The sequence below is a fragment of the Acinetobacter sp. YH12094 genome (genome assembly GCF_013419295.1).
GTDB classification, from domain to species: Bacteria; Pseudomonadota; Gammaproteobacteria; order Pseudomonadales; family Moraxellaceae; genus Acinetobacter; species Acinetobacter amyesii.
The window spans coordinates 1-40408 of the sequence record NZ_VPAK01000027.1; the positions used below are offsets into that span (position 1 = coordinate 1).

General features: G+C 36.5%; 44 protein-coding genes. 17 read left to right on the top strand and 27 right to left on the bottom strand.

Annotated elements, in window-relative coordinates; all coding sequences use genetic code 11:
• Positions 1-67: 67 nt before the first annotated feature.
• Entirely contained in the window at positions 68-706 is a 639-nt protein-coding gene (locus FTU34_RS14995; protein ID WP_180036094.1) for a hypothetical protein, read from the bottom strand.
• The gene (locus FTU34_RS15000; protein ID WP_218950092.1) at positions 703-1059 is read right to left on the bottom strand and encodes a hypothetical protein; all 357 of its coding nucleotides are present in this window, start codon (positions 1057-1059) and stop codon (positions 703-705) included. The genes FTU34_RS14995 and FTU34_RS15000 overlap by 4 nt, the downstream gene beginning before the upstream one ends.
• A 152-nt stretch (positions 1060-1211) precedes the next feature.
• Between FTU34_RS15000 and FTU34_RS15005 the strand changes: the two genes are divergently transcribed.
• Both FTU34_RS15005 and FTU34_RS15010 read left to right on the top strand, forming a co-directional pair.
• Positions 1212-1496 (top strand): type II toxin-antitoxin system Phd/YefM family antitoxin, encoded by a 285-nt coding sequence (locus FTU34_RS15005; protein WP_180036095.1) that lies wholly within the window; start codon positions 1212-1214, stop codon positions 1494-1496.
• Positions 1450-1716: a type II toxin-antitoxin system RelE/ParE family toxin gene (locus FTU34_RS15010; protein ID WP_180036096.1), complete on the top strand. Its 267-nt coding sequence runs from the start codon at positions 1450-1452 to the stop codon at positions 1714-1716. Before FTU34_RS15005 ends, FTU34_RS15010 begins: the two co-directional genes overlap by 47 nt.
• 6 nt (positions 1717-1722) lie before the next feature.
• Here FTU34_RS15010 and FTU34_RS15015 read toward each other — a convergent pair whose 3' ends face one another.
• Together FTU34_RS15015 and FTU34_RS15020 are read right to left on the bottom strand one after the other, a co-directional pair.
• Positions 1723-2064, bottom strand: coding sequence for a hypothetical protein (locus tag FTU34_RS15015; RefSeq protein ID WP_180036097.1), 342 nt, complete (start codon positions 2062-2064; stop codon positions 1723-1725).
• A 152-nt stretch (positions 2065-2216) separates the two neighbouring features.
• Positions 2217-2597: a hypothetical protein gene (locus FTU34_RS15020; protein WP_180036098.1), complete on the bottom strand. Its 381-nt coding sequence runs from the start codon at positions 2595-2597 to the stop codon at positions 2217-2219.
• A 1249-nt stretch (positions 2598-3846) separates the two neighbouring features.
• Here FTU34_RS15020 and FTU34_RS15025 point away from each other — a divergent pair.
• The 3 genes from FTU34_RS15025 to FTU34_RS15035 all read left to right on the top strand — a co-directional run bounded on the left by FTU34_RS15025 (position 3847) and on the right by FTU34_RS15035 (position 6635).
• A complete protein-coding gene (locus FTU34_RS15025) occupies positions 3847-5196 on the top strand; it encodes a hypothetical protein (protein ID WP_257226306.1) in 1350 nt (449 codons plus the stop codon).
• A 283-nt stretch (positions 5197-5479) separates the two neighbouring features.
• Complete coding sequence (locus FTU34_RS15030) at positions 5480-6259, top strand: Rha family transcriptional regulator (protein ID WP_180036100.1); 780 nt, start codon at positions 5480-5482, stop codon at positions 6257-6259.
• A gap of 61 nt (positions 6260-6320) precedes the next feature.
• Positions 6321-6635, top strand: a complete 315-nt coding sequence (locus FTU34_RS15035; protein WP_180036101.1) for a hypothetical protein — start codon at positions 6321-6323, stop codon at positions 6633-6635.
• A 352-nt stretch (positions 6636-6987) separates the two neighbouring features.
• Here FTU34_RS15035 and FTU34_RS15040 read toward each other — a convergent pair whose 3' ends face one another.
• Entirely contained in the window at positions 6988-7782 is a 795-nt protein-coding gene (locus tag FTU34_RS15040) for a hypothetical protein (RefSeq protein ID WP_180036102.1), read from the bottom strand.
• A gap of 130 nt (positions 7783-7912) precedes the next feature.
• Between FTU34_RS15040 and FTU34_RS15045 the strand changes: the two genes are divergently transcribed.
• Together FTU34_RS15045 and FTU34_RS15050 are read left to right on the top strand one after the other, a co-directional pair.
• Positions 7913-8527, top strand: a complete 615-nt coding sequence (locus tag FTU34_RS15045) for an AAA family ATPase (protein ID WP_180036103.1) — start codon at positions 7913-7915, stop codon at positions 8525-8527.
• The gene (locus FTU34_RS15050; RefSeq protein ID WP_180036104.1) at positions 8527-8997 is read left to right on the top strand and encodes a DUF1778 domain-containing protein; all 471 of its coding nucleotides are present in this window, start codon (positions 8527-8529) and stop codon (positions 8995-8997) included. The genes FTU34_RS15045 and FTU34_RS15050 overlap by 1 nt, the downstream gene beginning before the upstream one ends.
• A gap of 33 nt (positions 8998-9030) precedes the next feature.
• On the opposite strand, the gene FTU34_RS15055 is transcribed toward FTU34_RS15050, so the two are convergent.
• Positions 9031-10227, bottom strand: coding sequence for a hypothetical protein (locus FTU34_RS15055; RefSeq protein WP_180036105.1), 1197 nt, complete (start codon positions 10225-10227; stop codon positions 9031-9033).
• A gap of 186 nt (positions 10228-10413) precedes the next feature.
• On the opposite strand from FTU34_RS15055, the gene FTU34_RS15060 reads away from it, so the two are divergent.
• The 9 genes from FTU34_RS15060 (at position 10414) to FTU34_RS15100 (ending at position 15658) form a co-directional block, all read left to right on the top strand.
• Entirely contained in the window at positions 10414-11142 is a 729-nt protein-coding gene (locus FTU34_RS15060) for a helix-turn-helix transcriptional regulator (protein ID WP_180036106.1), read from the top strand.
• Between the two features lie 277 nt (positions 11143-11419).
• On the top strand, positions 11420-11797 hold the full coding sequence (locus FTU34_RS15065; protein ID WP_180036066.1) for a hypothetical protein: 378 nt from the start codon (positions 11420-11422) through the stop codon (positions 11795-11797).
• A 605-nt stretch (positions 11798-12402) separates the two neighbouring features.
• Positions 12403-12912, top strand: coding sequence for an antirestriction protein ArdA (locus FTU34_RS15070; protein ID WP_218950091.1), 510 nt, complete (start codon positions 12403-12405; stop codon positions 12910-12912).
• Between the two features lie 14 nt (positions 12913-12926).
• Positions 12927-13181 carry a hypothetical protein gene (locus tag FTU34_RS15075; RefSeq protein WP_180036067.1) on the top strand — a complete coding sequence of 85 codons (255 nt, stop codon included), beginning with the start codon at positions 12927-12929 and terminating at the stop codon, positions 13179-13181.
• Between the two features lie 13 nt (positions 13182-13194).
• The gene (locus tag FTU34_RS15080; protein WP_180036068.1) at positions 13195-13512 is read left to right on the top strand and encodes a hypothetical protein; all 318 of its coding nucleotides are present in this window, start codon (positions 13195-13197) and stop codon (positions 13510-13512) included.
• A gap of 38 nt (positions 13513-13550) precedes the next feature.
• Positions 13551-13796 (top strand): DNA-binding transcriptional regulator, encoded by a 246-nt coding sequence (locus FTU34_RS15085; protein WP_114212213.1) that lies wholly within the window; start codon positions 13551-13553, stop codon positions 13794-13796.
• Positions 13797-14011: 215 nt separating this feature from the next.
• Entirely contained in the window at positions 14012-14422 is a 411-nt protein-coding gene (locus FTU34_RS15090) for a surface-adhesin E family protein (protein ID WP_180036069.1), read from the top strand.
• 241 nt (positions 14423-14663) lie between these two features.
• Positions 14664-15272, top strand: a complete 609-nt coding sequence (locus FTU34_RS15095; RefSeq protein ID WP_180036070.1) for a hypothetical protein — start codon at positions 14664-14666, stop codon at positions 15270-15272.
• A gap of 101 nt (positions 15273-15373) precedes the next feature.
• A complete protein-coding gene (locus FTU34_RS15100) occupies positions 15374-15658 on the top strand; it encodes a hypothetical protein (RefSeq protein WP_180036071.1) in 285 nt (94 codons plus the stop codon).
• Positions 15659-15664: 6 nt separating this feature from the next.
• Here FTU34_RS15100 and FTU34_RS15105 read toward each other — a convergent pair whose 3' ends face one another.
• The 12 genes from FTU34_RS15105 to FTU34_RS15160 form a co-directional block, all read right to left on the bottom strand.
• Complete coding sequence (locus tag FTU34_RS15105) at positions 15665-16027, bottom strand: M15 family metallopeptidase (RefSeq protein WP_257226305.1); 363 nt, start codon at positions 16025-16027, stop codon at positions 15665-15667.
• A 30-nt stretch (positions 16028-16057) separates the two neighbouring features.
• Entirely contained in the window at positions 16058-16366 is a 309-nt protein-coding gene (locus FTU34_RS15110; protein WP_180036073.1) for a hypothetical protein, read from the bottom strand.
• Positions 16367-16368: 2 nt separating this feature from the next.
• Positions 16369-19803, bottom strand: coding sequence for a hypothetical protein (locus FTU34_RS15115; RefSeq protein ID WP_180036074.1), 3435 nt, complete (start codon positions 19801-19803; stop codon positions 16369-16371).
• A 1-nt stretch (position 19804) separates the two neighbouring features.
• Complete coding sequence (locus FTU34_RS15120) at positions 19805-20455, bottom strand: hypothetical protein (protein WP_180036075.1); 651 nt, start codon at positions 20453-20455, stop codon at positions 19805-19807.
• A gap of 62 nt (positions 20456-20517) precedes the next feature.
• Complete coding sequence (terL, locus tag FTU34_RS15125; RefSeq protein WP_180036076.1) at positions 20518-22164, bottom strand: phage terminase large subunit; 1647 nt, start codon at positions 22162-22164, stop codon at positions 20518-20520.
• Entirely contained in the window at positions 22145-22486 is a 342-nt protein-coding gene (locus FTU34_RS15130) for a hypothetical protein (RefSeq protein WP_180112646.1), read from the bottom strand. The genes terL and FTU34_RS15130 overlap by 20 nt, the downstream gene beginning before the upstream one ends.
• Positions 22487-22554: 68 nt before the next feature.
• Entirely contained in the window at positions 22555-23217 is a 663-nt protein-coding gene (locus tag FTU34_RS15135; RefSeq protein ID WP_180036078.1) for a hypothetical protein, read from the bottom strand.
• Between the two features lie 26 nt (positions 23218-23243).
• Positions 23244-25805 (bottom strand): hypothetical protein, encoded by a 2562-nt coding sequence (locus FTU34_RS15140; protein WP_180036079.1) that lies wholly within the window; start codon positions 25803-25805, stop codon positions 23244-23246.
• 21 nt (positions 25806-25826) lie between these two features.
• Complete coding sequence (locus tag FTU34_RS15145; RefSeq protein WP_180036080.1) at positions 25827-28280, bottom strand: hypothetical protein; 2454 nt, start codon at positions 28278-28280, stop codon at positions 25827-25829.
• A gap of 12 nt (positions 28281-28292) precedes the next feature.
• Positions 28293-30332 (bottom strand): hypothetical protein, encoded by a 2040-nt coding sequence (locus FTU34_RS15150; RefSeq protein ID WP_180036081.1) that lies wholly within the window; start codon positions 30330-30332, stop codon positions 28293-28295.
• Positions 30333-30334: 2 nt separating this feature from the next.
• Positions 30335-30889, bottom strand: a complete 555-nt coding sequence (locus tag FTU34_RS15155) for a hypothetical protein (protein WP_180036082.1) — start codon at positions 30887-30889, stop codon at positions 30335-30337.
• Positions 30890-30925: 36 nt separating this feature from the next.
• A complete protein-coding gene (locus FTU34_RS15160; RefSeq protein WP_180036083.1) occupies positions 30926-31387 on the bottom strand; it encodes a GNAT family N-acetyltransferase in 462 nt (153 codons plus the stop codon).
• 51 nt (positions 31388-31438) lie between these two features.
• Here FTU34_RS15160 and FTU34_RS15165 point away from each other — a divergent pair, with 51 nt between their 5' ends.
• Positions 31439-31867, top strand: a complete 429-nt coding sequence (locus FTU34_RS15165; RefSeq protein ID WP_180036084.1) for a hypothetical protein — start codon at positions 31439-31441, stop codon at positions 31865-31867.
• Here the strand turns inward: FTU34_RS15165 and FTU34_RS15170 are convergent, their stop codons facing one another.
• From FTU34_RS15170 to FTU34_RS15210, 9 genes are all read right to left on the bottom strand, one after another.
• On the bottom strand, positions 31868-34018 hold the full coding sequence (locus FTU34_RS15170; RefSeq protein ID WP_180036085.1) for a hypothetical protein: 2151 nt from the start codon (positions 34016-34018) through the stop codon (positions 31868-31870).
• Positions 34011-34571 carry a hypothetical protein gene (locus FTU34_RS15175; protein WP_180036086.1) on the bottom strand — a complete coding sequence of 187 codons (561 nt, stop codon included), beginning with the start codon at positions 34569-34571 and terminating at the stop codon, positions 34011-34013. The genes FTU34_RS15170 and FTU34_RS15175 overlap by 8 nt, the downstream gene beginning before the upstream one ends.
• Positions 34572-34672: 101 nt before the next feature.
• Positions 34673-35551 (bottom strand): phage capsid protein, encoded by an 879-nt coding sequence (locus FTU34_RS15180; RefSeq protein WP_180036087.1) that lies wholly within the window; start codon positions 35549-35551, stop codon positions 34673-34675.
• A gap of 196 nt (positions 35552-35747) precedes the next feature.
• Positions 35748-36482 carry a hypothetical protein gene (locus FTU34_RS15185; protein ID WP_180036088.1) on the bottom strand — a complete coding sequence of 245 codons (735 nt, stop codon included), beginning with the start codon at positions 36480-36482 and terminating at the stop codon, positions 35748-35750.
• Between the two features lie 24 nt (positions 36483-36506).
• Positions 36507-36701 (bottom strand): hypothetical protein, encoded by a 195-nt coding sequence (locus tag FTU34_RS15190; protein ID WP_180036089.1) that lies wholly within the window; start codon positions 36699-36701, stop codon positions 36507-36509.
• Positions 36688-38370 (bottom strand): portal protein, encoded by a 1683-nt coding sequence (locus tag FTU34_RS15195; protein WP_180036090.1) that lies wholly within the window; start codon positions 38368-38370, stop codon positions 36688-36690. Before FTU34_RS15195 ends, FTU34_RS15190 begins: the two co-directional genes overlap by 14 nt.
• Positions 38371-38375: 5 nt before the next feature.
• Positions 38376-38606, bottom strand: coding sequence for a hypothetical protein (locus FTU34_RS15200; RefSeq protein WP_180036091.1), 231 nt, complete (start codon positions 38604-38606; stop codon positions 38376-38378).
• 805 nt (positions 38607-39411) lie between these two features.
• Positions 39412-39759 carry a hypothetical protein gene (locus FTU34_RS15205; protein WP_180036092.1) on the bottom strand — a complete coding sequence of 116 codons (348 nt, stop codon included), beginning with the start codon at positions 39757-39759 and terminating at the stop codon, positions 39412-39414.
• A gap of 108 nt (positions 39760-39867) precedes the next feature.
• Positions 39868-40275, bottom strand: coding sequence for a hypothetical protein (locus tag FTU34_RS15210; protein ID WP_180036093.1), 408 nt, complete (start codon positions 40273-40275; stop codon positions 39868-39870).
• Between the last annotated feature and the right edge of the window lie 133 nt (positions 40276-40408).

The window sequence follows — 40408 nt, forward strand, 5'->3', positions numbered from 1 at the left end:
TCCAATATTTGTATGACTGAAAACTATGCAAATGGTTAACAAGAATGAACTTAGTAATTCAGATTTTCTAATTAACCTTTTTCAATAATTCTTGTTGAATGTCTGTGCATTTCCTATTACCTAAAGGTTGAAGCATTTTTTCAATGTTCTTATTCAATTCGTTGGTGCGTTCTTGTACATCAAACTTAACTTTCGAAACTTTATTAGAGGCATTAATGACAGGTACATTATTAGCATAGAAAGCTATTTGTTCTTGAATATCTTGAGCTTCCTGACAAATTGTAAAATTCTTAAATAATTCATCTTGTGGCTGATTTTTTTCATATTGTCTTTGATACCAACCAATAGCTGCCTGAGCCCCTCCTAATTTTGCATATAAAAGATCTATGTATGCAAAATCATAAGGATCATTCACTTTTATAGGCTCATGATAATAGTCTGGCAGTACATTGTTATACATAAATATTCCATTCTTTATCATTGAAGATGAAAGTGATTTATTTCGTGACTGTGAAGATGTTCGTACTGGTATGCTTGAATCTTCTTTAAATGTTCCATTCGCTAAAGTTTGAGTTAATTTACTTCTATCTTTCGCAGATGAAAAATTCTCACTCTCTAAAATTATAGTTGATCCACTTCTATTATCTGCGAATGTGACAGTTGAAGTAATTGCTAATACTGTGAGTAGGGTGATTCTTAATTTCATTTTATAAGTTGTTGTAAAGCTTCTGATAACTCAGTATAGCATTCTGTTGTTGAGCCGTTGAATGAGATTTTAGGCTTATAGTGATACTCATTCATTTCTGTTTTGAACTGTACTTCCATGTCATATACTGCTTGTGGTGTATCAGGTAGCTCTAATAGAATCTCCCATTCGTATGGCATTGAGCGGACTGTACCGTATCTAGTCAGAATGTTGTTCATTGTTATGCCGAGCTTATAAAACGTCTCTTCTTTGCTCCAGCATCGTATTAAGTAGAAGATTGGTTGACCACCATTCAGTACAGCTTGGTCTAGAAAGGACTGTCGTTTGCAGCCTTTAATTTTTATTGTTTTCATGATCTCTTTAGAGACCTTTTAACAGGTCTTGTAATTGGTCTTTTAATTCATTATATTATATTTAGTTTTGTAGCATCTGTTTAATTATCTAGGAGCAGTTCTAGTCAATTGGCTACAAATTGATGTAGGACACATCTACTGAGCAAACCACTATGAATAATATTATCCACAGTCGCTTTACGGCTAGTGTTTCTAAGCTCAAAGAGAATCCAATGAAAGTCGTTAGCGATGGATTCGGTGAAGCTGTAGCTATTCTGAATAGGAATACTCCTGCTTTTTACTGCGTTCCTGCTGATCTATATCAAGAAATGATGGACTTAATTGAAGATCGAGAGCTTCTGAAGCTAGCTGAACAAGTCGATACTAAAGAAACAGTAAAGGTATCTATTAATGAGTTACGAGCTAGAGTTCGCAAAAGCAGCTCTGAAGAAGTTTGATAAATTAAATCCTCAAATAGCTGAACAATTTATTAATAAGTTGGAAGCTATCTTAGAGAATCCAAAGATACCTAAAAATAAGCTGCGAGGATCTAATGATCTATACAAGATAAAGCTTAGGTCCGCAGGATATAGATTGGTGTACCAAGTTATTGACGACAGGGTAGTGATATTAGTCCTTGACGTTGATAGACGGGACAACATTTATAAGAATATGTAAGCTAGATTAGCCCTCAGTCTCTGATTGTTGGGCTTTTTTAGTACGTGGCTTTCTTGTTTTTGGAAGGACAGGGACATGACCATCTGCTGTAGTTTGAGGGTTAGCTTTGACTAAGTTGATGCTATTAACTTCTAAGCTGGCTTCTAAAGCATTGCTGATACCAGATTTAAAAGTACGGATCTCAAAGTCTTCAGGAGTTTTAAAGTACTGCTCAGATACAGAGAAGGGGATAGTTGGTCCATTTAGGATAAGTTGTAGCTTGGTCAGATCTGACAGTTCAGGGTTAAAGTCGTTATAAGTTGCTAATACAAATTTCTTTTTGTTGGTAATGATGAATACTGAATACATATTTTTCTCTTAAATTATGATTTTATTTATTATTTTTTGATGTCGCTTTCATATAAATATTATTTATAGAAAGATGATCTTTATATCATATTTTTTTATTCTTGTCAATCTTTCTATAACTTTAAGTAATAAGAATACCTATTCTACATAGGCTATTTACTGATCTCTAACTTTTTATCTTCAGGTCTAAAGCTAGGATCTAAACATGTACGTTGAATACCCTCTACAAAATTAGAAAAGTGATCCCTTATATTTTCTTCTCCTTTAACTATTGGCTCTTTGTATGCTTCAGCAATAACCCAATCTACCATTTCTTTAATACTTTCATGCTTTAAGTATCTTTGTAATTCTTTATCTTCAAAATTTTCAACCCATATAGGAGTTTCTTCAATATCTATGTTAATCATTCTTTGGGTTATAGCTACTTCAGCTACAGTAGTAACCACATTGCAATAACGAATATCACTTTCTTTGTTAGCTAGAGATTTTTGAGAAAGTAATAAGAATACAGTTAAAAAAACTATCTTTTTCATAATTATGAAGTACCTATAATTTATTAAATTCTATTTTAATTGGTATTAAAAATAAACAAATCAAAAACAGCAAGTTCAATACAGTGTCCGTGTTGGGTACGAAGTACACAATATGGATAGTGGATTGATTAGTTGCTGTTAATGGTTAGCTGTAACTGTGTCTGTAAGGATACAGGTATAGGTAAGCATGTTACTCCTTCAACTTCTTTTTTCTTTTTACAACCAAAAACTAAATGAAAAAGAGAAATATAAAAATGAATACCAATGCTCCTTAGAGCGTTGTGTATGAATGATAAGAAGAGTAGTAAGAAAAATATAAAGAATAACGAATACGACCCAGTAGGGAGTATGAAGGTATGAGAAAGAAGAAAAGTTTATAAAAATTTAATAATGAATCGAATGTTCCTTAGAACATGAAGATGAATGTTAGAAAGTTTAAAAAGATATGAGAACGACTGTAAGGAGTTCGATATATCGTTAACATACTCTTCTTTATTTCTAAAATTTTAGAATATTTATTAAATAGTTATCTGTATTTTTTTATAATTTTCTCTTTAAGATAAATTTGAAAATAAGCCCTAAAAATATGACGTTTTTCAACCTCCCAAGACAAGATTTTGTCTTCCCTTATTTTATAATGACTTTTTAGTTATCTTTAAAAACACATGAAAGTAAAGGCTTTATAAAGATAGTATCCAGCTCGAAACATTACAAAGTATAGCCGAGTGAAACGAGAGCTATGCTGAAGTAACTGTTTGAGCAACCAACCGACTTCCAGTATTAGTTACACAATGAGAGTTACAGAGGGCGGTCAGGAAATGATCACGATTAGGTGTTGCATAGGTGTATGTATGTGGCTACTAGAATACTTATTTTTTGTTTTAAGGTTTTCTGTTTTTTCTTAATTGTTTTCAGTATCTTACAAGCAAGCCAAGACAAGGATTTGTCACAGCTTCCTTAAAAACCCTTTATAAATTCACTTTAATTTGTGTATCAAATTTAGGCGAAAGCCGTACTATTTCTAGGATCAACTCAAGACTGAAATCTGTCTTACTTATCCACAGTTTTAAATTTAAAACAAAACAAGAATTTAGCAGACAAAATAAGGCTTTTAAAGACAATAATTGAGTCTCAAGACAAATACTTGACATAGTTTGTCTTGGATTGCTATAATCTGTCTCAAGAGAGAAGTTCTGTCTTTACCAGACTTCTACAACAATCAAGAACAAAAGGAAAATAAAACGTGCAAATGGGAAAAATTAGCACCGTGTTTAAAGTATATGACGCAATGATGGGTAGCGGTAAGACTACTCAAATTATAGAAAACATTAGAACAGCAGAAACATCACAAAACTTTTTATATATCACTCCATTACTTGATGAATGCCATCGTATTTCAGGTACAAGTTATGATGAAGATGATCACTTAAAACGTCCATTGATTACTACAGAAGACGATACCAGCGTACATTACGCTTACCTGCCAGATGCACCCCTTAAAGATAAACGATTCAAACATCCATCTTATAAAGGCGGTAACAAAGCTGAAAGCTTACAGTACTTGCTCAAAAACAAAGAGAATGTAGTTAGTACACACCAGCTATTTATGAACTTGACTCCTGCAATGCTTGAAGATGCTAAAGATTACGTCTTAGTTATCGACGAAACAATTCAGGTTTATGACGTTTATGCCGAATATACAGCTACCGAATTAGAAGCATTGTTCCGTTTAGGATGGATCAAACTAGATGATAGCGATAATGTTACCTTACGCTTCCAGCGTGAAAACTTTGGTGATAATGGCGGTGATCCAACAGGAACAAAATACGAAAATCTAGCAACTATGTGTGATCTTGGTCAGCTCTTATATGTGGACCAAAAGCTGATTGTTTGGGAATTGAGTATTGATACCCTTAAAGCTTTCAAAGAAGTTTGGATTGCTACATATATGTTTGAAGGTTCGCAAATGAGTGCGTATCTGAAGTCTTATGGAGTTGATTACGAATTAATTCGTTTTGGTAACAAGCCTTCTCAGATTAAAGAATTGGTCACTATTTCAGACGACAAATTTATCAATGATATCGGAACGAAAAAAACAGCTTTAAGTTCTAGTCAATTTAAGACTAATAAAAAGGCTTTATGTGAGCAGCTATCTAAAAACTTAGATAATTACTTCCGAAATAAAGTTAAAGCTAAGAAAGGGGATCGTTTGTGGACTTCTTTCAAAGAAGGTCATTCACTAATTGCAGGATCACGCTACAAAGATGAATGGTTAGCATTCAATACTAAAGCGACAAATGAATATAAAGACAAAACTAACTTGGCATACCTTCTAAATCTTTTCCCTAACCCTATGGTGGTTAAGGCTTCAGCTATGAAAGGCTTCCCAGTGAACGAGGATGTATTTGCGCTTTCAGAAATGGTGCAATGGATTTGGCGTTCAGCTATTCGTGAAGGTAATCCAATCAATATTTACGTACCTAGCGCACGTATGAGAGATCTATTAACTCGTTGGATGAATGACGAATTTGAGAATATTGTTGCAGTTAAGACTGAACCTTACGCTCAAGCTAAAACTGAACAATTAGAATTAGTATAAATTTAAACTAAAACATGGGAATTTAAATAAGAAATTTTATTTTCCCTTATGTTTATTGGTATTTTAACGACTCTAATATCATATTTATCATTGCTTGACAAGATATTTTTGAAAATATATAATTCGCATTATAAAGAAAACAATAAAAACATTAGTGGGGGAATAGTCAGCCCATATTAAAAACCTCTCTGACTATAATCAAAACACAACTCAAAATATTAAGTCTGCATCCAATCAGGATTATAGCGGACTCAAAAATTTTATAAAATTTAGGATATATAATATGACAAATTTATCACTACAAACTGCTAACTCAACTCCATACAATACAGCTATTAACACATCTATTTCAGTTGTTGCTACTCCTACTGTTCAAACAATGTCTTCTAAAGAAATTTCTGAATTAACAGGAAAGCGTCACGGTGATGTAATTCGTGATATACGCAATATGATTGAGCAACTTCAGAACGCAAAAATGCTTTCTGGATTTTATCAAGAAAACAAAGCTCTTAATGGCATGACTTCAGACATCCTTCTAGATAAAGGATTATCTACTTGTTTAGTATCTGGTTATAACATTCCTCTAAGAATGGCTATCGTGAATAGATGGGAAGAACTTGAAAAACAAGCCATGACTATTCAACCTCAATTACCTAATTTCCTTGATCCTGCTGAAGCAGCTTTTGCATGGGGAAAACAATACCAAGCTACACAATTAGCTGAAGCGAAGCTATTAGAAGCAGCTAAAGCAATTGAAGTGATGCAACCTACTGTTGATGCATACGAACTCATTGCAGGCAAGAAAGGATCTATGTGCTTCCAAGATGCTTACAAGTATCTAGGTGGTATCAAATTAAAAGACATGAAGCAGTGGATGTACGATAAAGGTTGGATTAAGAAAGACCGCTTTGGTCGTGATTCTATTGGCTATTACCAAAATATGAGTGGATATCTAGTTGAGAAGGTTACAACACACCAGCCACAGATTCGCATCACTTATAAAGGTCTAGCTGCAATGGCGAGACAAATGAAGATCAAGCTTAATGCTGAAGACTTCAACTAAGACACAAATTTAAAAGGGCGAGGGAACTAAACATTCCCTTTAATATTAATCAGGAACAGGAATGAAAAAATTATCTAAAACCACATACAACAAATTAGTAAAAGCAAAGATCTTACAAACAGGTCTATATAACGGACGCAATGTAGAAGAAGCCGAAATAGACGATGAATTATTTGAACATTTATCAGACATCAAACTCGATTACCAGAAAGGTGTTTTAACAGCCTTCAATGCTGATGCTGAAATGGCATACAACTACTTAAAATATGAAGACCAAGCAAATGAAGATCTAGATATAGATTTTGGTATTGAAGACCTATACGGCAGCTACGATGACAACATGAGAGATATAAAAACACATTTTGGAAACTACTAATAATGATCCCTACAATCATTACTCTATACGCTCTAATCGCATTCCTAATGACGCTACAGCTCGTTCAAGTTAAGCTGTCACCAACACAAAGCACATCATTATTAAAGCTTGTAGTGCTCCAATGCTTAGGCGTGAAGCGCATACACGAAAACAATTTTAAAAGTTAATCCTTTAGCCCTACTTTCGATTTGAGAGTAGGGTATTTTTTTGCCTAACTTTTAATAGTGCTTAGTATTATATAGTTAGATTTATGGTTTAAAGCCCATCCATTTTCCTTGTAGAAAGGCTATCCATATTTCACAGTATATTCGATGTAGTGGTATAGCCAATTATTCAGTTTTATTTTTTTCATTTAATTTATTTTCATTAACTCTGTGATTTTTTTAATCATGTTTTTATAAGCTTCATCATAGTTCTCTTTGTATTTTTCAAAAGTTTCATTATGAGTTATAAACTCTTTTTTATAACCTTCTTGTATTTCAATTTTGATTTCTCCCTCAAAAGTGGTTTTAAAATTTTTCTCGTATATGTAAATTGCTCCATTAAACTCTCCACCATTTTTATCTACATAATTATTGGTGTTATTATTTTTTAATCTTTCTGGAAGTACTTCGTAATATTTTTTATATGAGTTTTCGACAATACCGATGGAATTTTTAAGTATTAATATTTTAGTTTCTAGTTCTTGAAAAACAGCCTCTATCTCACTATCAGTTGTAATTAATGATAAAGTTTCCACAATTGCTGATATTTTATAGAGTTCATCAGTTAAATTAAAATCACTTTCCTTATAAATACCATTTAAGGCAATTAAAAATTTATCCATTGTTTTATTTATAGTCATTCTATAAAATGAAATTGAAAGTTCTTTATTAATATTGTTTACTAATTCTAATATTTGTCCGCCATATTCTTTACCTATTTCAAACTTTTTTTGATCTCTCCAATCATTAAAAAGGTAAATTGCTATAAATCCTGCAAAGAGAGTTGATCCAGCAGAAATAAGACTAACATATGCATCTAGATCATCACCTGTAAGTTGTAAAACTTTTGATGCAAAGAAAAAAATACCTGTTCCATAAAAGAATATTGCTAAAGCCCAACCTGTAGCTTTTTCAATTAACTCTTGTTTTGTTTTATTTGACATATTCCCCCCCTAAATCTAAGTCACAGATAATACCCTAACCTGTTACAAAATAGAGAAATATTTAACTGGATAAGCGCACATAGCAGAGCTACAATAGCTCTATTGTTAAAGGTATTTGAGCATAAGAAAAATGATTGTCTGTATTGCAAATCAAAAGGGTGGAGTTGGTAAAACAACCCTTGCAACTAACCTAGCTGTAGCATTGAGTAAAAAAGGGGACACAGTTCTTGTTGATGCTGATGACCAGCAATCTGCTGTTAAATGGTCAAAGCGTAGAACTGAAAACCTTATTGATACCGAACACCACAAAGGCGATTTGAAGAAAGTACTGCTAGACCTTCAGAAGAAGTACAAATACGTGGTCCTAGATGTAGCTGGGCGTGATTCAGAAGAGTTCCGTAGTGCCTTGCAAGTAGCAGATAAGTTGATTGTACCGACTCAACCAAGCCAAGCAGACGTTGAAGTATTGCCATTCGTGTTGAAGATGTTTAACACCTTCCAGAAGGTCAATGAAAAGCTTGAGCCATTTATTGTAGTAAACAAAGCCCCTTCAAACTCAAAATCTACTGAAGTTGCTGATTCAATCGAACTGCTTCAAACCTTACCAAAGTTTAAGATCCTGAATACTGTTATCCGTGACCGTAAGCAATTCCGTGATGCTTCAGTACAAGGTTTATCTGTATTGGAAATGGGTAGCTCGAAGGCTAAAGACGAGTTAAATGAGTTCTTGGTGGAGATTCTATAATGAGCAAGCAGAAAGCTAAAATCGGCTTTGGTGACGACCTTGACGAGATTCAATCTAACCCTGAAGCCACGCTAGAAGACGTTTACGGGCAACGTGTGGAGTATTCACGTAACCTTTTATACAAATATATCCTAACCCCACATACACAAGACGTTAAGCGTACACGTAAGGATCATGGAGGACTTGCGTCAGTACCATTATTCCCTGAAGAGGAAGAAGCTATTAAGCAAGCGGCAGCATATAAGGGTATGTCGCTGAATGATTTTATTCGTGATGCAGCTCTAGATCGAGCTAGAAGTGTATTGATGACAGCGCATAAAAAAGCGGTTGAGGCAGACCCAAAATTAAAAGATGAACCTAATAAGTTTACTAAAATTATGAGCAATCCATTGAATAAGCAAAAGGTCACACTGACCGAAGAAGAGCATTTAGAGTTGAGTCAAAAACGTAAGAATGCAAAAAATAAGTAGCCCTGTACATGACAGGGCTTTGATTGACAGTGATCAAGCAACTTCTTTCAAAACTTCAAACGGCTGTAATGCTTGTTCTAATACAGACAACTTATAGCCTTGAACAGTATTCCCAAAGAAGCTGATCTGATGTCGCTCAGTAGCTTCAATACCGATACCATTGAGATGTGTCGGTAAAGTTTGGCGACTGCAAGTGAACTTATTGTCTTTCAACTTTTCAATCAAACTGTCAGAAGGTAAGTTCTCCAGTGGCGTTACAAAGTTGTTTTGTAGGTCACAAATAGCTTGCTTCAAGGCTTCAGCAAATTTTTCATTTTCAGTCTTACCGCTTGTCACGGCTAAGTTGTCGATAACGGCTTTCACATTATTAAAATGATCTTCACCCCAAACTTTAGCGATAGCCAATAGCAGTTTATAGCTTTCAAATTTTTCTTTAGTCAAACGAGCAGGCTTGTATTGGTCCATGTCATCTAAAGACTCTAGAATTGAATCCTTATGCATTAAGTACCAACGCTTCTGTTGCATACGTGCTTCGTCAATATCAATGTCTAGCCAAGCATCAATTTCTTTTTTCTTGCCTTCCAAACTATTAGTTTTAAATTTTACAGCCACAACACCTAAGAAATTATCAGGGTTATGTTCATATTTTAAGGCTGTAGAGTAGGTGATGATCTGACTACCAATTTTAAGCTGCTTATCTGCTTCGGTAGTACGGAATTTACCAGTAGATTGAATTGTGTAATTCGTGCATACAGTAGCCCATTTTTTCTTAGCTTGCTCCGACTTAACTTCACGGCTGCTAAGGTCATTGGTAATGATTGACTTAAAGCTTAGATAACCATTCGTATTATTAAACTGTCCCTGTAACGCAGTAGGTACTTCATAAGCCACAGTATGTACACGATCTTCAGCAAAGCTTTCCGCAACACTTGCTACTAATTGAAAGTCAGCAAATTTTGCATCTTCAAATTCAGGTAAAAGTTGTTCACGTACTTTTTCTTTAACTGCCATTAATGCCTGCATCATTTCAGCATTGTCAGGGACTTCGTCTACATTAGATTCAACATTAGACCCTTCTAGAGCAGAATCAGGCTTTTCTGCAGCAAGCAATGCATCTAATTCCGCTTCCATTTCTGCAAGCTTATCTTCCATACCTGTAAGTGTTCCGTCAGCAACCATTGCTTTAAGGCTGTTGATATTTTTTTCTAAAGTTTCAATTTTGTTTGTCATGTTTTGTGTTCCTTTTGGGAGTTAAGTAGTAGTTGCGTCCTAGCTAGAGACTTCAGCGTGTTCGGCTGATGAAATGAACTATAGATAGGTTTTTTTAACAAAGCAAGGAATTTCCAACAAATTATAGATATTTCTTTTTGTGTTGGTATTTGCTAAAATGTGTGGAAACTCCTAAAGGATAAGAAAATGTACTTTGACTTCGAAGCAGCAGTTGAATATCAGACTTCATTGAGTGCGATCTCAGGCTATATGCTTCTCAACATTCGCAAAAATTTGGGACTAGGCCAAGCGGATATGGGAAAACTCTTTAACATGAGCCACGCAACATATAGAAGCATTGAAAGGGGCGAGACTGCTATTAATGCTGATTTTATATATATGCTATGCGGTATTATTGAACGTAAATTTTCTGATTATTTTTTACTTGTAGAAGATATTGCTGAGTTCTTGGTTAATGTAAAAAATGATGCTCTTAATAATTCTTGTATTGTTTCTTTAATTCCAAATGGTGACTTTCAAAAGTTATTAATTTCTGCTGCTGCGGATTCAGTGGCTGTAATTAATAAAGGTACACCTAATATATTATATGACCAAGATTTGAATCTATTTTTATCACCAGAGCTTAGATTAAGAGTTCATAATTTAGTTGATAAAACTATTATGAAAAATGATTTTAAAAATATTGTAGATGCGACAAGTAATGATATTGAAGAAGTTGTAGAAGCAATTAGAAACGTAGAACTTGATGAAAATGGTTTGGCTTCTAAAATACCTGAATCTGCTAAAGGTATATCTTTGTCAGCATCTGCTTTATTCTTTTCAGTTTTAAATCCACTAACTGCGCCAGCATGGACAGGCCTGTCTCTATATGCTGCATACAAAAGAAGTAAAGAATTGAAGAAATCTAAAAAGTAGATCAATATTAAATATACAATCGTTATTTCCGCTATTTAACATAATGGATATTATACGAAATGCTTTTTAACTAAACTTTATAATTCAATAACTTATGAAATAGCTGAAGCCTAATAACTTCAGCTTTTTTATTGTCTGAAACATTTAGCTCTGTTTTTAAGCTGTTTTGGTAGTTTTTGCCAACTTTTCACGTGCTTTTCAGCCTTTTTAACCAGATATACAGTTAAACGAATATTGTATATTCTCAAAACACCATAACACTTTATTAGAACTATATATGAAAACTAAACTTCTACTAATCGGCTTTGTTTGTCTAACAAGTGCTGCTAATGCTGCTTCATGCTTATCGGCTTCGCAACAGAAGACCGTAGATCGTAACTTCAATAATTCAAAAGAATTTTATGGCTACGTAAGTATTGATTGTAATTCAGCTAAGCTTAAAAATTTTTGTAGTGATTCATACAATGTCAAAATGCTTAATACTTTGCTGCGTATGGATGTTTATGATTATGAAAATGCAACAAAGTCAGAATACAGTGCTAGAGAGTTCAACGACCTAAAAAAAACATATATGAATAAAGCTGTTAAAGAGAATTGTAAGAGTCTTAAATCTGAGTTTTTTTCTAGATTGCAGATTAGTGTTTGGAATGATTAGTAAAGAATGGGCGTTCCCTTTCAGGTCGGGCTAACTGGCTTCGCTCAAGCCAAACGATGAAGCTGTTTGTCTTGCCCCTTCGGGCAGAATCCCTAACGCAAGAGCAAAAGCTTTGGTCTACATATTGGTATAGGACTTTCAAAACTTATCACCGACAACCAAACTCATTGAACTTTATTTTAAGCGTGTTCAATGTAAACCCCACAAGGGGGTGTGACATTGCCCCCTATGCTTAAAATCTTTTAAGTTCAATGGTTGTCGTAGCGATAAAGTTTGATGAAGGTTCAAATCAGATACCTACTACATATTCCTTGAATAAGGATGTCGCTGCGCTCCGTTGAAAAGCGTCTATTTAATGGATTGCCATAGCTCCAAGAATGATAAAAGTTAGAAGCAAACACAAGCTTATCTCTTATGAAATATAGTTGTCTTAATAGAGCTATTAATAATAATTAATCATATTAAAAACAGTTATTTATAGTTGATATAGGTACAATGTACCTATATAATAACAAGCATAAGGTGAAGAGATATAAAAAGCCTTAGAGGTGCAACGTGTACCGACTGCTAGGACTTGCAGATAACCTAAGTCCAGGACTTAAAAAATGAACGCATTCGACTTTTCTAACAAAGCTTCTGATTCTTCTAAAAACTTCCGTCTTGAAGCTTTCAGCTTTACTTATGACTTCGGTCTCAATATTTTCTTTGATGATATGGATGATTTACGTGACATCATCGGAGATACAGAAATTGAATTTTGGCAAGTTGAAGGCTTGCGAGAAGATACCTACATGGATGTAGACAACTTCAAAGATCTTGAATCTGCTATTGAGTTAATCATGGAAGGACACTTCCAAGAAGATCTAGACCTATTCAAGCAATTAAAAGATGAAGGCTATGTTTCTGATTTACCTCAAGCTCAGGAATGGCACGATGAAAACCAATTCTGTGAAGATATGTCAGATTATGACTTTGGTCACTACTTAATGCACGATGTGAGCTGCATTGAGATCCCTGAAGTATTACAAGGCTATATTGATTATGAAGCCTATGGACGAGATGCAAAGATCAATGACTTTGTGACTATTGGCAATTTCATCTATAGCAACCATTAAGGGGAGCTATAGATATGAAAACTAATATTTCATCTTTAGCTTATGTTGCTAAACAACAAAAACATGCAGAACTTTTAAAAACTGTTCGTAATGGTAAGACTTGTTATTTTGTAAAAATTTCAGGTTATTACCCAAACCATTTAGACCGCTTTTATAGAATCAATAAGGCATCTTATGAGCTTATCGAAGTATGCCTAAGACGTTCAGATTCTTTTTTGACTACGGTTAAAGGCGACCTAGTTCGACACTTTAAATCTGTTCGAGCTTAAAGGAGCTATAGATATGAATGCACAAGTATTTAAAACTGAAGCCCTGAGTCGTTTAGCCGTTCGCCTTCCTTCTGCTGTTCCTGTTATGGCAAAGGTTGATATTGATCAAGTTGTAAAAGTTGTCAAAGTTGAATCAGGTGAAGTCTATATCATTTCACAAGATACACAGGGCAAGTATGAAAATCCGTTCCATGTTTGGATGATGCACAAGTCAGGTTTTATTCTGAGATCTGCAAATGGTGTACTAGGTTATAAGTCCTTATTTATGGCTACAGTCAATCTAAACAGGACTATAAGATTAAAGGGACAACGTACCTTAAAAGCGAATTAAGTGATAATATCAAGCTCCTGAAACATGGAGCTTTTTTAATGAGTAAATTTGAAAATATGACCTTTGAAAACTTTTTAATAGAAGCTCCTGAAGCAAATTTGATAAAGGATCTTAGACTAGATCTAGGCTTATCTGCTGCTCAGTGTGCCAAGCTTGCAGGGCTTTCAGACGGTGCATTATGGCGAAAGTATGAAGCAGGAGAGAGACAACCTAATAAACAGACTTGGACTGTATTTCTAATGGCTTCAGGTCAGCACCCAAATTTTAAATTAAATACAAAATAGGTTTTGAGTAGGTACTAAGTCAGTGCCTACACCCCTCAAAAAAAATCGCCGCCTTCATTACTATGCTGTGATAAGTCATCCCCTTATTTTTATAAGAAGTAGTTTTAGGATGTTAGTGCGTCAACTGAAGACGTAATGAAGGCGAAACGGCTACTTTCTGCACATAAATAAATGTGATCGGCTGTTATAATTCAGCTACTTATGAGGGGTAAGTCATGTTTAAAAAATTATTACTTAGTTTACTTGTTGCTGTTCCAGTTATCGCTCAAGCTGAATGGCTTGAATTATTAACTGATAATGAGTACACATCTTATATTGATCCTGAAAGAACAGTTTCAACTTCTCCATCTCTCCAACAAGCTGAAACATGGATCAAGATGGTCATCCATACTGATTTGTCTAAGGATGGTTTAAGTGTCGGTGACCATAAAATGGTTAAGTTCAAATTTAAATGCAATAGCAATGAAATGGGTTTAGCAGCTATGTATTTTTATAAAAAAACAGGGCAAATGATCGATTCTTATGTTCCTTCATATGTAGATTATGAAGCAGTTATTCCAGAATCAAAGGGGGAAATGGTCACTTATGTAGTTTGTGACTCTCTCTACGGAGAGCATCAGGAATGAGTACCTATTACATCAAGAAAGATGGACTTTATCTTCCAACCGAAGAAATTAATGTCGTGAATGATAATTAACATAAAACTATGTATTGGTTTTTATTATTCCAAAGCAGCAATATGTCTTGCTATATAAAATGAATATTTTTATATAGCGCAAGCTAAATGAATTGTTAATATATGTAATTTAATTATAATGTTTGTTACAAGTACTTACCAAAAAATAAAATTTTAGAGGGTTAATTCACATGAATGACACAACGATACAGCCACCATTTTCTAATCCGCAACCTGCTCCAAGAAAAGTATCAATCTTATTAGGTATAGGAATATTTCTATTCCCACTCATTTTTGCTTGGTTTACGTTAAGAGCTGGTCATACAACTTTATCGCGAGTTGTTAGTTTTGTTTGGCTTGCTCTTTCGCTCATTATTGTTTTCGCTACGCCTTCAAATGATACAAATTATGCAGAAAATTCTGCTAATCAATCTGAGCCAGCTGCATTAATTTCGAATGAAGAACAGCAAGTTCAAGCCCCTGCAGCGATTCAAGTTTCTGCTAGCGAGTTATTCCAAAATTATGAAGCCAATGAAGTTGCAGCAGATCGTAATTTTAAAGGACAGATAATTGAAATTACTGGCTCAGTAAAAGCTATTGATAGTGGTATGGGCGATGGTGCTAACGTTCAGTTTAATGTTGGGGATGAATATGGGCTAAATTCCGTTACAGCTTCAGGTGACGAAAGTTTTGATAATTTTGCAGCATCTTTATCTAAAGGACAAACTGTTACTCTTCGTTGTGTAGGCGGTGGTGAAGTTATTGGTCAGCCTTTCTTGAGAGATTGCCAAGCGATCTAATATAAAGAACCCTTACTCTTATTTGAGTAAGGGTTAGTTCTCCCAATCAGTGCTTAGATTGGATATAAATGAAAAACTGAAAGTAAGATTTAGAGAATGAGATGAAAAATATATATGAGGTGTTATTAGCAGAATTTTCTGAACCCATTAATTTAAATACAGGGGTTAGACATATTCCATTTACTATATATAGTGAAGATGGAAAATTAAAAGTACAAAATTCTAAAAATAATCATCGTTTGATAGATAGAAAACAGGTACAAAATTTTTATGATGAATATAAAAAAACAGGTAGCCTTTCACCAAAAAACTATCTTGATATAACTAGGCACTCTTCTTATTTACTTGCAGCTATGCACCATTTGAAAGCAAACGGTAGCCTGTAGACTATACTATTCTTTAGGATAGTTTTTGAATGGTAGTTGCCAGTGTGGGGCATCTTTAAATGTCTTCCAATCACCGCCCCATTCAATAGGTATCTTGAGTTCTGAAGCTGCTTGCTTCATTGCTTTTTCTATAATGTAGTAATGTTTCCAATCCCATGAGATTGTATTGTCTACCCATGCTGCAATATCCACAGCATGACCTGTTAGATGACGGCTGTTCATAGTTGTTGTTTTCTTCTCTTTTAAGAGTTGAGCTTGACGTTCTTTAGTTCTTAATCCTTCGATTACCGTGAAATCTACTTGAGTTAATTCAATAGCCCTCTTGACCACTTTTATTAGGTCAGGATGGACACCTTCTAAATTAGACAAGCTCCTTTTACCGAGCTTGAATGACATTTTTTATTCTTCTTTATTGTCGATTTTTATATTTTTAATGTTGTTTTTGAGGGCTTGCTTAATCCATTTTATTGTCAGTTCTGAGCCTAATGTACCGAGTATTGCAGCAAGTCCTACGACTGCTAAAGTGGGTACAGAAGCCCATATCAAGATTGCACCAGCAAATAAAGAAGTGAAGCCATTTAAGACAGCTTTAGCTCCTATTACATACCATGTATCTTGATCTGAGATTGCTACAGACTTCGCCAAATAGATAGCGAAGCCGATGCAAAAAAGGAAAGCAATCAGGAATATATCGCCTGTTTGCGTCATTCTTATTTCCTATAGAGTAGTGTAGATTTTCCAAAAGATTTGAACTCTGGGTAATATTCTTCAATATCTCCATCATCTATCTTCCATATACCGACACCACCAAATCCGTTTTGTTTTGCTGTTGTTTGGCTTCTTGCCCCTGTTAATGGACTACCACACCAAGCTTTAACTTCAGTTTTAGGATTATAGAAATACATTTCTGTCGTATCTAAAGTTGTATCTTGAATGATAGGCACAATTTCAGTTGCAGCCTTATTGATAAGTTCGCCATACGTGACGTAATGATTCCAGTCGTCTTTATATTGGGAGTCATCATCTGTTAGGTATGCTGCATACTTCCAATATTCATCGTTTGGATTGAACCATTCGAGACTACTTAAAATCTCAGGAGGTGTTTCTCCAGTCTTCCAGTTTGGATACCAAACATGACCAAAAGCTCGACCACCCATTAGGATTCTTTTCTTAAATTGGTCAGGAATAACGGTAGCTGTATATTCAGTTACAGCCTGCCAAAAGGATCTTGAATCTGTAGGTCCACTAGAATTGTACTTAGTTAAAGGTGCTACATCCCAAGCTGCAGGTCGTGGTTCTGATCCTTCATGTGATTCTGTATATGACATGATTTTCATACCATCTACATATTTGATGATCTCAGCATGATCACACCAACCTACCCAAGAAGCCCAATCATAGTTTTCATTACCTGTAGATGCAGGAGCAGTACAATGCAGTAATAAACCGTTTTGGTGACAAGCTCTGCCTAACTTCTTATAGAACTCAGTTGCTCTATCTCTATAGATCCAATCAGCCCAATCATTAGCCGTTACGTCTACACCTTCAATATTACAAGTGACTCCATCCCATCCATAACGTTTAGCATATTCAACAATCTTAGCTATATAAGCGTCAGGATTATCTAGTACATGCTTTCCTGCGACTGAGTCTGGACTACCTGTTCCTAAGTTGTTGTTGATAATAATGAGAGCTAATGCCCCTCTCTCTTGTAACCATTTTTTTTCATCTGCATAGTAGCCAGCTCCCCAATCACCTTCGAAGTTTGTACCATCATTTACAGGTGCTGAAGTTCTTACAATGTCAGGAGGATTAGTACCACTGAAAGCCCATGCGTCAAAAGCAAAGTAGTCGATAGTATCCACACGTTTTTTAAGTGTTCCATGTCCTAAAAGATCTCCTTCTAAAGAGACTTGCCACTTCAAGCCATTATGTTTTGTATTCGCAAACATATAGCCTGCATACAACGCAATGAGGTTATTACATACATCTGCGTTGGTCATATTGAAGTGATTTAGAACAATTGGATCTGTGATTCCATGTGTCATAAGTCGTCCTAAAACAAACTTACTGAGTCGTTGGTTATAACCAATATCTTCACCGTTATGGCGTACATTTCTTATCGCTTGAATGGTATAGCCATGATGAATACCGTTGCTTTCAAATACATTCGTTAGCCCTGATGAGATGTCATGCCAATCGGGATGAAGAGGATTTTCATCTTTCCAGTTCGCTTGATAAGCACCAAATGGGTAAGCAATTTGTGTGAATGGTTTTCCTAAAGGTGTATTGGCATCTTTAATCCCTATCCTGACTTGGCTCACCATATATACGACATGCTTTTCTTCTCCTATTGTTGGTCCATCATTAATAGGTGTTAGACGTACATATTTAGTGACTCCTGCTGTCCATGTTGTAGGCTCAATTTCTGCTGCATTTCCCTTTGTATCATCTTTTAAAATCGTCCAAGAAGGAGCTTTGCCTACTGTTGTCCAGTTCACTTTATCTTCTGAAACTTCGATTAGAAATTGTATGTTGTACTGTCTAGTTTGGGAGTCATCCCATTTCGTTATACCGCTATCTACTTCTGTTTCATCCCACCATTGGCTTGATGGTATTTCGACAGGTACTTTCTCTTCAAAGTCGAACTTTAAATACTCTACGCTGCATGTTGTATCAGTCATTGTAGGAAAGATTGCTGATACACGTTTAGGGTAGCTCCAGCCTGTTAATTGATAACCTGTATCTGCATCCCATATTTGTTCGTCTTGTGAAAAGTCTCCATTCCAATAGATATTCCAATTGTCCCAAGATCCTGACCAAACACTTTTTTCAGTCCATGTTGCTTTTAAATAGTTGGTAACTGCGAACTGACTTCTTTGAATATCGGTATTGATATAGTCATCATATTCAGCTTGTGGAACAGTTCGACCTGTACCATTTCCTAAGATCATTACAGGTTTTACAGACCATTTATCACCAGCAGGATAATCAATGTATTGCCACCATTTTTGTGGTGAAGCGTCCGCATTGTATGGTGTATAGCCTTCACAGTTTGTCGTTGCATAGAACTTAGAAGTGTCATCTGTAAAAGTACAATAGCAAGTTAAATGTGGACCACCTGTAGGTCCTGCCATAGTTTTAAATGTCATCTTAAAAGTAACCCCTGCTTCTACAGCAAAAGGTGTATCTAAGTTGATGTTGTTCCATTCCCTTTCGACCCATTGGATACGTGTTCCATAGTCTTTAGGCTTGATAATTCCATCAAAAACTAACTGTGTATCGTTGATCCAGATTTGAATAGGAACGTCATAACCTGTTCCACTTGGTTTAGCTAAGGAAGACCAAAAGCGAATGATAGCTACATTGTCTGTAATACGTGGCGTGATGTAGAATGACGTTTCAATAAGCTTAGTTCCATCGTATTGATCAACTCCATACAAGGGTATTGCTAGAGCCTGTTCTACCCAAGATTGATTCCAATACCAGTCATGCCCTTCACCGTCAGGGATGTATAAGTATTCTCCATTATCAATCCAGCAAGGACCTTCTAAGATAGGATCTGCTATAACATCAAAAGCATTGTCTGTATAAGAATGAAGGCTTAAATGGTGTAAGTCGTGTGTATGGCAAACGAGATCAATTTGACCATTACTTCTAGTGACCCAATCATTCAACATAGCCCAAGAAGTGAAACCATCTTCATTATTTTTCTTACGTTGTCTACGTGTGATCACAGCTATAGAAGCAGGAATATTCTCAGCAATATGCCATTCCATGATGTACTGAAGACTTGATAAAGCATCGTCATACATGACACAAGCTATAGGCGTGGTTGGAATCCATTCTCCTGCAATCCACTTTTTATAGTCTTCTGAATTAACGATTGTATAGCCCTGATAAAGAAGGCTATTCACCTGAGATTTAATGTCTGCCACATCTGTAGTAAAGAGGACAGGCTCTTGAGTTGAAATAGGAGTTCCGTATTCGTCAACGTCAATGATGTCGTATAAAGCAACACCATTTTCATCTGTCATTATATTGCCGTATCGATCTTGCCAATACGCTTTACCTTCAAATTTCTGAGCATAGATGTTGGTTGTACCATGTAGGCAGAGCATGATATTTGAAAACTGATCACGCATCTTAACCACCAGTCAGCCATACATTACATTTTTTGCCGATTAGCTCTGATGGAAAACTGAAGTTTATATATGTGAATACTTCACCAATTCCCTGTATAAATTCAGCTACAGGTTGAACCGTCACATTGGTTGGTCCACCCAATACAGTACATACAACGAATGGTTCAATAACGGCATAACGGTTTTCAGGAATGTTGATTCTTACTGTTGTTGAAGTGATAGGAAATTGAACGATGTCTTGTGATGTGACTCTTGTTTCTTGAAGAAGCTGTTTAACTTCCTCTTTTACATTAGCAATCATGCTTTCTAAGATAGTGTCTCGTCTTGTCATCTCCTGAAGGACACGCCAAATTCTATCTAGTTCACCATTTAGTGAGTCTGGTCGAAGCTTATTACTGAACGTGTCGTAGTTTTCCCCTCTTTCTAAAGCTGTAGATCGTTCTAATTCAATAACTGCATCTCTAGCAGGAATGTTGTAGAAGGTGATCGTATTATCTGCCTTGTTATAGATATAAGTTGCATAGTTCTGAGGGATTCCATTCATCTTCACAATGAAATTAGTTTTATCTATGACATGGAAAGGAATAGCGAAAGTTGTAGCTATACCGTTCGCTGTATAACTGATATATGGTGTGATGTTCTCTACGGTCATTGTTATTAGTATTCCTAATTAGGTTTTATTTTTATTGTTATTAGCTCTATTAATAGAGCTATTTAAAAGTCAATCTTCATCTCTGAATACTGATTAGAAGCTTGCCAGTTATTGTTTTGGTTATAGGTTGGATATTGGTTATGTGTGCCGATCCTGATTGGTTCTGCTGATATTGCTCCAGCTAATGAATCTACATAGTCATCCTTGTTATTCGTGACTGAAGGATCAAATAGACGCATCTCTTTAACTTGAGGGCTGTCTTGTCCATTCACTTTTAAAACAGATTGGTGTGCATATAAGTAGCCACTTAATAACGGAGCTTCGAGTGTGCCTAAGATACGTTTATTCTTGTTCTGAGTTTCATGTAATTCACGTACACCACAGTAAATATTTCGTTTCTTAAATACAGATCTAAGTATTGATGGTACATGCCCCCCGATGCCATTTGTCTCAACGATAATGGAAGGAAGCTTAAACTCTTCTACGATGTCAGCTAACTGATAAGCCTGTCCACCTACAATCTGTCCTTTGTCATCTGTAACAGCTATTTCACCTGTTAAGGCTGCTGATCTATGCCAGTACAATTTACCGTTCTCATCCTGAAGAACTAGAGCAACGGCTGATACATCTGATTTAGTTTTGCCTGAACTTGGATCGAGTTTAAGTGTTGCAGATACAATCCTCTTATCACCTAAAAGCATCTGTGTATGTCCATTAGCTTTATGCCATGTCACTTCTTCGTTGTAAGGTACAAGTCTGTCAGGATCTAATCGGATCTCGCCTACAGGCTTCGCATGAAGCTGGTACTGAGAATCCCATTCGTTGACTGTATTACATTGCTTTCTACGATCTTCCATCACTTCAGGAGTGAAACGATCTGACCAAAGCGCATCTGCATATACATCTACTAAACCGTGTTTAGATGTCAGTTTGATTAGATAGTCTTGTTCCCTTTTCTCTACTTTATAGTCGTCAAATTCATCCAATAGTTTGGCTTGTGTACCGATACCGCTAAACAAATACTCAGGTTTAAAGGTAGTTGAGACTTCTAAAGCTCCTGACGTAAATCGAGCTTCATGTTGGAACATACGAAGGATTAAGCAGTTTGCTCCTGCTTCTTGGATCTGTGTGTAGAGCGAATCGAAACTATGTGGTGTGCCGATAAATAGGCGTTGTGAGTTAGGTACAAGAATATGGACCTGTTCACTTAATCGGTATCTGAGCTTTTCCCTAGATTCAGGAGTAGCTGTCGTTGTAGGAGTCTCTACGTCATCGTTTTGAATGAATGTAGAACGTGCGCCTGTGACGTTGGATAAGATACCTCTAGCATGTAAGTTTCCATGCTTTACATCTGAAGATCCGTGTATCCACCATTTCTGTGTTTCACCCTTTGACTTCTGTTTGTTCCAAGTTAAGGGATGTTTTTCTAATACTTGTTGAGTTCCACGACTGCATTTATAAGCGTCAGGATCTGTAGCTCCTTGATGAAGTATTAATTCATCTGCATTCTTATATAGTCTGTATGCGTTATATACGTCCAGAATCGTAGACTTACTGTGCCCACGAGGAAGCATAAGCAAGCCTAAGTTGCCAAAATCTTCAAGCCACTCACAGACTGTTATATGGAAGTCGGGGATCTGCCAGCCATTGACTAGACCCCACATCAAATAGAACTCAACAAAGCAGGCTTTATTTACCTTCTTTGTCATCCTTTTTAGTACTCTTTTTACGTTTAGTCAGTTCCTTGCGAACTGATAGAAGGAGCTTTTCAGCTTCAGCTTCTTTTTGTTTTTCTTCGTCTTCTGTTGTTGTTATTGCTTGTGTCTTGTTACGTGCTTCAATTAGCTGTTCGATACGTGCTGCTATGGCTAAACATTGGTTTGCACTCTTGTAAATCCATGCGGCATTGCCTCGTCCAATTTTTGAGGTCTTGTCTTCACTGTTACCACGTTCAACTAGATCAATAGTGTCTAGTATTGCTATTTCCTGAATACGGATTAGCTCTGACTTATATTCTTCTATTTTGCTCATTATTTTAGTTCTATTAATAGCTCTATTATTATTGTTATTAAAAGGGCTAGATAATCTAGCCCAATTGTCTATTTTAAATATAATTGTTTCATTAAATTTGGACATCCCGCTGAATATTGTCTTTTGTATGCCTTATCTTTTTTAGCTATTTTTTTAATAGCTTCAGGTACTTTGATTACTTCATCTAAGTTCATAAGTAAGTCAGACTTTACTTGGATAAGATCACTATTAAAAACCATTAGGCCTTTACTTTGATAATCACTTAATGCCCTTTCAATAGCATCTTCTCTAGTTTTTTTATCAGCAATTACATCTTCAAAAAGTTGATGTGTTACTTCGCAATAGTTTTTAAACATGTCAGGATTACGAGCAACCTTTTCACTCTTTTCACCATCACAACCAGAACGCTCATATTTATTTAGTTCTATGTTAGCTCTATAGCTTCTGTCGTTTAAATTGATGATAGATATCCCTTCTTCACTATAAGAAAAGTAAGAATATCCAGTATATCCACCATAAGAATTTTTTGAGTTAACTTCACCACAAAGAACACTGTTTCCATTTAGGTTTTTAATTTCTCGTAAATCTCTAAATTGTGTTGATTCAGGATCTTTCATAATTCGTTTAACTGCTTCGGTAGCAGTTTTTTCAAAATTAGACGGAGGTGCCGCAAAGACATGTGTTGCGAAAAATATGAAAAGTACATTGGTTGTTATTAAGAGTGCTTTCATAGAGTTAATTCATTATTTTGAAAGAACTATTCTAGCTTAATATCTGGTACTCGGATATTGTCATTATCAAGATCCCACCAGTAACTCATGTTGTAGTTCGATTCTTGTCTACGTTGCTTACGTTCTCTATAGCCTTCATCGAATAGTTCCTGCATCTCTGCTATTACTAATCTGTCGAATATGAGTCTCGAATACCATACGTTCTGAAATGGAATGTTGTTCTTAATGACGTTTACAGCTTCAGCTCCATAGCTTGAATCACGTTCTGATATAAAGGCTTCTCCTGCACCTGTAGCCATTGTGCCTACGGACATTAGATCCTTAAACGCTGCAGGGATAATAAAGTCTTTTACACTACGTTCTGTAGGATCTGCCGTAGCAGAAATTGCATCTGCCAAGAAGGAAGCACTGCCACCTTTCACTATGGACTTCATATAGAAGTCTAGTGTTGTTGGATCATCTAAATCTTTACCTTGTGTCAGGTTTTGGATCTGAGCAACAAGCCCACCCATAACTGTTGTATAAGCAAATAGCTTTGCAAAATATACAAACTTCTCTTGTGGTGTACCTTGAGCTATACCACGCCCCCATTGGCGCATAACCATGGAAACTCCGAAACTTTTGAATTGAAAAAAGAACTTTGTTAATTCATTAGTTACTGTCCCACGATTGCTGTTAAGGCCCATAAAAACCTGTTCTCTACTTCCAACTTCGAGCACAGCAGCATTCGTTTCAGTATAGATATAGTTCATGTACTTATTGGCAAATTGCTCTTTTAATCTAAAAGCATGATCAGCAAGCTCTTGAGCTGTATATCCTGTTCTGTCGAATTGATGGAAGTCTAGGAATAGATCATCTGAAGCATTAAAGATGTCTTTATTAGTGACTAGCTTTTCTCCTGTTGGAGCTTCTGTTCTAGTAATGTCTCTAAGTAGTGTCCAATCATCTTCTTTAATACCTCCACCTTCCAGCATCTTCTTATCTTTAGGTCCTAATTGATCCCAAGCTTTAGTAGAGTTCAAGTTAGATACATGATGCATAAGAGAACTGCCGAAAGCCCTTTTCGCACTAGCCGTTACATGTGATAAACCGCTACTTCTAATTACAGCATTTGCTATCTTTCTTGCAGTCGTGTTTGCCTTTGAAACTTTCGTTGAAGCTGAAGCAATGTCCGTGTCACCAAAACGCACAAGGCTATTGGTCATCTCCCTTACGCCTAAACCAATACTGATAGCAAAGTCTCTGTTTTCCTTATTAAAGAACTGTTTGACGTGCTTACCGAATACTTTTGTATAAGCGATACCATGCATCTCAGAAGCTAGTTTCATAGTCGCTTGATCACTAAAACTAGTCAAAAAAGCCGACCCAAGCTTTGTACTAACGGTCCAAGATCGAAGCATACCGCCTACTTGAGCTAAGTTGCTGTCGATTGGAAGAGCTTGTCCAGCCAATTCATCGTAGTGCTTATTTATAAGAGCTGCTTGTTTCTGAATCTTACGATGCTCTTTAACGTACTTTGGATCTTGCATCATCTTATTGAGCAAGTCGTGTCCTAGCTGCTTCACAAGTTTCTCTGGGTTCGAGCCAAAGGTCTGCATCATGCCTATTTCGGTACTCATTCTACGAACATGGTTGCTCAGCAAGTCATGGAAGTTAACTTCCCCAAAGTCTTCTTGATACTTCACCCAAGCATCCGCATCTGCAAAGTGGACCTCACGATGATGTTGGTGAAGAGCTTGCATGTTCATACCTACAGGAAGATCTGTTTCTGATTGAACTGCATGAGCCTGTACTGAAGCTTTGTTATGTCCTTCTGAAGCAATGGTGTTATAAACCGACTTTAGAACTTCAGCGACTTCTGCTTCATTCATTAGCTTGCCATTTTCATGTCTGTATTTAGAACGATCCACCATAGGAAGTGTGTACTTGACCCATGCATCCTGCCCTGCCTGAATAACTTTGTAATGGCTATGAGATTGAGGAATACCATAATTAGCAAGCTTCTTAATGTCACCGCCATAACGGTTATAGTGGAGTCTAAGCTGTTCTAATGTGTCCTGTACTGCCTTAGCGAGTCCTGCTATTTCAGCATCTCCTGAAGGCTTGCCAAAGATCTCTTTAACTAATAGTTTTACTTTGTCAGCGTCTATTAAATAGCCTAAGCCTTTTTGAGTTTTGGTAAATACGTCTGCTAAAGCTCCCATGTACCTTACTTCCACAGCCTGTATGTTGTGTTCAACTGATTGGATACCAGATTGATCTGTGTGCATGACTAACTTGCGATTCAAACTCTCTAAGGGGTTGAGCTTTGAATGAGAAGTCAGTTCTTGGACTAAAGCTTCTCTAATTTCTAAGTCATTTACTAAGTTTGTGACTTCTTTAATATGCTGATCTGTATAGTTCTTAACTGCTCTGTCAGCGATAGCTTCTGCACGTTCTTCATCTGACATACTCTTCCATGCTTTGATATCTTCTTGTGGAAGTTCACGACTAGCTTTAATAAATTGCTGTTCTAAAAGGTCAGCTTCTTTATCTGTCAGTTTACGTCCTAATACACCTTCTACGGCTGTTCTACATTCGTTCTTCATTCAATTCTCTTATTATTATTTTTATGCTGCTTTGGTCAAAGCACACTTGGCTAAGGTACTCATACTTTTAGCCATCATTGTTATATTGTCTTGCTCACGGATTAGTTTGTCTTTCCACTGAGCTGCAGTCAGATCTTCACCTGTCTTTTTAGATGAAATTATTAAGTCAGGATTAGCAATCAACTTATCTATGGTCTGTTGCCCTTTAGGGATTTGAGATAGGTATCCAAAAGCTCGACCTTCATCAAAAATACGATCTAAGGCTGTTTCTAGCTCTTTATTGCCTTTATGGTTCACAAAATCAGACTTATTTGAACGCCCTACGTGAATGAAATTAGTTTTTCCTGCATGATTAACCACACGGGACAATGTCGTGCCCCTATATTTCAGCTCTTGAACTAGGTTTCCGTCCTTATCTGTGTAGGATCTGGTCATTTCTTTGTGATATTTACCATCTTCATAGCGTTGACGTTCTTTCCATTCAACTGCAATGCTGTCGTCATGCTTAAACTCTTTAGCAGGGTTATTCAGGTCATCTTTAACTCTTATCTCTTTAGCTGTATGTGGAACACTTGCTTTTAATGCAGTAATTTTTTCCATTTCTTCTAAAAGTTTATACAGTGCTTCATTAGACTCAGGAGTTATTTTTGTGCCTTTAGGTGTAGGTAAGTCAGGAACTAAGTTTCCGTGTTCATCTAATACCATACTTGGAAGGTCCATCTGTTCTGTTGTCAGATCCCCAATTACTTCATGATCCATGTTTCGATGTTGGAAAGCAGTTAGGTCATGTGAATTGATAAATAAGTCGTCTATAACAGGAAGGTCATCCAGATCTAATCTGTCTAATGTGCCTTCATAGCTTGATTCAGGTTTAATAGGAGCTTGTTCTATAGCTGCTGTTGATTTAGATTCAAAAACAGTTCTGTGTGTTGAGCCTGTACCACCATAATGTTGAGCTGTAATGTCATCTATCTTCTTGGTAAATGAATGTACTGCATTGCCTATCGTTGCATCTTTTGGAATGCCGTTGATACGCATTAAGTGATCAGGATTATCTGAAAACTTAGCTATAACAGATCTTGCTGATTGTTCAGGATTAGCTTTGATTGCTCTAAATACCTGTTCAGCCCCACCTCTACCAAGTAAATGAGGGATATAGATCTGTGAGCCTGTAAGCGTTACACCTGTCTTATCTTGGATATACTTAATATTGGATTTAGTATGTTTGATACCAAGTCTGATCTGTGTATTTAGGTCATGCCTATTTGCTCCTGTACCACCTTCTGCTGTCCACGTTGAATCAATAAACTGAAATACACCAGTAGCTGAAGATTTAGGATTTTTGATAGTAGGACTGAATGTTCCACCACTTTCAAAATGTGCTAAAGCTACGATTGTTCTAGCATCTGCATCTGATAAACCAGCTCTTAAAGCTTCATCATATACAGCCTTCTTTGTGCCTGTAGCTGTAAAAGGTTTAATAGTATTATTAGCTGTGTTGTTAGAGCTATTAGTTGGCTGTTTTTTCTGATTGGCTTGGATATGCTTTTTAACATCATCTAATGTCTTGAGCTTGCCACCAGTAGCTTCAGAGATATTAACCTTCTCTCCCTTCATCACTTGATCAATTGCTTGATTCAAATTGACTTCATGCTGTTTCAGGTCATCTACTGTCTCTGCAATATTAGGCAGGCTTGAAATATCTGCATCTGTTTGAGCTTGTTCAACTGTTGCATTGAAGTCTGCTTCAGCTTGATGGACTTGAGATTCAGGTATATCTGCACTCCCTTTAGCATTCATATAGCGTCCTGCTGCAAAGAATGTCGTACCAATTCCCAAGTTCATTAGAATCGCTGTAGGATCTGTAGCCATGTCTTTGTATTGTTGACCTTGCTTCTTATACCCTTTGCCTTCTAAATACTCCCCTTCCAAATACATTGAACCTTGACCTACTGCTGTAGGCGCAGCAACTAGAGCTGCATAGTCAGCTATAAATGACTTTTTAAAAACATTCGATACAGGTAAAAAAGCTAGGGCAGCGTTTGTAGCTCCATAGAGATTAGAAGCTGTATCTGCTGTGTCTTGGTCTACACCAAGTTGCTGAGTCATTCTTGTATGTTCTGTTGCTCTTGTACCTAAACCTACAGTAGCAGCCATACCATAAGGACCTAATGGAGCGCCTACAGCTCCTGCTGATACGACTTCAGTAATACCAGATGCAATGTGTCCTGCTGTTCCTTGATTGGTAGGAGTTAAAGCTTCATTCACTTGTTGCATTCGCTTATCTGCAACTTCATCACCTTCAACAAAACGGCTAACAGCATTGGATACAGATACAACGCCTTTAGCTGTACCTGATACTGCACCTAATCCTAAGTCTGACAATGTGCCACGTTTAAACTTCTTAGCATCTGTATTCTTTGTTTGGTCTAATGCGAGATCCTGTTCTGTAAATTCTCCACTCAATAAGCCCATCTGTTTTCCTTCTTATTTAATTATTTTCATCATGTATGGTTTTGCTGTTTTCGGATTCTTCATGAGCTTGCCGTTTGGTTGAACGAATACATACCATCCTGCTGCATTAGGTAAAGGCTGTACTACATGTGTCTTTAAAATGTCTTCGTCAGGAGGAAGAAAGCCTGTTTCTTTTCGATACTGTGTTCTGAAATGGTTGTGTATATGGTCTTCAAAACTATCTTGTGTAAAGCCGTAAGGCATAAAGATGTGATTGGTATTCTTACCTAACTTCTGTTTATACGTTCCACCTGTAGCAATACCGAAAGCTTGTTTAGCTAGATCCTTGTTGACTAGGGGATTGCCCTTTTCATCGTATTTAATTGTCGCTTCACCACGTTTAGCCATACCCACATAAATTGAATAAGCTAAGTTTTGATATGCTCGATGCTGGCTTGTACCTACACCTACTGCATTGCCAAATTCAGGCTGTACTGTGAGATGGAATTGCTTTTCATCTGCGAACAATTTTGAATTGCCACCATTGATTAGAGCTTTGCCTTCTAAAGCGATATCTGCTGCTCTGATATTTGTTCCTGTTAAATGAACGTCTTTGTTATGAAGCATTGCGATACCGACATAGTCCATTGCATTCTTTTCACCACCAATCAGGCTGAAGTATTCCTTCTGAGCTTCTTTATTGCTCCCTGCCATTTTTGATAAATCTCCTAACATAGCTTTTTGCTTGCTTGGAGTAGCTGAGTGATAACGGTCTTGAAAGGCTGTACGTTCTGACTTGTTCCATTGGATTAATGAGCCGACACCGCCATTTGCTTTCTTTTGGTCAGCTAATAGTTGAGTTGTGACTTGAGCCTTTTTAAAGTCTATTTGTCCAGATCCGATCTGTTCAGGAGTAACTGTATAAAGCTTATGACCAGTTTGAGCCTGTACTGAAGCAATAGGATCATCATTCGCTCTTTGCTTTGATGTTGCTGCAATTGTTTTGAATACATCTAATTTCTTTTGAAGCAAAGTAGCATCATCTTGAGGACTGTTTTCTAATTCAGAAGTCAGTCTTGCGATACTACGTTCCTGTTCGATTGGAGAAGCATTTCTAAACTTTTGAGCATCTTTATTCAGTGCTACAGCTTCTCGTACTTGAGCTTCATATTGAGTTCCTTTAACTGCTTCTAGTGTTTGATTCACTAGGCTTTCAGATAATGGATAGCCTGTAAAAGCATCTGCTACAAAGTCTTTGGTTAGCTGTGCATGTTCCTTATCCAGCTCCTTAGCTTTAATTTCAATACCTCTATTAATACGGCTAATAGCTGATTCAATATTTGATTTATATGCATCTCTCGTCTCTACTTTCATGTGCGGAAAGACTGTATCCACGTTCTTATGAAGTTCCTGTAGAGCTTTAATATCTTGCTGTTCTTCTAAACTGCTTAATACGCCCTTACCTTCTGATAAGTCTCTACGTTGTTGCCAATCCTCTTCAGCTTTCACTCGTTGTTCAGGAGTTAAAACAGGATTGCGCTCTAGCGTATCTTTGAATAATGCGTAGCCTTGTTCTCTGTTTTCCAGTTTCAAAGTTGCTTCTGACATCTGTTCAAAGTCAGCGTTGATCTTGCGTCTCTCTGTTTCATGAGCAAGTGGCTTAATACCAGCCTGTGAGTCTAAGAACATCTTCTCTGAATAGTAGCTGAACTTCTCTCTTTGCTGTTCAGGTAGTCGTTGACTGTATGCTTCATTCAATTCATCTGCACGTTGTCTTAAGTGTGCTTTGGCAAGGTTTTCGTTTAACTCCCCTGTCATTACACGTTGCTTAGTTTCAGTCACAGCGTCTTGGTATTCAGCACCATATTTAGAAGCTTCTATATTGAATTGGTATTGATCTTTTTCTTCTTGGATCTTCTGTTGTTCTAATAGTTTTTTAGAAGATAACTGCATACCAACTTGTGCCAAATTGTTTGTTGCTTCAGCTATTTGTTGGTTATTAATTCCTATGGTTCTGCCTGCCTGACTATGTGGCATGATCTGACCAAAGTTCCCCATCGGTATCGTCGCCATAATTACGCCCATCCTGATGAGTTAAGTCGAGTTGTATCCATTGTTAATTGATTAGAGTTTATCTTTGATGCTGATTGAGTTGTGGTATTCCCACCCATCGCACCTTTAGGCGCATTACCGACTGCTGATAAAAGTGTAGATCCAGTATTCAATAAACCGCTAACCGTTGCTTGATGTGCCTGTAATTTATAATTTGCAGCATCTGTTCTGTACTGTCCTGCTTGGTTCTTGTAGTTAAAGAAGGTTGTCCAAGCATCTTTAGTTGAGTTGAGATCTATATCTTCTTCAATGTCTTCTGTAACTGTATTTTCCGCATTCAGATCTAAACCTTGAGCCGCCATCTTAGCTCTTGCTGAACTTGCTTGCTTCTTGCCTAGTTCCCTCACTCTTTCAGCTTCAACTCGACCTTTTGACTCTGCCAATTTTGCATTTTCATTGGCTTGAGCTGCTTGTGCTTTTGCTGATTGTCGAGCGTTATAAGCACTATAAGCCGTTGATGCTACCGCTAAAGCTGTTGCCGCCCAATATGCGACTGCGGCTGCTCCTGCTACTGCCATCGTTTATTTAACCTCTTATTATTATTCTTTTTGCTTTTATAACTTCATTTCCAAGAAGCTTCCCGTATGTTGAAAACCCATTTTGGTATAAAAGTTTATTGTTTTATCTGTTTGAATACCTGTTGCCGTTCCACATTGAATCCAATCTGCACCAGCTTGTTTAGCCCATTCTTTAAAGGCTGTGATAAGCATATATGCTGCTCTTCCACCTCTATTATTAGCTCTAACAAATAAGCAGTAATCGAAAGCCATTAGTGAGTCTGCTTGCCATTCTTCTTGTAAGCCACCAACAAATACACCAATGATTTTATCGTTGTCATCTTTAACGACTAACACACAGCCTTGTGTTGGAAAAAGGATTAAAGCTTGAAGTTGTGTTTTGACTTTATCTAAATTGACAGGTCTTTTCTTGTAGTTTGGAGATTCATTCCAAAATTGAACTGCTATTTCTAATAGTTCAGGTATATCTAAAATTCGCGCGTGTTCTATTGTGTACATTTCTCATTTTCCTTATTATTGTTATATCGACTTAACATATTAAAAAACAATATGAAAAATCTATTTTTCTGTTTGATACTTGCACATATATCTACAGCAGCTTTGGCAGATAAATATAGCCATAGCTGGATCAATATTCCTACAAACAATTATAATTTTAACTCTGGCAATCAACAGATAGCTAATGGGCTAAATCAGATTATAGAGGCTTTTTCTAATTCTAATAAAAATGACTCACAACCAGTTGATTACACAAACACTGGTAGTTTTACTTATGGTAGTGATGGATCTAGCTATTATAATACGGGTGATAGAGCTTACGGAAATAATGGTAATACATATTACCAAGTTGATGATAACTCTGGCTACGATTCTAATGGCTCTACTTATGAACGAGTTAGTGATTATATTTATGTAAAACACCCAGATGGATCGAGTGCAATTTGCTATGCAACTGATGTAGTAACTCAGTGCCGATAATTATCTGTCATTCATATTCACTTCTAGTACCGCTGCTGTTATGTGGAATGGCAACGGTTCATCTTGTGATATTTCTAATTTGAAATTGTCGTATGTATTCCAGCCATCTAAAGAAATTCTCTTCTGACCTGTAAATTGTTTTGGCTTATCTAAAGCTTCTTCATCAAACTCTTTCAGCTCTATCATTTCGCCATTCACTTTAGGGTTGATGGATTTGTACATATAAAGGTTTAAATGATCCACTTTAAATAAAGCAGGATTCGTTGTTGTTGGAGCTTGGCTTAAATCAGGAGGAAGTAGGCTAACTTTAGCTGTGAACTTTCTACCGATAATGACCTCTTCTACTAAATCATCACATTCAATATGAATCGTATCCCCTTCTCTATGTAAGATTGGAATAGCGTAGGTATGTGTTGCATCTTTATAGTAAGCAGCGACATTCTCACCAAGTATGTTGATCAATGAATGCTTTACAGTACAGCCATCTTCCGTATGCGTAACTTGAGTTGTGATTGCTGTATCCAGTAATAGACTTTCTTTTAGCTGTTCAATTTGTAGCAAGCCATCTCTGTTTACTAGAAAATAAACTTTATCAGCCCCTGTAGTTGATGGTAACGATGCAATACTAATTACATTCCCACCTATGTCATGTTTAGCCCATGCGATAACTGATTGCTCTCGATCCAGTGTTAGCGTTGCTAGTTTTCCATTGTTCATAACAATCCAAATTACTGAGTCTGGCTCTTGTTGGTATGTCATCTCTTTAAAGCCACCACCATCTTCACCAAGATGTGATGCTAATACTGATAGCTCATTCGATACTAAGCCGTCCTGTGCATAGTCATAAACAAGTGTGCGGATTCGTTCTGCACCACGCTGTATAAATAGAAGCTCACTCCCGACCTTAATTGGTTTAATGGTTGAGACAATTCCATAAGCTGTGTGTTCTAAGATATTTGCATTCGTTGGACTCAGTGAGTCTTGAGCATTAATAGTTAATTCAGATCCACCACAGAAAACTACGATACCTCTACTCTGACTAAGATGTAGGACGTTTGATAATTGTTCTGAAGACGCAGCTACAGTGAATGAGTCACCATCTAATGTAGTTGTCAGAAAGTTAGATTCATCACCTGTACGGCTCAACCAAATATAGTTTGGATACTTACTTGATCCAGCTAAAACTAAACGCTGTTGAAAGTATGTGATGGCTCTAGGGTAGCCAAATGTTTCGTTAAAGATAGGTTCTTTGATTGTCCAAGATCGAGCTATAGCTTCTACGTTTGCACTTAGTTTGACTAGAATCTCACCTGAAACTTGAGTCTGTGAAATGAAGCGGTCTACTCGAATTACGCCACTATTTACAAAGATATATTTACCAACAATAGATGAGTTAAAAGCAGTTGCTTCTTCAATTGAGATCTTCTGCCAGTAAACAACTTCTGTGTACGTCACTTCTCCAGTATCAGGATCTGTTGTTGAAGCATATTCATCTTTAGGCACTTGGTTCATGTGATCTACTAAGCATCTGTAATACTTAATGGAAGGTCCAGCGACAAGCAGATAACAGATATCCCCTACTGTGTATTGTTTGTTCGTTGCATGAATTGCATAGATTGATGCTGTTAATGTTGTCGTCTTGCCTACATTCATTTCTGTAGATTTAAGTGATAGCGCAGGCGTATATGTGTCTTCTAATGGAGGTACTGAATAAGTGAATTTATCAAACGCCCAATTTGTAAAATCCTCTGAGCATCTAATCCAAGATACTGGATGATTACCATGTACGAGCCAAAGGTTATAGCGACTCTGACAAAAGTTAATGTCTTTGATCTGTGATGCTGTGTATTGAGTTGAGAAGGTCTTAATTAATGTGCCTTCCGTACTCAGAATATTGATTGAGAAAGGTTTGAAGACTACAAGAAAGTTATTACCGTGACTGACCACAAAAGGAATGATTCGGATTGCATCTTGTTCAATTCTTAATAGCTCTGTGCCGCCACGTTTCTTGATACCTCCTTCAATTATAGGAAGCATATTCTCTACAGATTTTGCTCCATTCTTAAATTGGTTTAGATCGGTGCGCATCCAAATTAATGGGCTTAACTCTCCTGAAGTGAAGTTATTCTTTATTAAATTGATCTTAGCCATATCGTCTCGTTAATGTGTAATCTTCATCTTTGAAGAACTGCATACTCAAAACTTCCTGTCCCTGAACTGCTTTCGATTGTTTGATTAGGTCCTGACATTGGATATAAAAGGACTCCCCTGCTCCTTGAGATCCTGTAATTGGTTTAGCTACTTTAGAAGCCAGATATAAAATTAGGCATTCAATAAATAGTGAATCGAAGGTTTCTTCGTTTGCGTTATCGAATACGAAAATGAGTTCGATACTTTCTGTATTTGTGAGTAGTCGATCTGTCTCTTGCACATAATCATCTGTGCTAACTGAAATGATTCTGATTAGATCGTTTGGAAGTTGGTATTGATACTCATAACCGAAATCAGGTTTCTGAGTTAATGGTGATAGTTTGATTCGCTTAGTTGCGAAGTTGAATGGATGGAGTCTAAGTAACGCTTTACGTGATGTGTCATACATACCTTTCATACGTTTAGCTATACTTGTTTTTTCGTCAAAGCTTGTAATGCTATCTGACCCGATCAGGCTTAAAGCTTGATTGCATATATCAATTTTAGTTGTCATGTAGCGTCCTTAGTTATTTTTATTATTAGGTAATGAAAGCTCCCTATCCTGTTAAAGATAAAGAGCTTTATATTATTTAATTAGCTTTATTAATAGAGCTATTAAATTTTAAATTTGAAAGCAATTACTTTCTTCTCGTCTGTTCGTACACACCCTGTAGCACGTTTTTCACCAATTGAAAGCATACGACCTTGAGTCTCAACTTCTACAATTTTTAAAGGAGATACGATGTTCATACCAAGTTGCAATGCCGAACGTGTGTAAGCAACGCCAGTAGCAGACAAGCCATCTGTTGAAGTCATACCGTTATACATTACCCATTTAAAGCCTAAAAAGTCTGAGATTTGACCGTTCTGAAGCATACGAGCCGCAATATAATCAGCACTTGTAAGTTCTTTATCAGCCAAAATCGCATTAAGCATTGAAGGGTTATAGAGCAAAGTAATTTCTTCATCTACATCGTTTTCAAGAAACTTAGTTCTGATATCAATTAAAAGCTGCTTTGTAATCGGAGTTGCTACATCACCTAATACATGATCGGCTGGTAGTGTCACTTGAGTATATACATCTGAGCCGTTTTCTTTACGTTGAGCTGTACCAATTAAGCCGTTGTAAATAACACTATCAATTTTTCTATTCCACTTCGCATGTAAGCGTTGCAGAATTTCATCTTGTGGCTGTGCTTTTAGCTTGTACAACTCATTAATATCAATACGAGTAAAATTGTCAAAATTACTCATAACTGCAAAACGAGAAGCAAAGCTTACATCTGTATATTGTGTTTCACCGAATCGTGTAGGAGTTGTAAAATTATCTCCCAATGATCCGAGTTCGTTACAGCTAAAACCAACACCAGTTACTGCACCAATATTGTTTACTGTTCCTAACAGTTTTGATTCTTTCTGCTCTAATAGAGCTAAATATGTGTCTGCGTACTGTTTTACAAATACGCTATCAATAGTGTCCCATGAAGTTGCCATAGTTATTATTTTCCTTATTTTTATAGATTTATTAATAGAGCTATTATTAGCTCTTTATTATTGTTGTGATTGTAGAGCTAGTAGATGTCTCAGTTGTCCGTATGGGCTGATGTATGTGATACCTTTCCTATGCTCTACATAAGGACTTGGGTATGGCTTAAAGCTTTATCTGAACGCCACTTCAGGAGCTATTTGTTTATCGTCTTAGGCTGTTGTAATACGAATCGATCTGAGCTTTCACTGACTTATGTTCAGGATGGCGAGGATCGAAAAAGGCTTCGCTACGCATTAAAGAAGTAATGTCTGTACTAACTGATGTACCGTTATTAATTGGTCTATCTTCTGCAATCTGTGAACCAAAATAAGCGAGTGCTTTAATTACATGAATGTTATTGCCGATACTTGGATCGTTAATGTGTTCTTCAGATAAGCCTGCTGATTTAGCTGCTCGAATGGCTGAGAAAATATTAGATTCATAATCATTTCCCCATTCTGACTGAAGCGACTGGATAGTTGAGTCCGTATCAAACTGTGAGCTGTTAGTAACTAGATTGACCGCACGTTTGTCGTACTCAGATAGTAGGAAGTCGAGTTGTTTATTTGTGATTCCATGCTTGTGTGCTTCAGATAAAAATTGCTTATTTGATTCGTCTGCTTTGAAGTCTTCAAAGTTAAAATCTTCTCGTTCAATCTTATATTCATCTGCTGATTTAGGAGCAACTTCACCAGTTCCGACTTTCTTCTCTAAGTAGCTGTAGCTCTCATTCATCTTCGCTACTGTCGCTTTATAATCTACTGATCCATCTTCTGATACCACTTTAAACTTATCAGGAATAGCTGTTTCATTAGAGCTATTATTAACTGTACTTAATACAGTATCTGAAGCTGTATCTTGTTCATTAGATTGTAGTTGTTCTACATTGTCTGTCATTATTATTCTCTTTTTTAATTCTTGTTATTTGTTATGTTCAGCTTCTTTAATACGAGCCAAGATGAAGTCAATGACATCTTTCTGACCGCAGTTAAATGCTGTCTGTGTAGCTGAGTCTTTATCAAATATAAACTGTGCATGAAAGGTAGCGATTAGTTCATCTAATACCTGTATGCCTTCATTACTTGTAAAGACTCTTTGATATTTATTGCTGTTCAAACATTTCTCCTAATTGCTCAGGACTCATGTTCTTCGCTTGATCTTTTGCTATGTCCATTGCTGTTGAGCCAACTTCTGACATTACTGCCTGCTGCTGTTGTTGCTGTTGCATAGCTTGTTGTTGTTCTTGTTTAAGCTGTCTCAGTTCTGCTATCTCATCTGATGTACGAATTGCTTCTTTAGGTACGTTTAATCCATCTGCCATGATTTGTACCATTGCATCTAGGTTAAGGTTGTCTAAGACTGTCTGATCAATTGTTGCCATTTGACCTACATTCAACATTAATTCTTGAGCTGATGTTACCCACTCAAGTTTTTGTGAAGCAGCCATCGGGTTTAAGAAATTAAAACTTATACGTGAAGCTTGCATTAGCTCTTCAGGTGCTGGAGGTAAAACACCAGATCTCATTGCTAATCCCCAACATCTTTCTAATAAGACTTGAAGGTATTCAGCTTGCATTCGAAAAAATACAGATCCCAATTGGTTACGATATACATTCACTCTTGCTTGTATTTCTGTCGCTGTAAGTGGTGCTGAACCTTGTGGTGTGAGTTGGTCAGACATCAATGTACGTTTAATCTTAGCTTGGAAGTGTTGTAAGAAATCTAAGCCCATACCAACCGTTGATGAACCTGTATCCAATCGTTTAATAGAGTTATCAATAGAGTTAACAGCGATGATTGCATTAGGGCGAATACGAAGTGTATTAGGGTTTACAACGCCATCGTGGGCTGCTAGCCAAAGTCCACCGAGGTTTAGCTCTGCGGTCTGTAATGAGAGCTTCATGAGCTGATTAGTTGTCTTAACGTCTGCTAGAACCATACTTGCCATTCCTAAGCCGTATGGACTCTCTGGGATCTTTCTAAATCTACTTACTACACATGGGAACTCTTCAAATCCTGACTCTTTTAAGATGTGTTTGGATTGAGCTTCTATTGTGTATGAAGCGAAAGGCATTGCTTTACCTAATCGTTTACCTTCATCACCTTTGATGTATTGCTTATCTCTTGGGAAGATTGCTTGAACAAGTGTGAACTTCTGATCAGGTTTCTTTTCTACTGCAGCTTTAACTTTGTCTGAGACATTATTAATACCAAACTCAGTTACGATTTGCTCGGCTGATAACTCGAACTCTCTGTAGATTGTATCGATCAACCCATTCGCTTGAGTTGATGAGATATAGCAGTTACCTATAGACCATGTATGGAATGAGAATCCACCTTTATCACGCTGAGTATCAACGTATAAAACAGCCCATCCAGCAACAATTAGATCTGTAAGGAAGTCTGTTACTTCACTATCAAAATTTGAGCTGTGTATATTGCGGAAGATAAAATTATCTACTGTATCGAGCCACTGTTCGCCTTGTGTGAGTTGAGAGGGTGTATCTATGCCTGATGGTACTGATTTGAACCATAAGCTAACAGGTGATGTTGTGCCGCTATAAACGCTTGATACTAAGAGTTGGATACCTTCACATGCTGTTGTGTCGTATAACTCATTTCTTGCTGTCTTACGTTCTTGCTCTAGTCCAGATGATGTTACGTCTTGGAAGGATTGTTGTCGTTCAGGTGCGCAATATTTATAACAATCACGCCATGTAGCTTCATGCTTTACACGTTCAGATTTAAGTTGAGAGAGACGCTTTAATATTTGTTGTGCGTTCAATCTCGTTAAGTCCCTGTTTTCGTATTACTCGAATTGTTACTGCCAGTGTTTTGGTTTCTTTGCATCATGTTTCCTAATGCTGAACCTTGATTAAATAGGCTACCCAGTACAGAGCTTTGTTTATATTTACGTCTCGATGCTGTATTTTCGTTAGCTTCTTTCTGAGCCAACTCTTTAGCCTTACGTTCAAGCTCTTCAGCTGAATCCTGCTTTTGAACTTTTGGTTTTGATCCCATTGTTATTGTTCCTATAGTTATTATTTTGATCTGCTGTTGATGTTGCAAAATGCGTGTGCGCATACGTGCGTGTAGGTATATAGAAGGGCAATCTAATTCTTCATCTAGCACTTGGATCTATGCAGTCTTTTCTTTAATTATTATTGTCTTTGTACTGTAGTCGTTGTATTCGTAAGTGATTAGATGTCTCTTTTTTAAAAGTTTTATATGTCTGTTTTAAATACAGATCTTATTTATTTTTATTATAATATTAGAGCTATTATTAGAGCTATTAATGTAGCCCAGAATAGAAAGAGAAAAACTAAACTGAGCTAAAAGGGGGATCTGATAGCCTACCTAAATAAGCTATGAGTTAAGGATGGAATAAAGGATATATAAAATGACTGACCTAGTTTTTATTATTACTCTTATTCAGCCTAAGTCGTTCTAAATAAGTATGTGAACCATAACACAATATATTGTGTTTGTCAAGATCTCAAACTACTAGATATAGAGTTTTACAAACTTATCACCTGATTCTTCAGCAGTGGTTCTACAGTACCCTTGTTCTTCTTTTTATGTAGATAGTTAATCAATTTGAAAAGACTGTAATAAATCAAATAAACAATGCCTAGTACAATCAACACTACGACAAAGTGCCTTGTATCGGGAAGTTCTGTACCGTTATTAAACGATGCTAGTAATGGATTTAATAGTGAGGCACTTAAGCCAAGTAACCAAAAGCCAAAAAAAACCCGAATTATTCTTAACAGCATGATCATATTTATTATTCCGTTTTTGTTTATTTCTCATACTATACAGTGATTTATATATTACAGCTCATAGATCCGATAGCTAACATTTTGATGTCGTATTCGAGTTCTTGTTTAAGTTGGCTGTAATCTTTTTTAGCTTCAGGGTGTTTGAGATTTGCTGATGCTAGACCGAACCGTTCAAACTTGTGATCTACAATTTCACAAACTAATTTAGTTTTGGCTTCTAGGGTTTCTGCTGTACTGATTGAGCTTGCTAATACTGCTTCTTCAGTTTTGATTCTGTTGCTTTCGATTGTGTAAGACTCTTGAGTTGGTAATGAAATTACACGGTCTTCTAATATGAAGTCTGTTCGATCAAATAGGTTAGCTTGAGCTGCTGTACAAGTTATAAGAGTCAATAGAGCAGTTATTAGTTTCATTTTATAAGTTGTTGTAAAGTTTCAGATAACTAAATATAGCATTCAGTTTATAAGCTATTAAATAATATTTTAGACTGATGGTAGGACTCATTCATTTATATGGTTGTCTCCATATACTTTAACCTTACATGAGTCTTCTGTTATTAAATTACGCTCCATCGTATCGTAGACTGTTGTTAGCATGCCTTCTGCTATTTCCTTAGCTTCATGTGCAATTTGTAAATCGTTATAGAAGTTGGAGACTGTGACCATATCTTGTAGATTGATAAGCATTTTGCAGAGCTGAAACGAAAACTCCTGCCTATCGTTCTCTATATTATTTTTTGCCAAGTCTTTAGCGAGATTAAAGTCACTTAGTAGGCTTATAGAAATCCTTTTAAATTGTTCCTGTCTTTCTTCAATAATAGATTCAGCTGCCACTGGTTCTGATTCTGCTTGTACTGTTGAGATACTAGATAAAGCTAATAGTGCGATTAGGGCAGTTATTAGTTTCATTTAAATTCCAATATTTGTATGACTGAAAACTATGCAAATGGTTAACAAGAATGAACTTAGTAATTCAGATTTTCTAATTAACCTTTTTCAATAATTCTTGTTGAATGTCTGTGCATTTCCTATTACCTAAAGG

Excerpts from the sequence above, each read along its gene's own strand:
- FTU34_RS15185 (WP_180036088.1), bottom strand. The coding sequence starts at position 36,482 with ATGACAGACAATGTAGAACAACTACAATCTAATGAACAAGATACAGCT.
- FTU34_RS15130 (WP_180112646.1), bottom strand. The coding sequence starts at position 22,486 with ATGAGCAAAATAGAAGAATATAAGTCAGAGCTAATCCGTATTCAGGAA.
- FTU34_RS15010 (WP_180036096.1), top strand. The coding sequence starts at position 1,450 with ATGAGTTACGAGCTAGAGTTCGCAAAAGCAGCTCTGAAGAAGTTTGAT.
- FTU34_RS15030 (WP_180036100.1), top strand. The coding sequence starts at position 5,480 with ATGACAAATTTATCACTACAAACTGCTAACTCAACTCCATACAATACA.
- FTU34_RS15085 (WP_114212213.1), top strand. The coding sequence starts at position 13,551 with ATGAGTAAATTTGAAAATATGACCTTTGAAAACTTTTTAATAGAAGCT.
- FTU34_RS15115 (WP_180036074.1), bottom strand. The coding sequence starts at position 19,803 with ATGCGTGATCAGTTTTCAAATATCATGCTCTGCCTACATGGTACAACC.
- FTU34_RS15000 (WP_218950092.1), bottom strand. The coding sequence starts at position 1,059 with ATGAAAACAATAAAAATTAAAGGCTGCAAACGACAGTCCTTTCTAGAC.
- FTU34_RS15200 (WP_180036091.1), bottom strand. The coding sequence starts at position 38,606 with ATGGGATCAAAACCAAAAGTTCAAAAGCAGGATTCAGCTGAAGAGCTT.
- FTU34_RS15060 (WP_180036106.1), top strand. The coding sequence starts at position 10,414 with ATGTACTTTGACTTCGAAGCAGCAGTTGAATATCAGACTTCATTGAGT.
- FTU34_RS15110 (WP_180036073.1), bottom strand. The coding sequence starts at position 16,366 with ATGACGCAAACAGGCGATATATTCCTGATTGCTTTCCTTTTTTGCATC.
- FTU34_RS15035 (WP_180036101.1), top strand. The coding sequence starts at position 6,321 with ATGAAAAAATTATCTAAAACCACATACAACAAATTAGTAAAAGCAAAG.
- FTU34_RS15160 (WP_180036083.1), bottom strand. The coding sequence starts at position 31,387 with ATGTACACAATAGAACACGCGCGAATTTTAGATATACCTGAACTATTA.
- FTU34_RS15080 (WP_180036068.1), top strand. The coding sequence starts at position 13,195 with ATGAATGCACAAGTATTTAAAACTGAAGCCCTGAGTCGTTTAGCCGTT.
- FTU34_RS15095 (WP_180036070.1), top strand. The coding sequence starts at position 14,664 with ATGAATGACACAACGATACAGCCACCATTTTCTAATCCGCAACCTGCT.
- FTU34_RS15150 (WP_180036081.1), bottom strand. The coding sequence starts at position 30,332 with ATGGCGACGATACCGATGGGGAACTTTGGTCAGATCATGCCACATAGT.
- FTU34_RS15050 (WP_180036104.1), top strand. The coding sequence starts at position 8,527 with ATGAGCAAGCAGAAAGCTAAAATCGGCTTTGGTGACGACCTTGACGAG.
- FTU34_RS15135 (WP_180036078.1), bottom strand. The coding sequence starts at position 23,217 with ATGAAAGCACTCTTAATAACAACCAATGTACTTTTCATATTTTTCGCA.
- FTU34_RS15175 (WP_180036086.1), bottom strand. The coding sequence starts at position 34,571 with ATGACAACTAAAATTGATATATGCAATCAAGCTTTAAGCCTGATCGGG.
- FTU34_RS15180 (WP_180036087.1), bottom strand. The coding sequence starts at position 35,551 with ATGGCAACTTCATGGGACACTATTGATAGCGTATTTGTAAAACAGTAC.
- FTU34_RS14995 (WP_180036094.1), bottom strand. The coding sequence starts at position 706 with ATGAAATTAAGAATCACCCTACTCACAGTATTAGCAATTACTTCAACT.
- FTU34_RS15055 (WP_180036105.1), bottom strand. The coding sequence starts at position 10,227 with ATGACAAACAAAATTGAAACTTTAGAAAAAAATATCAACAGCCTTAAA.
- FTU34_RS15025 (WP_257226306.1), top strand. The coding sequence starts at position 3,847 with ATGGGAAAAATTAGCACCGTGTTTAAAGTATATGACGCAATGATGGGT.
- FTU34_RS15090 (WP_180036069.1), top strand. The coding sequence starts at position 14,012 with ATGTTTAAAAAATTATTACTTAGTTTACTTGTTGCTGTTCCAGTTATC.
- FTU34_RS15075 (WP_180036067.1), top strand. The coding sequence starts at position 12,927 with ATGAAAACTAATATTTCATCTTTAGCTTATGTTGCTAAACAACAAAAA.
- FTU34_RS15005 (WP_180036095.1), top strand. The coding sequence starts at position 1,212 with ATGAATAATATTATCCACAGTCGCTTTACGGCTAGTGTTTCTAAGCTC.
- FTU34_RS15120 (WP_180036075.1), bottom strand. The coding sequence starts at position 20,455 with ATGACCGTAGAGAACATCACACCATATATCAGTTATACAGCGAACGGT.
- FTU34_RS15065 (WP_180036066.1), top strand. The coding sequence starts at position 11,420 with ATGAAAACTAAACTTCTACTAATCGGCTTTGTTTGTCTAACAAGTGCT.
- FTU34_RS15100 (WP_180036071.1), top strand. The coding sequence starts at position 15,374 with ATGAAAAATATATATGAGGTGTTATTAGCAGAATTTTCTGAACCCATT.
- FTU34_RS15140 (WP_180036079.1), bottom strand. The coding sequence starts at position 25,805 with ATGAAGAACGAATGTAGAACAGCCGTAGAAGGTGTATTAGGACGTAAA.
- FTU34_RS15155 (WP_180036082.1), bottom strand. The coding sequence starts at position 30,889 with ATGGCAGTAGCAGGAGCAGCCGCAGTCGCATATTGGGCGGCAACAGCT.
- terL (WP_180036076.1), bottom strand. The coding sequence starts at position 22,164 with ATGACAAAGAAGGTAAATAAAGCCTGCTTTGTTGAGTTCTATTTGATG.
- FTU34_RS15070 (WP_218950091.1), top strand. The coding sequence starts at position 12,403 with ATGAACGCATTCGACTTTTCTAACAAAGCTTCTGATTCTTCTAAAAAC.
- FTU34_RS15015 (WP_180036097.1), bottom strand. The coding sequence starts at position 2,064 with ATGTATTCAGTATTCATCATTACCAACAAAAAGAAATTTGTATTAGCA.
- FTU34_RS15045 (WP_180036103.1), top strand. The coding sequence starts at position 7,913 with ATGATTGTCTGTATTGCAAATCAAAAGGGTGGAGTTGGTAAAACAACC.
- FTU34_RS15145 (WP_180036080.1), bottom strand. The coding sequence starts at position 28,280 with ATGGGCTTATTGAGTGGAGAATTTACAGAACAGGATCTCGCATTAGAC.
- FTU34_RS15170 (WP_180036085.1), bottom strand. The coding sequence starts at position 34,018 with ATGGCTAAGATCAATTTAATAAAGAATAACTTCACTTCAGGAGAGTTA.
- FTU34_RS15020 (WP_180036098.1), bottom strand. The coding sequence starts at position 2,597 with ATGAAAAAGATAGTTTTTTTAACTGTATTCTTATTACTTTCTCAAAAA.
- FTU34_RS15040 (WP_180036102.1), bottom strand. The coding sequence starts at position 7,782 with ATGTCAAATAAAACAAAACAAGAGTTAATTGAAAAAGCTACAGGTTGG.
- FTU34_RS15165 (WP_180036084.1), top strand. The coding sequence starts at position 31,439 with ATGAAAAATCTATTTTTCTGTTTGATACTTGCACATATATCTACAGCA.
- FTU34_RS15210 (WP_180036093.1), bottom strand. The coding sequence starts at position 40,275 with ATGAAACTAATAACTGCCCTAATCGCACTATTAGCTTTATCTAGTATC.